This window comes from Paenibacillus konkukensis, from assembly GCF_023523925.1.
Taxonomy (GTDB): domain Bacteria; phylum Bacillota; class Bacilli; order Paenibacillales; family NBRC-103111; genus Paenibacillus_S; species Paenibacillus_S doosanensis.
Genome location: NZ_CP027059.1, coordinates 4,383,402 through 4,441,072 on the forward strand (window position 1 = coordinate 4,383,402; position 57,671 = coordinate 4,441,072).

The following is a 57,671-nucleotide window of genomic DNA, read 5'->3' on the forward strand; positions in this document are numbered from 1 at the left end:
GCTATGCCTTGGCGATACGCTCTTGGTACCGCTGCAACTGCTGTGGAAACTCGCGGCGAAAATAGGCAATCATCCAGCGAGCGGCAGTGTCTTCGTCCACCTGATACATCCGTCGGCAATATACAAACAGCACTGTTCCGGCCATACGGATGCCTCCATTCATGACCAACTGCTTCAGCAACTCTTCCATCTCCACAGGTAAGCCTTGCTTGATTACCATCTGCATTCCTCTCCTTTCTCCGGCGTCATCTCACAGCCGATGATGTTTTTCTCTGTCAGGCAACGACAAATAGCCCTCTCGTCGATTGAGGGGGCAAATTTGCGTATGCTGCTGTTTTGTGGCGGTGTGCGTAAAATGATCTTCAGTAATGAAGCCATAAGCAGCAGTTTATATGGGCACAAAAAAAGGACTGCGATCTACTGTATAACAGTAGAAAGCAGCCCTTGGAAATAGGGGTCGGGCATGAAACGGTAGACCGCCCCATTGCTATATTAAGGTGTGGTACCTCGGGAAAATTTATGTATTTTCAGTCTGCATAATGGTTGTCCGACTTCTCGAATGTACCCACAAAATCCTGGGCAATTCTAAGCAGAAACTGAATTTCATCAACATTGCGATCAGCGAGTAGAGGCTGGAACATTTCAATCAGTTGCTGCTTATCTGCTCCGGCTTCTTCTGTATCTGCAAAAAGAAACAGCTCATGAGGTTTGATCTTCAACGCCTGCATTATTTTCTCCAAAGATTCCAACGAGATATTGCGTACTCCTCGCTCTGTATCCGATAGATACTTTTCGCTTAATCCGGACATCTCCGAAAGCTTCTCCTGAGTTATTCCCTGTGCTTTTCGGACAAGCCTGATTTTCTCGCCTACCAGCTTCACAAACTCTGACATGATATCACCTCTACAGTAAAGCGTAGAGGAGTTGAATGATCAGCATAACACCACTAAAGTTCATACTAAGTACATTTATAAGTGACCTTTTGAATCTGTTATTGTAAAATATTCCTGATGAAATCTATAGATGATAGATGCATCAAACAAATGTACAGGAGGATACAAAGCATGATGAGAAAGCTTGTTTTTAGCATTGCAGCGTTTATATTATCATTTTCAAGTATCGCAACCACTGTGTTTGCCGATTTACCTTCCTATGGCGAGGAGTGGCAGAATGCAGAAGCAATACAGCAAACCGTAACCTTTTCCGATCTGCCTCAAACGAACTGGGCTTATCAATACATATCGGAGATGGTAAATCGCAAGGTCATCAGCGGATACCCTGACGGCAAGTTCCGGCCGAACAATACGATTACACGGGCTGAATTCGCCAAGATCATGATTACAGCTTCGGGCATTGACGCGAAGAAAGTAAATTACTCATCCTTCGCCGACGTTCCTGCGACCAACTGGGCATCCCCGTTTGTTGAAGCTGTAAAGGATTATATGACAGGATATCGGACAGCGAACGGTCAGTATGTTTTTAAACCCGGCCAGCCTGCACTCAGGGAAGATATCACTGTAGCGTTGGTCAAATTGAAAGGGTATGATGCAAGCCGTCTGCCTGACCACAGTACACTAGAAGCAATGTTCAAGGATTATAAGGGAATTTCTGAATCGGCCAAGGACTACGTTGCCATCGCTATCGAGAATGGTTTGGTGTCCGGCTATCAGGATGAGACTTTCCGCCCTCAGGCGACAGTTACTCGTGCCGAGGCTGCTGTGCTTCTCTGGAGAGCTTATCAGTACGGAAACGATAACAAGGACGTCGGAGGGGGAAGTATGGATATAACTACGCCAGTGTCACCATCACCAACGCCTTCGTTGAACAATCAAACACCAAGCACGCCAGTTCCTTCTGAGAAGCCGGTGCAGTCCGACAAATTCACTGTTGATACTCTGGTAGGAGGCACTGGAGCCGGGAATACAGATGGCCCTGTCTCACAGGCGAGGATAAATTATATCGACAGTATGGTGCTTGATAAATCAGACAATATTTATTTCCTGAATAGCCAGAACAAAAGCATTCGCAAATTCACTTCTGCTAATGGCACTGTCAGCACGTTGAATACGAGCGACAACAAGCCTGATGATTTTTATCCTCTGAATGACAAGGAGAACCGGAAGCAGCAACTGCTGGCGTACAATTATCAGGCAGATAAGGTGCTTGTTGGATCAATCTATCTCTCAGGAGGCAACTTCTCTGCAACTGCGGATACACGCTTGCATCAGGTGCAGCCCTCTGTTGATCTGTTTGCGTATGGAAGCGACGATGGATTTGGATACCAAAGCTATCTCAGCTTTGTACAGGCCATCCGTGAAGATGAAGTGTTGTATGGCATCGTATCCCGCGACGACAACAATAAAGTGCTTGATAGCTATATTTTGCAGGCCAAAAAGGGAGAGCAGAGCAAAATCATCGCCAGCACTAAAGAAGGGAGCAGCAGTGCCTTTAGCAGAAAATCAGCAATTGTATACAATGATCAGGCAATTTATATTCTGGATGCCGGAACGCGGACGCTGAACGCTATTCAACTTTTCCCAAGAAAGATTAAAGCGATCAAGACGATCAACACATTTGAAATTGAGTCCATCACATCGTATAACGGCAAGTTTTACTTTTCGAGCGGAGATACCATATATGAGATGGATTCAGCAGGCAATCTGAACTATTTTGTTCGCGGCACCGATTTGATATATAACGATGGCAATCCTATTGAGTCTATAAATGAGATGGCCTTTGATAAAGCAGGGAACATCATTCTATTCGATGCCGGAAACCATTCGATTCGACGGATCAATCTGTAGATACAGGAGGATTGAGCGAGCGTATGCAGCAGCAGTTTATAAGAACAATTAACACCTCTGACGCCTTCAAGATGAAGATGGAGCAGCTTGAGAAGGATTTGAATCTCAAGACAGTGCCGATGAAAGCCAAACTCAAGGGATTGGAGAAGGAATACGAACAGTATAAAACCGTAGCGTTAGGAAGCGAAGTTGGCGGCGGTCTGCTAAGCTTTTTCGGTTCACTGGCTAAAGCTGTCGGCACCCTTGTTTTTCTCTTCAGCGTAATAGGCGGGCTTGTTGATGAAGAAGCTTTACGTGATTTCCTTCCTGCTGTAGTTGGCGTTGCTGTTATTGGGATTGTCGTCTTCCTGTTTGGCGTTGGATGGAAGCGAAAAGCCAGGGCGATGATTAAACAAGCCAAGCAGCGGCAACAGGAAGCAGAAGTGAAGAAAAATGCACTCAGAGCAGAAATAGATGCTTTGAGAGATGAAATCATCCTGGAACACAATCAATACGAGACCCTGATAGCTGAAACCAAGAGGACTTATGAGCAGCATATGCTTAATCAACAGGAGCTGATAACCAGCGAGGTTGAAACGCTCAAGCAATACAACAACAGCAACGACGACACTAAAGAATGCCCTCAATGTGCGGAGGTTGTGAAGGCGAAAGCGAAGATATGCCGTTTTTGCAATCATAAGTTCGAGGAAAGTGCATAAAGTGTTGTCCAATGTTACAAAACGTAGAAGTTGTTTCTTAATAAGAAGACAAGAAGAATGGTTGAGGAGCTGCCGTGACATCATAATAGGAGAATCCCAATCAGAAGGCCGATCTGCTGGGAAGAAAGCTAGAAAGGGCTTATTCGGAGTGATAAAGAACCATAATCGAAATATGGTAAGACGCAGATGAAAAGGTCTATTGTACCGGTCTTCGTATTAGCTGGTCGCCGGCAGGCGGGAGGATAAGTGCATGATAGAGAGCAAGCTGTGACATCGGCTGCTCTCTTTATTTTTCCTAGAGTCGGTTATTTATGGTAAGGATGATTGTGGATGATGCGGAAGGCTCGATAAAGCTGTTCAATCAGAACAGTCGTTTTAAGTCCTGTATCCATCTCCATTTTACTCAGCGTCAGCTTCTCATCGTATTGAGCGATTTCTGAGCCAATAATAATGGAGACATCCGAGTTCCCCGAAACTCCTAGATCGTTAATTTTCCCTGCAAGCTCCTCTGACGACAGCGATTCCTCGGTGTTGGTCAAAAGTATTTTATAGCTACTGTCGCCAAGAAGTTTTTTCTCAAGCTGATCGTCCCTTTTGAGATGAATCCATTTAATCGTACAGTATCGGCCTAACCGTTTTTCATATTCTTTTATAGCTTCAAGGTAAAATTTCTCTACTTTTTCGTTGAGTGTGTATATTGTTAGTTTCATATTAAGACCTCATTCTATATGTTATCTATGTTATCTTAGCATTTAGATTTGAGTTGAGTAATTCGTGTACTATGAGGATTTGATATGATAAGAGACGACCAGTATTGTAGACAAACTGGATAATCCTATTTATACAGGAATAATCAGTGATGATGTCGAATTGCACTAAAGATAGATGTCCAACTACAAGAGGTGAAACTATGGAGGTCATCAATAATATAGATATGCTATTGGGGGACGATTTAAAACACTCCATTAAAAAAGGATCAAAGCTGTCCATAGCAGCATCATGCTTTTCAATATATGCCTACGAAGCATTAATCAAAGAGTTGAATCAAGTGGATGAAGTACGCTTCATCTTCACTTCGCCTGCATTTGTTGCGGATAGCTTTACCAAGGAAAAACGCGAGTTTTACATACCTAAGCGGAGCCGCGAGAAGAGTTTGTACGGAACAGAGTTTGAGCTACGGCTAAGGAACGAAATGACACTAAAATCAATTGCAAAAGAATGCGGCGACTGGATACGTCAGAAGGTTACTTTCAAGTCTAACCGCACTTCTGGTGCTATGCAAGGAATGTTGAACTTGCAAGCATCCGATAGTACAACAACGTACATGCCGATGGATGGCTTTACGACTGTTGATCTGGGTTATGAGAAAGGCAATGCTCTGTCCAAGATGGTCAACAAATTCACTGAAGCTCCATTCACCAAAATGTACTTGGACTTGTTCAATCAGGTATGGAACGACAAAAGTAAGCTTGAAGATGTGACGAATCAAGTAGCTGAACACATCTCATCCGTCTATAAAGAAAACTCCCCTGAGTTTATATACTACGTCATTCTGTACAACATCTTTAATGAATTCTTGTCAGATATCACTGAAGATATACTGCCAAACGAAGCAACTGGCTTCAAAGAAACGGAAATCTGGAAGCGGCTCTATCACTTTCAGAAAGATGCGGTGCTCGGTGCCATTAACAAGCTTGAGAAATACAATGGCTGCATCCTTGCAGACAGCGTCGGGCTTGGGAAAACATTCACCGCTCTTGGCATTATCAAGTATTACGAGCTTCGCAACAAGTCGGTCTTACTGCTATGTCCGAAGAAGCTTGGCGATAACTGGCTCACGTACAAACAGAACGTGACCAACAACATCTTGTACGCTGATCGTCTGCGATACGATGTACTCTATCACACAGACATTTCTCGTGAGAGAGGCAAGTCTAATGATATTCCGCTCGACAGATTGAACTGGGGCAATTATGACCTGCTCGTCATCGACGAATCGCACAACTTCCGTAATAACGAAGCGAAGAAGGACAAAGAGACCAGGTATCAGAAGCTGATGCGGAAAGTGCTCAAGAGCGGTGTAAAAACGAAAGTGCTGATGTTGTCGGCAACCCCGGTGAATAACAAGTTCATGGATCTTCGTAATCAGCTTGCTCTGGCGTATGAGGGGAATCCCGAAGAGATCAACAACAAGCTGGGCACGGAGCGGGGCATCAACGACATCTTCAAACGAGCTCAGTCTGCTTTTAATCAATGGTCTAAGCTGGATGCCGCTGAACGGACGACGGAGACGCTGCTAGGTATGCTTGACTTTGATTTCTTCGAACTGCTAGACAGTCTGACCATCGCTCGCTCCCGTAAGCACATTCAGAAGTATTACAAGGCGGAGGAGATCGGCGAATTTCCTAAGCGATTGCCGCCTTTATCCAAGTTCTGCAATCTGACAGACAGAACGGATGTCATCGGCTATAATGATATTTTTATGGAGTTGTCCAGAATCAACCTCGGTATTTATGCTCCGTTCAAGTACATTCAACCGAGTCGCTTGCGACTGTATGAAGAAATGTACGATACGAGTGTAAAAGGCGGCAGTGGGAGCTTCAAGCAATTGGACCGGGAAGGCAGCTTGCAGCTCCTGATGCGGATCAATTTACTCAAACGGTTAGAGAGTTCCGTGGAATCTTTCCGGTTGACGCTATCCAAGATGATATCCAAGCTCGGTCAGACATTGGAGAGAATTGAGGCTTATCAGCGAAGCGGAAAATCAGATGCGGTTGGATACACCGAGATTGAAGATACCAGTCTCGATGATGACGATTGGTTGGATGATGATTTTACCATCGGGGATACCATCAAGATCAATCTATCCGATATGGATGTGCTTCGATGGAAAGAAGATTTGATGAGCGATCACCACATTCTATCTGCTCTTCATGAAGAGATGCAGAAAGTATCGCCCGAACATGACGAGAAGCTGAATGCTTTGAAACATGTCATCGATGATAAAATCAGACAGCCTATCAATCCAGGCAATCGTAAAGTGATCATCTTTAGTGCATTCACGGATACCGCGGCGTATTTGTACAACCATCTATCTGCGTACATGAAGTCTAAATACAACATCGATACCGCCAAAATTGTCGGCAGCGATGAGAACAAGAATACCGCCGGACTTCGGAATGACATCAGTACATTACTCACCTGCTTCTCCCCGCGATCCAAGGAGAAGAAGCTGACCATGCCTGATGTCGATGGCGAAATCGATCTGCTCATTGCGTCCGATTGCATCTCCGAGGGGCAAAACTTGCAGGATTGCGACTTTCTCATCAATTATGATATTCACTGGAATCCGGTACGAATCATCCAGCGGTTTGGACGAGTGGATCGGATCGGCTCGCAAAACAAATCCATTCAACTCGTGAATTTCTGGCCCAACATGACGCTGGACGAGTACATTCAGTTGAAAGAACGGGTCGAGAACCGCATGGTCATCATGGATATGACGGCAACCGGCGACGACAACGTCCTGTTCAATCAGTCCAGCGATCTGGAATACCGGAAGCAGCAGCTTAATCGCTTGCAGAAGGAAGTCGTCGATCTGGACGACATGAATACGGGTGTATCCATAACGGATTTAGGTCTTAATGATTTCCGCATGGATTTGGTGAACTATGTTAAAGAGAATGGCGAACTCGATACCGTTCCAAGCGGACTGCATGCCGTTGTATCTGCTGATGAAGATAAAGGAGTACAGCCCGGCGTCATTTTCGTTCTTCGCAATGTGAATGAAGAATTGAACCCGGACAAGCAGAATCGATTGCATCCTTTCTACCTGGTCTACTTGAGTGACGATGGTGAAGTCGTCACCAATCATATGGATGTCAAGAAGACACTCGATGCTCTGCGAGCCCTGTGCAGAGGACAATCTGAACCTGTCTTGGAGGCATGTCGCAGCTTCAATCAAGCGACAAAAGACGGCAGGAAGATGGATGCCTATTCCATGCTGCTTGAGGAAGCGATCCGCTCTATTGTACAGGTTAAAGAAGAAGGCGATCTGGATAGCTTGTTCAGTTCGGGCGGCACAACGGCTTTAATTGATTCGGTCAAAGGGCTTGAAGACTTTGAACTCATTACCTTTGTCGTTATTCGGCAGGTGGATGCATGATGTTCAAGCTACCATCAAGCACACTTGTGAATCGCAAAATACCGAAAAATAAGTTCTATGAGAAGCTTCACGCCAATCAACATCTAAAGGAACTGTTTACCGAGCAAGTCGAGTCGATCATCTGGAAGCACAAACTATCCAAAGAGACGATTCGTCTCGAACCGAAAGATGACATTGAGGAAATTCAGGTGTTTGAGGTTCACTTGAAAGAGCGAACCTACTCACTTGATTTGTTGCGGAGCATCGACAAGGCGATTCCTTACCCCATACTGCACGTCATTATATATGAAGATCAGGCAAAGCTCGCAATCGCCTACAAGGAGCGGAATCAGACCGATGATAACCGCTCCGTTGTACGTTCCTATCATGAATCAGAATGGCAGCCTGTAGAAGAATTGAAGCTGGACATCATTCAAGGACTTGATCTAAAAGCTGTCTACGAGAACATCATTCGTCAACTTCTACCGATTAGCTCGAAGCCGGAAATGGAACTTACAGTCATTCTGGAACGACAAGCTCGCATAGATAAGCTGACACAAGAATGCCAGCGACTAGAAGCCAAGATTCGCGGCGAAAAGCAGTTCAATCGCAAGGTCGAATTGAATATGGAACTGCAACGTAAACGCAAAGAATTGAATCAGCTTCTCAACGACTAAGTAACTGGAGGTCAATCTTTCATGAACAAACTGACGATGAAATCAGTCGATCTGACTCAGGTCAATATCGACAAGCTTGCAGAATTGTTTCCTAACGTAATTACAGAAGCAAGAGATGAACAAGGAAAGATCAAACGTGCGGTTGATTTTGATTTGTTGAGACAGGAGCTATCTGACTACCTTGTTGAAGGGGAAAGAGAACGGTATCAATTGACGTGGCCGGGGAAGAAGGAATCAATTATTAATGCGAATACCCCTATCGATAAGACTTTACGACCACTTCCAAAGGACAGTGTTGACTGGGAAAATACTCAGAACATATATATTGAAGGGGATAATCTTGAAGTATTGAAATTGCTTCAGGAATCTTATTTAAACAAGGTAAAATGTATTTATATTGATCCTCCATATAATACGGGTAAAGACTTTATATATAAAGATAATTTCAAAGAGCCCTTAGATGAGTATCTTGAGAACTCAGGGCAAGTTGATGATGAAGGCGTTCGCTTTTTTCAAAATACGGAATCAAATGGACGATTTCATAGCGATTGGCTGACATTTATTTATTCGAGACTGAAAATAGCAAGAAATTTATTAACTGAGGATGGCATTATCTTAATCTCTATTGATGACAATGAAGCTAAGAATATGAGAGAGGTACTGGATGATATTTTCGGGAATGAAAACTTTATTTGTCAATTTATATGGAAGAGCAGACAGATGGTTGATAATAGGACAAAGACAGGAGCCTCAATAGATCATGAATATATTATCTGTTATGGCAGAAGTAATTTGTCGACTCTCAGAGGTAGTTTGAAGGATTTGGACAAGTTTTCTAATCCAGATAATGACCCTAGAGGTCCTTGGAGAAGTGCAGACTTAACTGGACTAGCTACAATAGATAAGCGGCCAAACTTACACTACGATCTAATTGATCCTAAAACAGGTATTTCATATTCATGCCCACCTAAGGGGTGGAGATATGACAGAGAGACCATGACGAAGAAAATAAACGAAGGAAGAATATTGTTTCCTTCAAGTCCAGAGGGCCGTCCACGCCATAAACTTTTTCTAAATGAAATGAGTAGTCAGTATACAGGATTCAGTAGTCTTATCTCAACAGACATCTATACTGTCCACGGCACAAGGGAATTGTCAGAACTATTTCCTGAGTCCGTATTTGATTTCCCTAAACCAACCGATTTAGTTATGACATTATTGGAACAGACAACTAATACGGAAGATCTGATTCTTGATTTCTTCTCCGGTTCCGCAACAACGGCTCATTCGGTAATGAAACTGAATTCTGAAGATGGTGGAAATCGAAAGTATATATTGATACAGCTTCCAGAGAAAACAGATGAAACATCAGCGGCGTACAAATCCGGTTTCAAGAATATATGCGAAATCGGAAAAGAACGTATCCGTCGTGCAGCGAATAAGATCAAAGAAGAAACAGGAGCAGACATCGATTACGGCTTCCGTGTGTACCGAGTAGACTCCAGCAATATGAAAGATGTCTATTACACGCCGGACAAGCTCGGCCAGTTGAATCTAGATGACATGGCGTCGAACATCAAAGAAGATCGCACTGGGGAAGACTTGCTGATTCAAGTGATGCTGGAGTGTGGACTAGAGCTTTCATTGCCGATGGAATCCAAAAAAATCGAAGGCAAGACCGTCCACTACGTTGCAGGCAACTCCTTAATCGCTTGCTTTGATGACGAGGTGCCCGAGTCGGTTATCAAAAAGATTGCAGAGGATCAACCTCTTCGCGTTGTATTCCGTGACAGTTCGTTCCGGGATGATTCTGCTCGAATCAATGTCGAAGAACTGTTCAAGCTACTCTCCCCTAGCACTGAAATTCAAGTGTTGTAAGGAAGGTGAGCAGCGATGAAGATTAAATTCAAACACCAGCAGTTCCAATTGGATGCAGTAAAGAGCATTGTTGACGTATTTCAAGGACAACCCAACGAATCCTCTCGCTTCACGCTTGATAAAGGTCGTCGTCAGAAGAGTGTGGAAATCGGTGATCTCTTTCAGCAAACAAGCGGCAACGATTCGGAATATGGGTTCAAGAACAATCCTATCAAGCTAGTCGATCAGGAAGTCCTGGGCAATATTCAAGCGATACAACGTCAGAATGGATTGAAACTATCGGAGCGGCTTGAGGGTAAGTACAATCTGACGGTTGAAATGGAAACTGGTACGGGTAAAACCTATACGTATATTCGGACGATGTTCGAGTTGTACAAAAAGTACGGTTGGAGCAAATTCATTATCGTTGTTCCTTCGATCGCGATTCGTGAAGGTGTACTGAAGACATTTCAGATTACCGAAGACCACTTCATGGCGGAGTATGGATCGAAGGCACGTTACTTCGTTTATAATTCCAAGGACCTGCATCATATCGATAAATTCGCAAGTGACGCTGGCATTAACGTTATGATTATTAACGCTCAAGCGTTTAATGCGAGAGGTAAGGATGCAAGAAGAATTACAATGGAGCTGGATGACTTTCAATCTCGACGACCAATTGATGTAATCGCCAGCACAAATCCTATACTCATCATCGATGAGCCACAATCCGTCGAAGGTCAGAAGACGAAAGAGGCATTGAAGGATTTCAAAGCGTTGTTTACGTTGCGATACTCGGCAACTCATCGGGAAGACTACAACAAAGTCTATCGCCTCGATGCTCTGGATGCCTACAACATGAAACTGGTCAAGAAAATTAGTGTGAAAGGCATCTCGGTCAAAGGATCAAGCGGAACGAACAGCTACGTCTACCTCGAAGGCATTGATGTCAGCGACAAGCATGCTCCCGTTGCTAGACTTGAGTATGAAAAACGAACCAAAACCGGATTAACCAAAGTATCCAAGAAGATCGTCACAGGCGATGACCTCTATCAATTGTCCGAGAATTTGGAGCAGTATAAAGGTTACAAGGTATCCGAGATCAACGGTCAGAATAACAGCATCAGCTTTATTAATGGAGTCACGCTGTTCGCCGGAGACGTGCAAGGTGATGTCAGCGAGCTTCATTTCCGGCGAATCCAGATTCGGGAGACGCTGAAATCTCATTTCGAGAAGGAGCGGGTACTGTTTCATAAAGGGATTAAAGTTCTCTCGCTCTTCTTTATCGACGAAGTTGCCAAGTATCGAAAATACGATAAAGACGGCAACGAACTGAACGGCGATTATGCGGATATTTTTGAAGAAGAGTACATGGAACTCCTGAACGAACAACTGTCATTGTTCGCAGATGACCCATATGTTCAATATTTGAATAACATTCAAGTGAAGGATACGCATAAAGGGTACTTCTCCATCGACAAAAAGAGCAATCGGTTCGTTGACTCCAAAGTGTCTGCCAGAGAAACGGACTCCGATGATGCAGACGCATATGACCTGATTATGCGACAGAAGGAGCAACTTCTCAGCTTTGAGGAACCGACAAGGTTTATTTTCTCCCACTCGGCGTTGAAGGAAGGCTGGGATAACCCGAACGTATTCCAGATCTGCACGCTCAAGCACAGTGATTCTACGATCAAGAAGCGGCAGGAAGTTGGACGAGGTTTACGCCTCTGCGTGAACAAGTATGGCGAACGGATCGATTCGAGTATTCCGGGTATTGACGTTCACGAGATTAATGCATTGACCGTTGTCGCCAGTGAATCTTATGAGCAATTTGCCAAGCAGCTTCAGAGCGAGATTGCCGCGACATTGTCGGATCGCCCACGAAAGGCAGACAATAGCTTCTTCTTGGAAAAAGTACTTGTGAATGCCCGCGGCGAACAATTGAAGATTGATGAGAGACTCGCAACCAAGCTGCAGAATGCGTTTATTCGTAACGGCTATACCGATGATGACTACAATCTGACGGATGCTTATTTTGCTGCTGTAGAAGAACAAACCGTCAAACTACCTGACGAGCTGAATGCACATCAAGAGCAGCTTATTGAACTGGTTAAATCGATCTATGTTGAAGGCAAGTCGGATATGACGAACGATGATCGGAAGAATACAGTTCCGAATATCACGGTGAACAGCAACTTCCATAAGAAAGAATTCAAGGAGTTGTGGAGCCGAATCAATAAGAAATCGGTTTACACGGTTCAGTTCGATTCGGAAGAATTGGTGCGGAAAAGCATCATGGCGATTGATATGAACTTGGAAGTGCCTTCTATTCGTTATTCCATCAAGCATGGTGAAATGAATGAGATCGAATCTCGTGAACAATTGAAGCAGGGAGAAGCGTTCGTAATTCGAGAGACGGACGCGGATTATGTTCATCAAGCTGCGGCGTCGAAGATCAAATACGACTTGATCGGCAAACTGATGGATGAAACAAAGCTCACCAGAAAAACGATTGTGGCTATCTTGAAAGGCATCAAACAAGCGAAGTTCATGCTGTTCCAGAAGAATCCCGAGGAGTTTATACTTCGGGCGTCCAGACTGATCAACGAGCAGAAGGCGACGACGATCATTGAATCCATTACGTATGATGTGATCAATGATACGTTCGATACCGATGTGTTCACGAAGAACACGCTGAAGGGTCAGCTTGGACAAAATGCAATAGCGGTTGAGAAGCACATCTACGACTATGTGGTGACGGATTCCAAGATCGAGCGGGCTTTTGCGAAAGAGCTGGATACGAGCAATGAAGTACACATTTACGCTAAGTTGCCGCGGGGCTTCTACATCCCTACTCCAGTTGGTGACTACAATCCAGACTGGGCGATTGTATTCAAAGAAGGTGACGTGAAGCACATATACTTTATTGCCGAGACGAAAGGTTCGTTAGACTCTATGGAGCTGCGTGAAGTCGAGAAGGCGAAGATTGAATGTGCACGAAGGCATTTTGCTAAGCTGAATTCGGATCAGTTGAAGTATGATGTGGTTAACAGCTATGAGAAGTTAATGGAGATTGTTAAAGGATAATATCCAGATGAAAGCCGGGGATCATTCATTCGATCCTCGGCTTTTCAATTGGATTTAACATTTTTGGTTTGCAGGAATATGAGGGATTATGTGGAAATATGTATTACAACAAACTGCCGGGGGGCTTATATGTACTTCGAAAAAACATTTGCTCACATTGAGGGCAATCCTAACCTAAGGGAGCCACAAGTACAAGGTTATTTGAGAGTGAAAGAATATTTTGAATCTCCAGTTGATCATAAACCAGCATTGGTCACTTTACCAACTGGGGTTGGTAAAACGGGCTTAATGGCTATTTTGCCATACGGCATAGCCAAGCACAGGGTGCTAATTGTTACTCCAAATCGGACAATTCGCAATACGGTTACTGATAGCCTTGACCCTAGATACGAACATAACTTCTGGTGGAATCGAAAAGTCATTAATATTCCAACCAACTTACCCGAAGTCATTGAATACGAAGGAGATCCAAGAACGCTGGAACAAGCTAAAATTGTGATTACCAATATTCATCGACTCCAGTCCCACAATGCAAGTTCTTTATTGCAAAAGGTACCGCGGGATTTTTTCGATATGATAATTATCGACGAAGCACATCATTCCCCAGCAGCATCGTGGGTAGAGATGGAAGAGTACTTCAATTCGGCGAAAATCGTTAAGATTACGGGTACTCCTTTCAGATCAGATAAAAAGGAAATCTATGCTGAGGATATTTATTCTTATCCGCTGAGTCGGGCAATGATAAAAGGCTACGTAAAGCAGCTTGTTAAAAAAGAGTACATACCAGATCAGTTGACTTTCAAGGTACAAGGATTTGAAGAAGACGTATCCTTGGAGGAAGTGTTGAAATTAAAAGACAGCGACTGGGTGGAAAGAACGGTAGCGTACTCAACGCAGTGCAGTGAAGCTGTTGTAAAAAGAAGCCTCCAAATCATGACCGAGAAAAGAGAAGCAACAGGAGTACCTCATAAAATCATTGCTGTTGCTTGTTCCATTGAACATGCAAGGGAGATTAAACAGCTATACGAAGCCGCAGGATGTCCTGCATCAATTATACACAGTGACATGGAACCCTCTGAACAAGATCGGGAAAGAGTGGACTTTCACAATGATCGAACGCATGTAATTGTGAACGTCGGTATGCTTGGTGAAGGTTACGACCATCCATACATTTCTATTGCCGCGATATTCCGGCCATTTAAGAGCTTGTCGGCATACGCACAATTTGCAGGAAGAGCATTACGTTCAATTCCTGACGCAAAAGACACGGCAATAGATAATGTTGCACATCTCGTATATCACAACGCACTTGGACTGGAGGAGCTGTGGGAGTACTACAGTAAAGAACAACAAAAGGCTGAGATCATCGACCGGTTAGAGAAGTTATTCGAGGAGAATGAAGGTGGAGGCTCTTCTGACGGTAATGGTGGATCAGAGCTTGATGTTGGGGAAGCTAGACAATCAGAAACTTTTAGAGAAGAACTGAAGACATTTGTTGGTGATGAAACCATATTAGAAGCGTACGAAGAGGCCATTCGTCAGAGCAGAACCAAGACCGAAGAAGCATTAGAAGCACTAAGGTCAAAGGGTATTCCGGTTACTGACGAGATGATTAAACTTATCGAAGGGTCTACGTTTGAAGATATTGCGAAATCGAAAAGACCCGACCTTGAATTGAAAGAGCGTCGGCAAGAATTAAAGACATACATTGAAAATGGAATTGCGGAAATATTAACTGCAAAGGGTCTGAACCCCAAAGGGAAAGCAGAAGATATTGCTACAAAGTTGGGTTATTATCGTGATACACAACTAGCCTTAGATGGACTATGCGTCAAAATAATTAACGAACAATTGCTGAAGGCGATTGGGTATCCAAGAAAGCAATGGTCTATTGCCGACTTCAAGCAAGCAAGGCCACTGGCTGAAAAACATGTGGCATATTTAGCGGAAAGACTTTAGAATGAGTTTATTAACCGAAAGGAGGGTAACAATTGCTTAGTGTGCAGGAATTAAAAGTGAAGTTAGCACATGTTCTTGCCAATAAGGGGATTCCTCCTTTTGTGTTGGCAAATAATATTAGCGAAGCAAATTACGATGAGATTTCCCTTTACAAGCGAGATCAAATGATCATCGTTGACATGTACTGCAAAGATGATGAAACAGGCGAACCGCTGCAATTCAAGTATATGTATAACAAGGATGAGGTACTGCTAAAATCCGAAATGATAATAGCAGGACGCTCAAGTGTAATGTGGGATAGAGAAGCAGAGATAGCAATTTTGACCAAGCAAATTCAGCAAGCTGAAGCGGTGGTTAAGTTATAAACGGAGGGGCCTAGGAGATGATCCGGGCCCCTTTGATTTTGAGGTGTGTAACGAAGTTTAGTTTACCCTATCAATAGATACGGTGAGCCGTATCACAAATAGTGGTAAAGCGGAGGGTTGAGTTGAGGGTGGGAGCGACGATGATCAATCTGCAGATTGAAGCCTAAGCACACACGTAAAGCATATAGAATCCGTCATACGATGGTTAGAAAATGTCAAGTCACTCCTCATTTATTCCGAATCAGTTTATTGACTGTATGTTCAATAATCAGTATAATGTATTCATGAGCAGACCAAGAGAGTTTGATTACAATCAAGTATTGCATGCCGCGATAGACGTTTTTAATGAATATGGATATAACGGTTCTTCTTACGAACTTTTAACGGAAAGGACGCAATTAAAAAAGCAGAGTTTGTACGGTGCATTTGGTGATAAAAAGTCTCTCTTTGAAAAATCTCTATCCCTTTACTGCGATGAATTCCTATCTCGCTTTCAAAAGCTTTTGACCCACGGTTCTACTGCTATAGAGACGCTGCGTTATTTGCAACAGCATTTACTTGTATCCAACAGTGGCAGAAACAATGTAGGGTGCTTTGTCGTCAATTCAGCGTTAGAATTAACAGATCCTGACTATGTACATGTTAAAATTCAATTTGATAAAATGTTTCAGGGAATGTGGGATAGTTTAAACCGCGTAATCTTACAAGGACAACAAGAAGACTCTGTCATTCAAAAGTCATCAAGTGAGCAACTTGCTCTTTATATGACTAACTCGATTATTGGCATCAGAGTCATGATACGTGCAGGCATACCGAAAGTGCAAATTCAGGCAACCTTGGATGCTGCAATTGAAACATTACTAGTATAACTAAGAGGCCCATTTCTCTTAGTTTGCATATTATTGACTTTGCGGTCAATAATATGTGATTTGCTTGATTCATTTATTTATTTATTTAAGGGGATGCTAACATGACCAAAGGGCAAGTAAACCGGAAGACGGACTCGACCGAGTCTATATTAGATAAACACAATAAACTAAATTTATTTATATTATGTATTGCTGTTTTTATGGCAAGTCTTGATGTTTTTATTGTAAATGTGGCATTGAATAAAATTGGTGATTCTTTTGGCCAAAGCTCCTTATCAAATCTGAGTTGGATTCTTAATGGGTATGCCATTTTGTATGCCGCTTTGTTGGTTCCTGCAGGTAAGTGGGCAGATAGATTTGGTCAAAAAAACGGTTTTGTATGGGGAATAAGCTTATTTACTTTGTCTAGTCTAGGTGCTGCACTCAGTGGGGGTTTATGGGTGCTTATTCTATTTCGCTGTCTTCAAGCCATAGGGGCCGCACTTTTAACTCCCAGTAGTTTGGGGCTGGTGCTTACTATAATGCCAGAAAAACAAAAAAAACGTGCGGTTCGAATTTGGACGAGTAGTGGCTCACTCGCAGCGGCAGCTGGACCGGTGGTTGGAGGAGTATTACTGGAAATATCGTGGCAATGGCTCTTCATCATCAATGTACCAATCGGTATATTCGCTGTATTAACAGCAATCCAATATATCCCGGATCAAAGATCTAAAACCATTTCGGGAATGCCTGATCTATGGGGAGGATTGCTTCTTATTGTTTCCATAGGAGCGTTGGCTCTTGGGCTTGGAAAAGCTACAGATTGGGGATGGGAACATCCAATAATTTGGGGAAGCTTTATTTTATTTGTCATCGCGTTAATAGGTTTCATTACTCAATCCCGCAAACACCCATATCCTATTGTTGAGTTATCATTGTTCCGTAGCAGAGTCTTCACATGGTCAAATATAACGATAACACTTGTAAACATCGCATTTGCTATGGAGTTGTTATCCATTATTATGTATATACAAAATATATGGGGCTGGTCTTCATTGGCAACAGGCTTAGCAATCAGTGCTGGTCCATGCATGGTATGGCCTTCCGCCATTGTCGGTCAGCGTTTTTCTAAGCGAATTACTTTTAATGTAGTTGCCGCCATTGGAATGGTATTGATAGGTGCGGGTTCCCTTTTATTCGCTCTGTCCGTTCAAGGCTCTCCGAATTATTGGACTCAAGTTTTACCTGGATGGCTGATAATCGGTATAGGATATGGAATGACACTACCAATAATAATCTCATCCGCAACAAAGGAATTAGCTTCAGATCAGACTGCTACTGGCAGCGCGATTGTTAATATGTTCAGGCAACTTGGTTCAGTCCTTGGGACAACTATTTTGGTCGTTGTACTTGGTTCATCCGTTAGAGATTTGAGGGCTTTCGAAAATAGTTGGTGGATAGCGGTCGCGCTTTCATTGCTCGGAGCCTTTACAGCATTAGGTTTACTACCAAAAAATAATCGAGTAAGGCAGCAGTGAAATGATGTGAGAATAGAACTGTCTCTGTAATTATTTCAAAGAACAGATGAATAGAATAACAATAAAAATCTTTTGAGGAGGGTTACCGGATTGTAATCATGGGAAATATAGTAAATATTTTTTTGTTAGACTTGTAGGCGAACTGTCTTCAGATTATGACGAAAAATAAGACATTAACCTGAATTTCGAAAGTACTGCGCATTAAAAACATAAAAAGGGCTCCAAATCTTTGGTAGAATGGTGTTTGTCCAGGACAACATCACCCAAAGAGAGGAGCACCTTTTAGGTGAAGTCTACCACACCGGTCAGCAAAATCAAGAGCGAATTTTCGCTGCAGAACGCCACGAGTTTCGGCGGCGTCAAAATCTTTTTGGCCTATCTCGAAAAAATCAAGCTCGCCGAGGCCATGCAGCGCCTTTCCGGCGGCAAAGCGCACAACGCCATTTTTCCTGTTCATCGCATCCTGCTCTATCTAATGGTTGGCTGGATGCTGGGCTGCGGGCGTATTTTTCATTTCCGCAAGTTACAGCACGATGTGTTGCTTTGTCGTTTTCTGGGAGGCCGTCTGCCGCATCACAGTTTGCTGTACAAGGAGCTCGCGCGTCTGGGCAGATCCTGCCCGCAGCTCCCGACGGAACTGCGCAAGCTGAATATGGAAATCATTCATCTCTGCTTGCCGTCCAAGCCAATCCTTGATCTGGACTCCTCGGTGGAGACGGTATACGGGGAGCAGGCCGGCGCGGCCAAAGGCACCAATCCGCATAAGCCCGGACGAAACAGCTACCATCCGTTGCTGGCTTTTGAAGGGCAAACCCACTTGAATCTGAATGCGAGGCTTCGCCCCGGCAACACGCATTCTTCAACCGACGCAATCGACTTTTTGCAGCAAACCTTCGCACTGCTCGGCGAGCGCCAAGTGGCGTACGCCCGGTTCGACAAAGGCTTTGGCGGCGAGGATTTCTACCAACTGTGGGAAGGCCGCAAGATCGGTTACGTCGGCAAAATGAAATGGACCAAACGCCTCGCAAGCGACGTGGCGGCTTGTCGCTACTGGACGCGCTATGTCGACGAGGACTGGATCATCGAGGGCATCACTTTGATTTACAAAGCTACGTCCTGGAAAAAGCCCCGTCGCGTAGCGGTCATTCGTAAGACGCAAGTCTGCGAAGACGGTCAAGGCCGCATCGTATTCGACGAGGACTGGCAGTATGAAGCGATTGTAACCAACCTGGAGTGGGAACCAATTGACCTATGGCGCTTTTACAACCAGCGTTGCTGCATGGAAAATTACATCAAAGAGGCGAAAGACGGTTTTTCCATGGACCGGATCGCGACCAGTGATTTTGAAGCGAATGAAGTCGATCTGCTGATCAAGTTGCTGGCCTACAATTTGTTCGAACGCTTTAAGCGCGATTGTTGCGAACCGATGCATCAGGGTTATACGATTGCAAGATTCCGACTGGAGTTCTTTCATTGCGCGGCGACGCTTGTTCGGCATAGTCGCGCGGTCGTGCTCAAGCTGATCAAGGATTTCGACGGTCGTCATGCATGGAAACGAATCGAAGCCAAAGTGGTTCAATTGGAGTGACGGCTTCCAACATTTCACATGGAAAACAACAATGCCCCTTTCTGGGGAGGGGGGAGTTATCCCCATGTGGATATTGGTTTCAAAATTTCGCTGGTCCCACTCCCACTTATTCACAGTTGTTGATCCGCTCCTGGATGATCGCCACCGCATTCTTATGCGCTTTCGAAATTCAGGATTAAATGTACATTACCACCGATGTTTGAGACGCTCTGTAAGCTCTTATAAGCCTGTTTTACTAAGTATGGGGAAAAGTCTTAAATGGCTACCTGTGGACTTCTTATACGAGGTATAGGGGTTTAAAATAGAACTAAACCTGAATTTCGAAAGTACTGCGCATTAAAAACATAAAAAGGGCTCCAAATCTTTGGTAGAATGGTGTTTGTCCAGGACAACATCACCCAAAGAGAGGAGCACCTTTTAGGTGAAGTCTACCACACCGGTCAGCAAAATCAAGAGCGAATTTTCGCTGCAGAACGCCACGAGTTTCGGCGGCGTCAAAATCTTTTTGGCCTATCTCGAAAAAATCAAGCTCGCCGAGGCCATGCAGCGCCTTTCCGGCGGCAAAGCGCACAACGCCATTTTTCCTGTTCATCGCATCCTGCTCTATCTAATGGTTGGCTGGATGCTGGGCTGCGGGCGTATTTTTCATTTCCGCAAGTTACAGCACGATGTGTTGCTTTGTCGTTTTCTGGGAGGCCGTCTGCCGCATCACAGTTTGCTGTACAAGGAGCTCGCGCGTCTGGGCAGATCCTGCCCGCAGCTCCCGACGGAACTGCGCAAGCTGAATATGGAAATCATTCATCTCTGCTTGCCGTCCAAGCCAATCCTTGATCTGGACTCCTCGGTGGAGACGGTATACGGGGAGCAGGCCGGCGCGGCCAAAGGCACCAATCCGCATAAGCCCGGACGAAACAGCTACCATCCGTTGCTGGCTTTTGAAGGGCAAACCCACTTGAATCTGAATGCGAGGCTTCGCCCCGGCAACACGCATTCTTCAACCGACGCAATCGACTTTTTGCAGCAAACCTTCGCACTGCTCGGCGAGCGCCAAGTGGCGTACGCCCGGTTCGACAAAGGCTTTGGCGGCGAGGATTTCTACCAACTGTGGGAAGGCCGCAAGATCGGTTACGTCGGCAAAATGAAATGGACCAAACGCCTCGCAAGCGACGTGGCGGCTTGTCGCTACTGGACGCGCTATGTCGACGAGGACTGGATCATCGAGGGCATCACTTTGATTTACAAAGCTACGTCCTGGAAAAAGCCCCGTCGCGTAGCGGTCATTCGTAAGACGCAAGTCTGCGAAGACGGTCAAGGCCGCATCGTATTCGACGAGGACTGGCAGTATGAAGCGATTGTAACCAACCTGGAGTGGGAACCAATTGACCTATGGCGCTTTTACAACCAGCGTTGCTGCATGGAAAATTACATCAAAGAGGCGAAAGACGGTTTTTCCATGGACCGGATCGCGACCAGTGATTTTGAAGCGAATGAAGTCGATCTGCTGATCAAGTTGCTGGCCTACAATTTGTTCGAACGCTTTAAGCGCGATTGTTGCGAACCGATGCATCAGGGTTATACGATTGCAAGATTCCGACTGGAGTTCTTTCATTGCGCGGCGACGCTTGTTCGGCATAGTCGCGCGGTCGTGCTCAAGCTGATCAAGGATTTCGACGGTCGTCATGCATGGAAACGAATCGAAGCCAAAGTGGTTCAATTGGAGTGACGGCTTCCAACATTTCACATGGAAAACAACAATGCCCCTTTTCTGGGGAGGGGGGAGTTATCCCCATGTGGATATTGGTTTCAAAATTTCGCTGGTCCCACTCCCACTTATTCACAGTTGTTGATCCGCTCCTGGATGATCGCCACCGCATTCTTATGCGCTTTCGAAATTCAGGCTAAATAAAATAATCTAAGGTGAACCGTATCATCGCTAAAGGTAAAATAGAAAGGGACTCCATCAAGTCCCTGTACATGGTTTGCTTATTAATGTTGTACAAAGAATTAAGCACCGATGCTTCTAGTGGTGCAACATGATCTTTGACCTTACCTAGCATTTCAAATGATGGACTGAACAGGGAATCCATTGTGAAATCGAAGTGCAAGTTGATTTTTTTAACCTGCCTTCCGACACCTCGAGGAGCATCTTTTGTAATGATAATCTCCTTAATAAGAAGACGATACAATGCTTTTTGATCGTCGGGCGTCGATTGCTCCAGTACAGTTTGTAGATTGGAAAGCAAAAGTTTCAAAGATTCGTAATCTACTGGCTTCATATCGAGTAGTGTGAGTTCAGTGTTAATGCTCTCTAATCGCTCCTGCAGAAGCTTTTGTTCTCTGATCGATTCGATAAGATCGGGTTTAAAGAATTCAGCAATCTCGGGGTCGGTAAGAATATTATCTTTCAAGCTCTTGATCTTCGTTTGCACTTTGGTAATTCGAGATTCAACCGTTCTTTTGTCGGCTTTCAATGGCTGCTCATTATTTTGACGGTCGCTGTTTATTTTATCAACAAGTTTTTTCAAAACGTATGGCTCTGATACGATTCGAGCAAGTTCATTCATAACATGCTGCTCTACTACGTCTGCTCGAATCATGTTGGAGCGACATACCGACTTACCTTTGTTGTGAAATTGGCCGCATACATAGTAACGATATGGCTTGCCTTGAGCACCTTTGGCCCGGCCGGGAACCATTCCATGACTGCAAACCGGGCATTTGACTAATCCGCTTAAAATATAAGGAGTATTGGAGCGGATTGGTTTATACGAGCGTTTGCTTATTACCTTGTGTACTCGTTCCCATTGTTCAATCGTTATTAGTGGTTGGTGAGTACCATCGGTGAGCAAGAAGTCTGAATTCTTACCCTTGCGTCGTTTATCTGCCCAGTTTTCAAGTTGATTATATCTGATTTTACCGAGGTAGACCGGATTATTTAGAATGGTTTTAATACTGAATACTGCGAAGGCTTTGCCGGTCTTTGTACGGTAGCCCATTTCGTTTAACCGCCGTGTAATGGCTTTCAATCCAAGCCCCTGATCAGCATACTCGAATATTTTCCTGACGATGATCGCTTCATCTTCATTTACTATTAATTCCTTCTCAATATTATCGTAGCCAAGAACTTTGCCTCCGTTATACTTCCCTTCTTTTGCCCGTTGCATCATCCCCATTTTCACTCGGTCTATGATGTTGTTCCTCTCCAGTTCAGCAAATGAGCAGAGCATCTGGAAGGCAGTTTTACCGAAAGGTGTCGAAGTATCAAAGTTTTCGTTCAGGCTAATCAACTTGACGTTATGGTTTTCCAATGTATCGCTGATCTCCAATGCGTCTTTTAATTTACGAGCAAGCCTGTCAATTTTGTAGACCATGACCATTAGAAACCTATGATGCTGTGCATCTTTAAGCAGTCGTTTCATTTGGGGGCGACCAGTAATGTTTTTGCCGCTTGCTCCCTCGTCAACGTATTCATCGACTATTTGAAATCCGTGAAGTTCAGCGTACCGCTTCAATTCGGCGATTTGGGCTTGAATGCTGTATCCCTCTTTAACTTGTTCTTCGGTGCTGACGCGGGCATAAATAGCGACGGTTGTTTTATTCATGCTTTTGTTGCTCCTTCCTAAAATGTTCTTCATGAAACTCGTTGAAATATTGAATCCATTCATCTTTCATAATTAAAGGAAACATAGTTGGATGCTCGATGCATGCATTAAAAAGCGAAACTGCATGATGAAATGATGAAAACCGGTTTTCTGTAGAAGTAAGAATGTCATCATTTTCAAGAGAGTGCAGTTCTATTTCGGCAACAAACCGTGAAAGGCTTTTAATAAATGATTTGTAATCAACAGAGTTTTTCGTGTCCTTGCAATAAACGAATCTCATTCTACCGTCTTGAAATACTTGATAGACATAACATCCGAAATAGAAATCTGACGACAGGGCAGGATCGAGTTCAGAATACTCTGCTGTTATGGCCGTTTGATCTCCATCATGCACACCAATTTCAAAAAGTTTAATATCGCCTTGATAAAAATCATCAGTAAAAGTGTCAATCGGTACATGCAGTACTTTGGCCAGACCAAGAATCACTTGAAATGATGGATTCTTCGATTCACCGCGTTCAATTGCCGTAATGGATTGAGAAGTTACACCTATTCGTTTACCGATAGCTCGAGTCGAATAATCTTCTTTGGGATCAAGTTCACCTAACTTTTCTCGAAAAAAACGGATACGTTCCCCAAGAGTGCTCATTTTAAGCTGAAAAAATTCTTTAGCATCTATTGTTTTCTTCGGCATGTAACTCACCCTTTCTGGACGTCTTTACAACGATTATAGAACATGATAATATTTTTGACAAGCAAGACTGTCAAAACAAATATACATTCCAAAAAGGTTGGTGATTATGAATAACTTTGAGTATGTCAACGCAGATAATTTAGATGACCGGCAGCAAAGCTTTGTGGAATTCGTCGAAGAAAGATATCAAGCAAAGCAAATATTTCTCTCGAAACTGGTGAATCTACTAGACAATTATTTGCAAACAAACCACGACTTATCCTTAATTGATGAAGCAGAAGTGGCAAAAGCAGGCGAAGATGTACGAACTAACTAATAGGTCAGAAACCGTTCGGGACTACGGACTGAAGGAGGACGAAACCCTTGATAGATACAGTGAAATTCGATATACTGGTCAACCTCACAGAAGCACAAATCGATCAGGTGTCTTGGACAGAGGTTAAGAAAACCATGAAACGAAAGATGGTTACATGCGAGTTGTTCGATCAGCATGACGACACCCAACCACGTCTCGTTTATAAGTATAAGGAAGACGACCCGCAAAGAGCATGGCTGAAGCTCGAATTATCGGCACCGCGTTATCTGTACGGAAGCAACGTGTACGAATTGAGGCAGGTTGATGTTGAGCCACTGTTCAGGAAGCTCCGACGATATATCGCAGGAAAATTGCAGATTCCACTTTCTCAAGTACCCCAATACAGCAATTGGGAAGTAGAAAAACTGCATATCTGCAAAAACTTCAATGCCGGCCGGCATATGCAGGATTACCTGAACCTGTTGTCCGGCATACAAAAGCCCGGAGGTTACAAGGCTGTTCCCTATAGGGCCGCCGGCAGTAATAATCTGGAATCCGTCGTCTATCAGCGTAATACGAAAAAGAACCGGAGCATCCATAAGTTTTACGATAAGCGGGCAGAAGTCGATCAGAAGTCAGCTTATCAGAATAAATCTTTACATCAACAAGACGCTGAAGGATTGCTACGGTACGAGGTTGAACTTACCTACGAAGAAATGAAGAAATTTAGCCCCACAAGGCGGGCAATCGAATTGCTAACCCCGCAGACTGCGGTTAAGGTGCTTCAAGACGGTCTGAATTCACTAGGCCTTACGAAGCCGATCAAACATTCGTCAATAAGGAGTATGCACGACGCCATCAACAGGACAAGCCTCAACATCAGAACGAAAAGCATGCTGATTGCTTTTCTATCCGAGTTGCAGCTTAATGGCAAGGGTTACTGTAAGACGAAATACCAGAAGACAACCTATTATGATAACTACAATAAGCTTAAGGAAGTCCTGGGTATGGATGAAATTCTGTTCTCTGAAGTTGATCTACCGCCGCTCAAAGTCCATAAAGACTCGTTTAAAAATAAAAAGAGTCGTTCCACCAGCGGGCAAGCTGGGGAAACGACCACAAATTAAAACATCTAATGCAATTATACCATACAAGCGATTAAAATTCAGATATCTTTGGATGATGTATTGAGATGTATTATTCATGATCCAGTACATTGAATACGGAATTGGAAAAGTTGCTTGCAGCTCTGGCTATTCTTGCAGGCGAACATAACGAACAAGCCCTATTTACATCACCCGTATCATGTATGGCTGGTAGAAAGCCTGTCAAGCCCGAGCGATAGCGAGTTCATTTTAGGCTTGACGGGCGACTCCAACGACCAACACTATTTCCTGTCCTTAGCTGACAAGCTAAGGGCTGGCTCACGCCGAGTGACGGGATTGCAAAGGGTGGTAATCCTTTGCGTTCCCCTCAGGGGCGGAGGGGTGGTTTTCCCTACTGGAGCATACAATCGTCGCTTATCGTGATGCTTCAACACAGGAAGGAGCCTCCGGCAATGGAAGCTCCTTGTACGGAATTGCAGACGAAGAAAAGCGACGCAAACCGTATTTCAATAATCTAACCTCTTGACGGTCAACAGAATGGTTTCCATATCGATCAATGCCTCGCGAATCTCTTTAGGTAATTGAATTTCCAAATAAACGCCGTCAAACCGGATCATCACTTCAATAGCGGTCAGAGAAAAGATGGTGTTAACCGCTGCCGACATGCAGTAGTTTGTTGTACGAAGCAAGATTTCACTATTGTATGTAATGAGAGATACATAAAAATCATCGGCAGACAGCTTAAATGATAAAGGTAGAAGCAGACCGTTTGTTGTTTTTTTGACTGTGATAGTTTGGTAATGAGAATTCACATAAGGGAGATTGGATGACCACATTGTAACGCACTCCTGAAGCCTCTGAATAGCCGCTGGCGTGTCATTTATGATTGTATCAGCGATCTGCTTTAACAACGACATAAACTGTGTAATGGACAATCGCAGAAGGTCGCGGCGGAAATACAATATCTTCTGAATCTTATCGATCAACAACAAGGCGTCATTGGTCAATAATGAATCCAATATTCTAATCTTCCATCCGGTGATTTTTTCAAACCAATTAAGCCAAAAGGATGAAGTTGAGTCATGTTTATGATCGCCGACGATACCAACATATTTGTATTCGCCGCCAACTGCCTCCAATTCAATGATAGCTTTACTTAAGCTTGTGGAGTGTAGGAACTTAGATTTCATTTGAACCGATCGTGTTTCAATTACTTCAACGACTGCGGATAATTGTTGATTTTTCATATTGTGAATCAATCCTTTCAAAATGTATTAATGAAACAACACTACCGACGGTTGATCGAAAGTCATTTATAGTGAATGTCGGTATGTATGATGGATGGCAAGACGATGCCGTATTTCAGGCAATCGCCGCCAAACCATCCATCACATCACAATGCCGTAACTATCTGATTAGGAACTTATCGTAATGGCCGGTTACATCATTCCTTGCTCTTTCAAACTTAGGAACCGATTGTCTCCAATTATGACGTGATCTAAGACCTCAATCCCGACAACATCCCCAACTTCGACAAGTCGTTTGGTTAATTGCACATCCTCCGGCGAAGGGCTTGGGTCGCCGCTTGGATGATTATGTGCCAGCAAGATGGATGCACTGCTTCTTTTTATTGCGGCACGAAAGACCTCTCTTGGATGAACAATCGCACTATTCAAACTCCCAATAGAAATCGTATCTTTTTGAATCAAGTGGTTTTTAGTATTCAGATGTAGAATGCAAAAATGTTCCTTTTGAAGATACCGCAATTCAGGCGTTAAATAATCAGCCGCATCTTTTGGACTGCGGATGATGAGTGGAGAACCGGACGGCATATTTAATCTTTTAGCAAGTTGTAGAGCAGCCATGATTTGATGAGCTTTGCGGGGGCCGACTCCTTTTATGCTCAACAATTCTTGCTCGGTGACATCCATCAACTCAATTAGAGAAGGGAAACGGGAGAATATTTCTTCAATGATATAGGATCCGGTTTTTTCAGCCAATGTTTCAGCGAACAGGGATTTGATTGATGACAACTCATATAAATTCATTTGGGCAGCCTCCATTAATAAATGCAAAAAGGAGAAGTCGCGGCGACTCCTCCCATTGCAAGATGTGATGAAATTCGATAAGATGAATACAAGGATTATTTCTTAGTCGCTCCGTTATCGGGCGGCTTTTTCTTTTTGTAGACTGTCGATATCAAGCTGAATTAGTGCAGTACGGACGAGAATCCGACAGTAGGTCTTCCCTTCTTCCGTATGGAGTGGAGCATCTTTATCCATCGTCTTCATCAATGATCGCAGAGAGCTTCTTTTCTTCAATAGTTCCTGCATCTTAGCCATGCCTATCACCTCCCTTCGTACAATGGAATGCAGTCCCCATAAGCGTTATGTTGCAACACGTCGCAAGCACCGCCTTATCGATGTCAAATAACGTCGCCTACGCTCGGATTACTGAACAGTAAAACTGATAAGAACAGTAATCTTCGAGTTCAGCAATGCGACAACAGCGTACTTTCCAGCGTCAATCGGAACGCTGTAAATGTATCCTTTTTGCTCACAGAATCCGAGATACTGCTTCTGGCTGTTGCATTTAAATGATTGATAATTCATCGCCGATTCACCTGCCTTCGTTGCTTTTGAATTCTGAGTTGTTTTCAAGTGCTTGCTTTAGCTGCCTGCGTTCGATGCCGTTGAAGTTCATGGGGAAATTCCCGATGGAAATAGGCCAGCATCCAGCGTGACGCTGTCTCCTCGTCAACCTGATAAAACCGCCGACAATACGAATACAACAGCGTCCCAGCAATACGGATGCCTCCATTTCTCACAAGCTGTTTCAGAACTGCTGTTAATTCCTCCGGTAATTCGCCTTTTGTAACCATGTGCTCACCTCCATTCATCGCTCCGGCTAATCTCACATCCGGAGATTTTGTCCCTGTCAAATGCCAACACAAATAACCCGCTTTGACTCAAGCAGGCATGTATTGGCTTATTGCTAGATGAACCAACTACATATTGACTTAGTAAATTTCGCAATATGAATGTTAATCCACATTGCTGCTCCTCCAATGTCTTTACCTCGATTTAACCTGCACTCCAGCACTTTCCCGCATCTAACACAGCTACGATCTGCGACATGTCTCAATCGTTCATCTGCAGATACCTCACTTTCGTTCTGGATGCCTCTCACCATCTATATCCTCGCTGTCAAACAAAATCACAAAAATAAAAAAGGGATGCAACCTGTCTGTTACGGCAGATTACATCCCAATATGGCCCGGTAGGGCATGAAACGGCTGACCGGGGTACTTCAATTATGCATGGTGGTACCGAGGGAAATTATATACAATTTTTTGGCTCTATTGGCTGCTCATTTTCCTTTGGCTGTCCACAGTCTGAACAAACTCTTGAGCCATCTTCAAAATGAACCGAACTTCATCCGGTCGCCGCTCGACCAACAACGAACGCAAAATCTCTACCATCATCCGCTTATCGTCAGCAGCATTAACACTATCAATGTCCTTGAAATTGAATACTTCACTTGGCATGATATCCAAAGCCGTCATTATCTTATCCAACGATTCGAGTGTCACATTTCTGCTTCCACGCTCTATGTCTGAAATATATGAAAAGCTCAATCCGCATTTTTCTGCTAATTCTTCCTGCGTCAATCCTCTTGCTCTGCGAACCAACCGCAATTGCTCGCCTACAAGCCGCAATAAACTATTCATGCAATCAGCCTCCTCTTCCAAGCGTAGAGAGGAGCAAAAAATAGATACATCATTGAATAGTGTAAATATTGTAGGAATTCCGCTGTTGGTTATAGTAGAATAGTCACTATGGAATCATCTACCATATAGTGCTACCTGCTCAATAGGTGGGTGAGGTATCCATCAGGATATTCAATGCCTCGGTTATAGTAAGGAGATGATCGCTGAACCAAACATAGCAAGACGTTCGCCGCGGCTACAAATTCTCGACTTCACAAATTCACACGATTTGGGGGAAAACACATGAACAAGAAGAAACTTGCATCAGTACTTATGGCCGGTGTGCTAACAATTGCATTGGCCGGACAAGCAATATCCGCACCAATTGAGTATGGAGAAGAACTTAAAAACGCACCACAATCAACACCCTATGTATCGTTCACCGACTTACAGCAGTCGCATTGGGCGTACAACTACATAGCCAATATGGTGCAGAAGAAAGTTCTTGAAGGTTATGTTGACAACAAATTCAGACCGGAAAATACAATTACACGTGCCGAATTTGCTACGATCATTGTCAAAGCATCCGGTATTAAACCAGCTAAAGTCAACTACGCCTCTTTTAGCGACGTTTCCGTTACCAACTGGGCATCACCGTTCGTTGAGTCCGTAAAAGACTATATGACAGGATACCGATTGGCTAATGGTCAATACAACTTCAACCCGGATACACCAGCGACCAGAGAGGACATAACTGTAGCCATCGTTAAACTAAAAGGCTACGATGCCCGTCTTGCTAATCGAGCGGCTGTAGAGCCTATGTTCAAAGACTTTGAGAGTATTAGTGAAAGTGCGAAGGATTATGTTGCAATCGCCGTCAAAGAAGGATTGGTTAGCGGCTATCCTGATGAAACATTCAGAGGACAAGCGACGATAACGCGAGCAGAGGCGTCTGCTTTGCTATACAGAGCCTTCCTCTATGGAAATGACAACAAGGGAGTCGGAGGTCAAGGGGGCTCATCTACAACGCCTACGGCACCAGTAACGCAACCGCCGACGAATCCGCCGACAAGCACGATTCAACCGCAACAACCTACAAAGGCGGCCAAATTTAGCGTTGATACGCTGGTAGGTGGCACAGGAGCGGGTGATGTAGACGGGCCAGTAAGTGTGGCTAAAATCAAATATGTGGATAGTATGGCGTTAGACAAGGATGACAACGTCTATTTCCTTGACAGCAGTAGTAAAAAAGTTCGCAAGTTCAACAAGTCAAATGGAACTGTTGAAACGTTAATTCTTCGAGATCCAGAAATAGGGACAAAATATCAACTGAATGACTCTAAATATCAGAACTTAAAGTATAATCCTGCAAGTAGTAAGATGTATCTAACTGTTTATTCAAAATACAACTACTCAGCTATTTATGAGATCAACCCTACAGTAACCACAGCGACATATTATATTGGATTTGACAATAGTTTTACTAGTCCTTACAATTTCGACAATTTTAGATTTCTAACATTCACTGATGCCAACAATCTCATCTCAGGTAGTTCTAACCATAGCGGTAGTGCCCTCATTATTAAGAGTAAGACGGATGGCACTGAGGCAACCATTCTGGGAAAGAGTAATGAAAATTCAATTCCCTATATCGGCTATAATTTTTATACTCATCATTACAGTACCATCGATTCTATAGCAACCAGCGATGACATTTGGATTCTTGATGCTTACGAGAAAAGTCTTACAAAAATTCATGTCTTCCCACGTAAAATCGAGACGATAAAGAAATTTGAAAATCTGGCATTTGATACGATAACGACATACAATGGCAAATTCTATACATCAATTGGGGGCACCATTTACGAGATTGGCTTAGACGGCCAAATTTCAATTTTCATCGACGGAAAGGACCTGACATATAACGACGGCAACCCAATTATGAAGATCAGCCATTTAAGTTTCGATAGTAAGGGGAATGTAATTCTGTATGACGGCAACAACAATGCGATCCGTCGAATTAATTTGTAGGAGGCAGAAAGCATGTACTGTCCAAAGTGCGGGAAGGAAGTACAAGACGACGACATCTTTTGCCGCTCGTGCGGGAACCGGATTCAAGCTGAACAGAACAGCATTCCGCCAAGTGCAAGTTCACCCAATACAAACTTCAATACGAATCAGGCGTCCATACAGACTCCAATGTCGAGTGAAGAACAGGAGCTTTGTACATTTGTCGGGAGCAACGCGGATTTTTATCTAAAGAAATGGAAGTACAAGGATAAAGGGTGGAACTGGGCCGCTTTTTTCTGTGTATATTTCTGGTTAGCCTACCGCAAGATGTACCTTAATCTGATGATTGTATTCCTTGCCCATATCCTCGCAATCCTCTTATATTTAACAATAATTACTTCTAGTGTAGGTGAGACAAGTGCCCTCTTGAGGTTGATTTTACCTTTTGTTGTATCCTTGGTATCTCTTTTTATTTTCCCATTCTTCATGGGCTTCTATGGAAACCGTATGTACTACAACCACGCTACAAGAAAGATAGAGCATATAAAATCCAAAATATTAAACGAAGCTGAACGTGAAAAGCGGATACGTCGTCAAGGCGGCGTTGGTGTGGTTGATTTGTTTCTGACAGGAATCATTTTCATTCTCATTGTAGTGTTGCTTGCAATGATTGAGATGAACCGTCTGGAATCTATGTATTAAAGGCTGAGAAGAGTGTTGGATAAGCCGACGCTCTTCTTTCTATATTTTTGCAAGACAGGGTTACAAAATAAGGAATGGCTTTCTTATTAGAAGGTCAGTCAAGTCGAGCAAGGATCAGTAACACGTTCCGGTCTTGTAATCCCTTATATTTCCGGGAATATTCGCGGTGTAGAGTGAAAAAGTATCGAAAACCAGGGATCTCTGCCCTTTAGCAGACATTCGATAGTCACATCCCCTGGTCAGGGTTCAATTGATGGGCTGCTGCACCACTTTATTGCTAAACACCTAATTCGCCGGAAGGCGGGATATCATTGTTCATATTATCTAAATGTCCTCGTAGATATATGAAATAACTAAGCATAAAGTGAACATCTGGGAGATTCTCATGCATTAGCTAATTCATTTATGATAGGGATGATTATGGATGATGCGGAATGCCCGGTAAAGCTGCTCAACCAGAATGGTCGTTTTGAGTCCCGCATCCATCTCCATTTGACTAAGCATCAGCTTCTCATCGTATTGAGCGGAGTTTGAACCGATTATAATGGAAACGTCTGATTTTCCCGATACTCCTAAGTCATTAATTTTTGATGCAAGTTCCTCTGACGATAACGTTTGTTTAGTGCTGGCTAAAAGTATCTTGTAACTGCTGTCGTTAAGCTTCTTCTCAAGCTGCTCTTCCTTTTTAAGTTGAATCAGCTCAATCGTGCAGTACCGACCTAACCGTTTCTCGTACTCCTTAAAAGCCTCAAGGTAGAATTTCTCCATCTTTTCGTTGATTATATATATTGTTAATTTCATTTGGCACCTCGATCTCAAACTGATTTACTCCCGACGAACGAACATAGTATAGCATTTTGTTTGTCTTTTCTGAAACTCGCATTACACTTTGACGAATACTGTATAACTGGTTCCTCAGACCAGGTGTTTCGACAAGATAGGTAGTTCTTTTGTATGGGAAATGATTGATAAAAGGAGGAACAAGCATTAAGATAGAAAATAGGTAAAATTTGGGCGATTGGACAGGGGTTGATTATTATTACTGACTTTTCAGCTAACGCACAAGCTTTGGGATACTTCTACCAAGCCAGATATGCATTATATATGTTATTGAAGTCAAATCCTGATTTACATATTTCTATCGAAAAGCTGGATGATATTTCTTTTGAGAAAGAGGGAACTCCCACTGAATTAATTCAAACAAAACATCATATGAACTCAATCTCTTCCCTGACGGATTCTTGCTCTGATTTATGGAAAACTATACGTGTTTGGAGTACAGCAGTTCAAAATGGCGATGTTAGCACTGAGTCAGTGAAATTTACTTTGATCACCACAGGAGTAGCCCCCGAAGGATCAATTGCAAGTAAATTGTATCCTTATCAAGAATATAGGGATGTCTGCTCAGCAGTGATACTGCTTAATGAGGTAGCTGAAAATTCAAAGAGCCAGTCGAACAAGCCGGCCTATGAAGCCTATTTAGGGTTATCTGAGGTACAACGTGAGCAACTAATAAGCTGTGTATATGTTTTAGATGCATCACCTAATATAGTAGATACAAAAGAATATATCCTTAGAGAGTTAAGGTATGCCACAAGGCCACATTTTAAGGAGGCAATCTTTCAAAGGTTGGAAGGTATCTGGTTCAATAAGGTGATACAACACCTATCTACGGATTCAGTAAATACAATTTCACAAATAGAGATTGTGGACTTTATAAACGATCTACAAGAACAGTTCCATCAAGATAATTTACCAATAGATTTTTTAGATTACGTTGCTCCAGCGGAAGAGTCAATTGCAGAGAATCAGAGAGTTTTTATCGAGCAGTTAAAGTTAGTTACGGTCGGTCAACCGCGTATTCAAAAGGCAATCAGCGACTATTATAGGGCTTTTGAACAACGTTCTAGGTGGATAAGAGATGAATTATTATTTGTAAATGAACTTGAATCGTATGAGACTCGTTTGGTTGATGAGTGGGAACGGAGATTTGAAGCTATGCAAGAGGACTTTGAAGACGACTCAGAGATACAAATCAAAAGAGCTGGAAGGGCATTGTTCAATTGGATGGATCAAGAAGCTAATATCCACATTCGTCCACGTTGTACAGAGCCCTATGTAATGCGAGGAAGCTATCATTTACTTTCTAATCGACTAAAGGTAGGTTGGCATGCTGATTTTATTAATAGACTCCAACACTTAATGGACAGAACGTTGGAGGGAGTGAGATGAAAACATGGTATGAACGACCTGAAGAGATTGCAAATCTATTGAATCCAGCTTTTTGTGGTGAAGTTATTCGTCGCTGTATTACAAAATACTATCAGAACACAAGCGTACCATTTCAATATCCTCTTTTGTATTTAATATTACCAATTGTACTACATAAAGCAACAAGGGGGGAGTTTCCTTCCTCTAGTCGTAAGCAGATGCATGCCTGGCTACAGGAAAATCAGCATGTACGTATAGGTTTTGCGATTAGAGCAAAGGAACTGGTGCCAATTACTAAAGAATCAATTGCCTTTCTAATGCAATTGGATTCCTTGATAATTGATGGTAATGGGAGTATTCAAGTTCGTAAATATAGAAAAGTTAAATTGGAAGGTCATACGGACGGAGAGATAGCTGACATAATGAATAAAGCTGAAATGATAGGCAAGTGGTTTTCTAGTGCTGGAACTGTTCCAACGATATATACCATGTGGGGAGTGAAACCTTAAATTGCAAATACTTGAGATAGTATTGTATAGCCACAAAGGTCAAAAGCGAGTTGTAAACTTTGAACCTGGGAAAATTAATATAATTACAGGTAGCTCGGGTACTGGAAAGTCGGCATTAATTGAGATTGTTGAATACTGCTTGGGTAGAGGGAAGTGTCTTGTTCCCGAAGGAATTATCCGGGATGCAGTTTCATGGTATGGGATTAGATTGAAGTTTGAATCTGACGAGGTATTTATAGGGCGGGCTAATCCTGCGAAATCGGCTCTTAGCACAAATGCATCTTATTTGGAAATAGGAAGCGTTGTTCCCAGTCCAGATAGTATTCCAGCAGCAAACACAACTAATGATGCAATCTCAGATTTTTTGACGCAGAAAGTAGGAATTTCACCAAACATTCATACACCTCCTATTGGCCAAACGAGAGACGCTTTAGAAGCAAATATCAAACATGCTCTTTTTTACTGCTTCCAACAACAAGATGAAATTGCAAGCAAACGGTATCTGTTCCATAGGCAATCTGAAGACTTTATGAAACAGACAATTAAAGATACGTTGCCTTACTTCTTAGGAGCAATTCAAGAGGACAGGCTGGCATTAGAGCAAGAGTTTGCTCGTTCTAAGCGAGAATTGAAGAAAGCGGAGCAAGTGCTAAAAGAAGCTGAGTTGATTAGAGGAGATGGCGTTAGTAAGGCTGTTAGTTTGCTCTCAGAAGCACGCGAGGTTGGCTTAATTGATGCCGCGGCACGGTACCAAAATATTACCTTGTTTGAACTGGTAAAGCTCTTACAGCCCTTGTCCGTTTGGAAACCAGGAGAAGTGGAATTCCCCGGAGCAGAAAAGTTAACTCAACTTCAAATGGAACTTCATCAAACTAGAATTGAGTACAATGAGAAAACAGAGGCAATTAGAGCTGCAAAAACGTTTGTCAATGAAGCAAATGGATACGCAGCAGAGATGCAACAACAGGAGTTTAGACTGGAATCAATAAATCTGTTTAATACTGATCACCACGACTCTAATACTTGCCCACTATGCTCTAGTGGAATGACAAGGTCAGTTCCGTCCGCCGCTGCAATTAAACAATCATTACAAAACGTGAAAGCAAACTTGGAAACAGCAGTTAAAGAGCGACCAAGGCTAAGGGAATATATAGATAATTTGGAGAAAGAACAAGAAGTATTGCTAAAAAGGCTGCAAGAACTGAGTCAAGAAATTGATGGCATTTTTCGAGAGCAATCTGCTGCCAGACAGCTAAGGGACCTAAACGTTAGACGTGGTAGAGTAGCAGGGCGTATTAGTTTGTGGTTAGAGAGCGTTAATTTAGATAATGACATAACTAAGTATAAAGAAGCAGTAAATCAAGCTAAGCAAAAAGTAAGCCTACTGGAGGGTCAATTAGATGAAGAAAATAAACAAGAGAGACTGTACTCAATTTTAAATCGAATTGGAATACAAATGACAGAATGGTCTAATAATTTAAACCTGGAACATAGCGGTGATCCTGTAAGATTCGATTTGACCAATGTGACGGTGGTAATAGATAGAGAAGAGCGGCCAATAACGCTAGAAAGAATGGGAAGTGGACAGAATTGGGTGGCCTATCATTTATTAGTACACTTAGCACTTCATAAGTTTTTTATTCAACATGGAAGACCTGTTCCTAGATTTTTATTTTTGGATCAGCCTACACAAGTTTATTATCCTAGAGATGAGGATAGTAAGTTACTTGGATCATTGAACCATTTAGTCGACGATGATAAGTTAGCTGTGAAGAGAATGTTCGATTTAATATTCAATGTTGTTGAGAGTCTTTCACCTAATTTTCAAGTAATCATAACTGATCATGCAGATTTAGCTGATACTCGGTTCCAATCATCTATTGTTGAGCGATGGAGAGGAGACGCGTTGATTCCTGATGAGTGGAGATAAATGCATTGTTTACTGTAGTCTGAACGCATATTCAATATGATGAAGACATGGAGGGATTGGCGTGCACCAAATTACTGATATCGTATTTTTTCCGGATGTCCTCAGATTACCCAAATTAACGCTGAAAGAAATATGCACAGATTTAATGCTGGAGACTAATGGTACAGTATTCGACCTATCAACCAGAATTTGGGACACTATTAATGCTGGAAACCGTGAATTATTAGAACGTTGTAATAATAGGTTATTAGCGGGGAAGACGTCCGTAACGTGGTTTAAGATCGAGAACGAAGGGGCTTTACGTGGTTTCAAAGCAATGTTAGAAGGGTTGCCAAGAAATCCATTTGAGCACATAAACGAAGTACTGCCGCGTGATGTAACTTCGGAACCTGTTCTGATTGCTGCTTCTGTTGGTCATAATGACACTGATATTTACTTGCGATATATGTACAATAGTGGTAACCGGAGAGAAGTAAATGGTACGAACGTTCAAATTGTTCCTAAATGTGAAGTGGCAACAGTATTTATTAACCAAGAGACTGACCTTATTGAAGTGAGAACAGATTCAAGGAATGCTAACAATATTGCATCACACATTGCAAGGATGATCGGTCAACAAATAACCTTAGAGCAAAAGAAAATACTTGCTCCTTATGGAAATAATGTTGAACTTATAGCGAATGTTCTTCAAGGTGAACTAGTTGATGCTACATCAACACCTGAATTTATTTTTGAGGACTTCAATGAACAACATACTAAGGCTATTATTGATATTCTCAATGCTTTGAACACCTTCTTCGATGAAGAAGATGAGGCTGGACTGGTTCAAAACTTAAGACAATCTTCTCAGTTCTTCGGAGAACATTTATTAACCACACCTTTTGTAGCTCTTATTCTGAACGGAATGGAAAGAGTGGGGTTAAGGGTAAATGAAGGTGATTTAAGGGGGCGTCCATTGTATGATACTTTACGTCCCTATTTGCAACACCAGGGTGGATTCATTAAGTTTAACCGCCCTGTAAACGGTGTAGAAAAATCATTTACGGTGAGAGTAGGATTAACATCAGATAGCATATACTTTACTACACCCGCAACGGAAGAGGTAATTGAATTTGTTCGTAATCAGGTTATAATATAATTACTTAACTTAATTTATAACTGAGGAGGGAGAACATGACAGTAACTTTGAAAGAAAAAAGGGAACTGAATAACTTTTTAGACCTTTTAGCTTTTAGCACTGTTAAAAGGTTCTACCCTACTGCAGCTATGAACTATACCCAAGTGACTTCGTTAGAGGATACGTACGACTATTTTCTTGACTTAGTGGAGTCAGGGGAATTAAGCATTGTATGGGAAGTTAAATGTACATCGGAAAAGATTATTTGTGCAAGAAAATTAGACGATGCTCAGTCAAAAGAAATGCTTTTAAATAAAGAAGTTGCTTGCGATATATGTGGGCATGAATTCACTGTGTCCAGTAATGATTTGTTTCCTGCGTTTGAAATTTCAACTGAGTATAGAGAAATAGTACGAGAAGATAAAAAAAAAACATCAAATCGCTTGAAGATAAACAGACACTTCGCCAAAGTATAAGGGGAGTATTGGATGCTGTAAGGATCGGAGAACAGCAAAATCCATCACTAAGTAACTTACCTCCAAGAACAACTTTAAGAATCGATCGTGTAGAACATTTGCATATACATACGGGAGATGGAGATATGAATAATCATGATAGAAGTGTAACTTTTAACGGGAGTGTGTCAGGAAATACAAACGTTAACACTGGCGATAATGTAGACCAGGAAATAACAGTTAATGCAAATGGAGCAGCAGAAGTATTCGCTCAACTAATAAAAGATATCCATGAGAAAACAACTGATTCTCAAAGAGCCCAACTTGAGTTCTTTGCAGAAAAACTCAAAGAAGCTTATGACAATAAGGATAAGGAAGAAGGCAAAAAGCTTCTAGGATTTCTAACAGGTGCACTTGGAAACATTGGTTCAATTGCATCAATCGCAAGTTTGTTCGGCGTAACTCTATAATTTAGCAGAGAGAGGGGAGATCCCCCTCTCCTTTCTTTTTTAGTTTACCCTATCAATAGATACGGTGAACCGTATCATAAGTGACGGCGAAAAATGTCCGAATTCGTTAAAAGTGCTTAGACGGCGAACGAGGTAACCTCGAACAGAATGCCGTCAAGCGCCTTGAAGTAGAGCGTGTAACCTCCGCGCATCGACTTCGGACTACTTTCCTTGCTTGCAAGCCCTGCAGACATAAGCTTAAGAAAAAAATGATCCACATCTTCCCTCGTATCCACGTAGAATCCGACATGAAACCCTTCGGGATAAGTCGGGTTCTCGCCTCCTAAGGCCGCCAACTGGCTTAAGACGAGCGTAAACCCCGCTTTATCCTTCATAACTGCAATCGCGTCACCTTTCCGATCCGCAAGCTCAAAACCGAATATATCAGCGAAAAAGGTAACTGCCTCCGACACACTGTTTACGCACAAGTTTAGGTGGTTTAGCTTCATTCTTTTATTACCCCTCTGTTATTCTAATACCATTAGATTAATCTAATGGTATTAGAATATACTTCTATGCTATACTTGTCAAGTGAAAGGGTGAGTCCGTTGGCTAGGAAAACTCGTACAACCAATACTCCGCTGGACCAGACAAGGATTATTCAGACCGCGTTGCAATTGCTGGATGAGATCGGTCTCAAGGAGTTAAGCATGAACAAAATCGCGAACAAGTTACAGGTGAAAACCGCGTCACTTTATTATCATATCCAAGACAAGGACGAACTGATGGGACTGCTGGCCGATCGAATAAGCAGTTCCATGGAGTGGCCGGATTCGTCTCTTTCTTGGAGGGAGCAGCTTGGGCTCTGGGGTGAGTCTTTCCGTAAGGTCCTTCTCTCGCACCGGGATACGGTGGATCTTTTCAATTCTAGTATAGCCTCGGGCTATGATCGTCTTAAGCAGGTAGAGAGGCTATACGCCCTATTGTCATCTGTAGGTTTCCCGGATCAGCAGGTGCCATGGGTAGCTTCAATTTTGAAAAATTACGTGCTCGGATTTGTAGGAGAAGAGGTAAGGCTGCGGTTAAATGCCGAGCAGGGTGCCATCTCGAATGCGGAGCTAAGCGAACGCTATAACCAATATTATAGTCAATTGCCGTCAGAGGAGTTCCCTACTGTAATCCGTCTGGCTTCGTACACGACGAATTCCGATTGGGCGAAGGAGTTCGAGTTCGGACTTAATGTTTTGACAGAGGGGCTGGCGGTTAAGCTTCAGTAGAATGGATGGGAATCATCCGGCGTCGGAAGTTAGATTGGAAAACGATAGCAAGATAAAAGAAAGGACTGCTCCTTCATGGGCAGTCCTCTTGGCTTGCTAAGAGTTATCTTTGGAGAAATATGTTGTTGATAGTCAGGTTTTTGACATCCCGCTATTTTTTAACCACAGGAACCCAAAATTCGCCGTAGAAAGTGCCGTCACCGTTTTCTTTGCGATAAGTCGCATTGGGACCGCCGATGTAAGCATAGTCAGTGATTTGTGACAAGACTTCGCCAAAAGCACGATAAGTCAACTGATCAAACAAAGTTTCCTTGTCGCCGGTTCCTGCGAGCACTATGTACTCGCTCTCTGGAAAATCGATGAGGCGTGTTGCGTCAGCCACCGTTTTGCTAGCCTCTACCGCGAAATAATTCCACGGTCTGCCTTGATAAACCTCGTTGACTGACCATTCGCGATCATCTTTTGCGGCCGCTTTGAGCTTATTAAAACGCCCGTCAGCCTTGAGCCCTCCCCAAAACTCTGCTTTTTCCTTTTGCAAAGCTGGCATATCCTGAAAATTGGATTGAATTGAAAAGCCATAAGCGGTCAATGTGAATGATTTCTTATGTTCAACGGTGTAATTTGCCATGGGAGTGCTCCTTTGACTAGATTAGCCTGAAACTTTTTTTGCACGAAGCCACATTTCGCCGTAGAATGTACCGTCTTCAGCAGCTTTGACGAATGTTGAGTTGCCAGGCCCAACGTATTTGTAGTCTGTGATTTCTTGCAGCAGGCCACCGAAAACTTTGCCTGTTATTTCGTCGGCAAGGCGGTCTTTGTCAGTGCCTGTGCCAGCCACCACAATGTAGTCCCCAGCGAGAAAGTCAAGGACGACCGCGCCTTCCACGTCGTATGCACCCATCACGCCGAAGCCGCGCCAAGCCTTGCCGTCGATGACGTAGTTGATTTGATATTCTTGCCCGTCAGCGAGCGCGAGAAGTTCGGCAAGCTTGCCGTTTTCAGTGATTTCGGCTTTTTTCGCTGCAGTTTTTGCTGCATTGCCCGCCCAGTCGTTGTAGTCTTCAAGTATAACACCGAAAGCAGTCATTTTGTAATTTTCTGAAATGGTTTGGATGGAGTAGTTAGACATCTTCATCTCTCCTTAGCGGATTTGTTTTTACAAGATTGATACTATTCTCTAAATGTATCAAAAAGCGATACCTTTTATCGAATATGAAAAAGTATTGCAGAAACAGAATCAAACTCGGTACTGGTGCTACATTTCTGATACAATATAATCATGAAAAAGACAGAACGAGTGAACCTGATCATGCGCTTCATCAATAACCGCGCGCATTTTACGATTGCAGAGATTCAGCGGGAGTTCAAGATTTCCCGCGCGACGGCGATCCGCGACATTAACGAGATTCAGGCGATGGGTTTTCCGCTGACGACCGAGCTTGGGCGCGGGGGCGGCTACAATGTCCTGCAAAATCAGTATCTGTCCGCCGTCCGTTTCACGCCAGAAGAGCTGAAAGCGATATTTATCAGCTTTATTGCCTCGAAAAATTCGCAGCTGCCTTATTTGCAAAATCGCCGCTCCATCACTGAAAAACTCATCGGCATCGCGTCGCAAACCCAGCACGACGAGCTGATCGAGCTGAATAATATCTTGCTTTTTGAAAATACAAATCCTGCTAATCCGAATCTTTTGGAACTCGATGATGCGGCGCCTGCGGAGTTGAACCAGTTGATTTCGCTTGCCGCGCGGGATAAGCACTTGCGCTTGACGTATGAGCCGAGTCCTGGCTGGCCGCAGTTGATGGACGTTTTTTTGATTCATATTTTTAACTCAAACGCTCGTTGGCTGGTCGAGGTTTATGATCTTGATACCGATGAGTTTCGTTATTTGCCTGTTGAGATGCTGCGGGATTCTGCCTTTTCTGAGCAGAAGCTGAGGCGGTCTGAGCAAGAGATTTTAAGCAAAAAACGGCTTGGCGCACGTGAGTCCAATCTGATTGTAAAGCTTGATACGACTGGGATTCAGCGCTTTAAGCGCTTACACCCGCCGGGGATTATTTTGTCCTTTACAGGAATGTTCCAGTCGAGTGGGATTTTCAATGCTCAATTGAATGTGACCGATGTTGAGGCGCTAGAGTATTATGCGGATTGGCTTTTGTTTTTGGGGAAAGGGGTCGAGTTTGAACGGATTCCTGATGAGCTGCGCTTGATTTTGGAGGAGCGGTTAAGGGGAAGTGCTGACGCTTTAACAAAAACACGTTAGTCCAATAACCGGGCTGTAACATTCGCAATCCCGAGTTGGCTTGGTGCTGCAGCAACTTCAAAAATTTTAGCGCTCACTCTATATAACATGCGAAATATTAGAACGCCGCGGCGCGCTGATAATTCGCTTTAGGGCATCTCTAAAAGCCTGGTGAAAAAAGAGCGGAGGGGCCATTTGAATCTGGAAAAGCGTAAGCGTTCGCCTTTGAAAACGGATGCTCTCCGCAGAAAAACGAAAAAACAATCCAAAGAATCCGTTTTCAACAGCGATTGGAGGATCAAATGGACGCCGCAGCGGACTTTTTCACCACTCTTCTAAGGTGAACAGAAATGAAAGTGTATTCGTAAATTCAGATGGCGATTTCGATGATGAAGGAAATTATGATTGGTGAAAGCCACTTGTCTCTATGCCAAACATCTGTGTAAACACGTGCAAATCCGGAATTTGCCATGGAAGGGCAATAAGTTCGCCCCGTTCAACTTCGGCCTCCGCTGTTATTTCAGGGAAATCGCCACATGGTTTAAATGGCTTCGGCGCTTTAAAACTCCAAATACGTAATATCATCAATGCCCTCTTTCTCAAATGATCGGTCAAACATGGTTCGATAGGGACAGCCCTTTTCATTCGTCAGGAACACTTCCCTTGGAAATCTTCCAGCGGAAGCCCCCAAAATGCAAAAATGCTACTGACATAATGTTGTCAGTAGCGTTTTTTTATAATTGAACATGTAAACGTATAGGATAGATAAGTAAAAAGTATGTTTTACAACGGCTGTAGAACACAGCCAAACTTATATTAGGAAGGATGATATCTTGTGAATTTCGCTTCTGTACGCATCATTACTGACGACGTGGATCGTCTTGTTGAGTTCTATGAGAAAGTCATGGGGGTTTCGGCGGAGCGACCCGCACCCGTGTTTGCCGAACTCGTTGTACCATCATGCACCCTTGCCATCGGCCACTCCCAGACGACACAGCTATTCGGTACCGGTTCCGTAGTGGGCGCCAATAATCACACTGTCATTATTGAGTTCCGGGTCGACGATGTCGAAGCGGAATATGTGCGCTTGAAGCCATTTATCGATAATTGGGTAATGGAACCGACCATGATGCCTTGGGGCAACCGTTCTATGCTGTTCCGCGATCCCGATGGCAACCTTCTTAACCTCTTCGAGCCGGTGACCGAGGATGCGATTAAACGGTTTAAAGGTAGACATTGACGGGCAGTAAAGGATGGCCTTTCTAACGCACCAGAAGAATATCGGGGAAGGGGCTATGATGTGAAATGGGACTTGTTCATTTTATTAAGCTAATAGGAGGATAGTTCAACAATAATGATTTTTAGCTATACATTGCGTTTAGCTTATGTTGAAATAATAAGTGAGCTTAATCAATGATGTTTGTGGTTAATGGAGAATCGGTCAAGAAGAACATCTGATGCTTCGTTCGAATTTTATAGGCGACGAGCTTGGCTCAGGCTATTATCGTTCACGGCTTATCGTCGATTCCTCCTTCTGGGGGAATCGACTTTTCGTTCGAGGCTTGTTCGAATCATCGTAAAAGAAAGAACGTCGAAAGGGGTAAAAGGAATCGTTCTTGCTGATACTATAAACATTCAAATTGAATTAAAATGGGGTGGGAATATGGATGTGAATGAGCGCATTGTTTCCGCAGGAAACAGGCGCTCATTTTCACATTGGAACAGCTTTCCGGTATTTTAATGCCGCTGTAATTTGCTAAACTTTTAGCAAATTACAGCGGAGGGTTTTTGAATGGTCTACTACCATGATTTTCTAGTCGAGTTACCTCGTTATGCTACCCTCGGAAAAGCCAATGACTTCCCAATCATGGAATGCTGCCCGATTTGTCGGGCGAAGAATCGACTACAACGGCACGGTTTTTATGAACGAAACGTCATCGCTGAGGAATGCAGCTTTCGCATCCCTATTTGCCGACTCTTATGCCCGGACTGCGGAAGGACGGTTTCCATTCTACCGATGTTCCTATTGCCCTACTTTCAATACACGGTGGACTTCATTCTTCGCATTCTGCTCGTGTTCTGGATGACTTGTGGCTGTTTATGTACGCGCCAACTGCGGCGGTTTTATGAAAAGCGTGTATTTGGGAAGTTGACGGAAATGGAACTGTTCATTCGAGAGGAAGGCTGTCTGGAGATACTGCCTAATATACGCAAAGAAAAAGCCATAAAGATGGTCCAGATGATCCAGGCTTTGGGGAAAGCGACCTTCGTCAGAAGGTGGTGGCGTCATCGGATAAGCAGCTTTATGGCAGCACCATTATACCATGGCACACGGGTTGCGAAAACAGAATAACGTTTCCACACACCTTTTTCCTCGCCTCCGCGATAGCCATGCGGTTATACTGTCCACAACGGTTAGCCGGCTAGCCCACCTATACCAAGGAGGCTATTAACCGATGGATGAAGGAATGAGAGAAAAGATTGCTCTGTTTCGCTTTGGCCTAATTGCTCCGCTGTTAAATGAACAAGTGGATCGTACGACGTATTTGGCCGAGGTGTCGGCAAAGAAACACGATGTACCCTGTTACGGGGAGAAACGATATGCCGCCAAAACGATTCTGGAATGGCTGCTCTTCTACCGCCGCAAAGGCTTTGACGGTTTAAAGCCGGGAACGCGTTCAGATCGCGGGCAATCCCGGAAGCTGATGCCCGATCAGCAAGACCACGTACTCGCGCTGCGCAAACAGCATGCAGAAATGCCGATCACGGTCTTTTATGACTATCTGATTACCAAAGGCGAGATTCTGCCGGGACGTGTGTCGTATTCCACGGTTCACCGATTTCTGAATCTGCACGGCTTACTTCATGGTGAGACCACCAAGGCACCGGAACGCAAGCGATTTGCGCATGACAAGGTCAATATGCTCTGGCAGACGGACATGTCGGAAGGGCCGCGGCTTCGGATCGGCGGCAAAGTGATCCGGACATATCTGCTTGCGTTCATTGACGATTGTTCACGACTGGTGCCTTTCGCTCAGTTCGTTCCCACGGAAAAGTTTGACGGACTTCGTCTCGTGATGAAAGAAGCGCTGATTCGGCGCGGAATTCCGAAGATGCTCTACACCGATAATGGAAAGATCTTTCGTTCGGATATTTTGCAATTCGCCTGTGCTTCTTTGGGTATCCAGCTTCTGCATACTCGCAGTTTTGGTCCCCAAAGTAAGGGTAAAATTGAGAGATACTTCCTTACGTGCAAGACCCGGTTTTACACGATGCTCGAGGCAGAACCGGCCTCCTCCATCGAGGAGCTGAACGAACGGTTCTGGAGGTGGCTTGAAGCGGATTACCACCGCAAGCCACACGCATCACTGGAGGGAAAAATGCCGATCGAGGTGTATCTGTCTCAGATTGAGCAGGTCCGAACCGTTTCCGAGCCAGCGATGCTGGATACGATCTTTTTGCGGCGGGCCAAGCGGACCGTTAAACATGACGCCACATTCTCCCTGGAGAACCGGCTCTACGAAGTGCCGGAGACGTTTGCAGGGCAGAAGGTGGAGATCCGCTATGACGAGCGCAGCGTCCATGTATACGAGGAAGGCAAGGCTGTAGCGGAAGCGAAGGTGGTCCGGTTTGCCGACAACGCTCATGTGAAGCGTGACCGTCCGGCGCTTTCATTCAAGGCGCTTCAAGAGTCGGCGGGAGGTGCTGCGGATGTATAAAGCCTTCTATTCGCTTGCTTCCGAGCCGTTCGCCAAGGAGGTGAAGCCTGAGCACGCCTACCCATCCGGCTCGTTTCAAGAGACGAGTGCTTGTCTGTCCTACCTGAAGCAGACTCGCGGCATGGGCATGATCGTCGGCGAGTCTGGAGCTGGTAAAACCTACGCGCTGCGGGTGTTTAGCGATTCTCTGAACAAAGCATTGTACAAAGTCGTCTACTTCCCGTTGTCCACCGGTTCGGTCAATGATTTTTACCGAGGGCTCGCGTTTGGGCTCGGGGAGGAACCGAAAACCCGCAAGGTGGATCTGTTTCTCCAAATTCAGCATGCCGTCACCACCTCGTTTCAGGAGCGAAAGGTGACACCGGTATTTATTCTCGATGAAATGCAAATGGCCAAGGATGTGTTCCTTAGCGATTTGAATCTACTGTTTAATTTTTACATGGATTCGTCGAACCCGTTTCTGCTACTGCTCTGCGGCCTGCCTTTCCTTCGGGACCGGCTCACGCTCAACCACAACCGCCCGCTGGCACAGCGACTCCTGCTGTCCCACCAGGTAGAGCCGCTGACCAAGGACGAAGTGAAAGAGTATGTCGTCCACCATATGAACCTCGCGGGTGCCAAACACCCGATTTTCATGGATGCCGCCATGGAGGCGCTCGCCGTGAGTAGCAAGGGATATCCGCGGCTAGTGAACAACCTTGCCGTCCGTGCCCTTTTGCACGGTTTCCAGCGCAAGGCGGAACAAATTGATGCCGATCTGATCCGCATCGCGGCTGGGGAGTACGGGATGTGATGACGGCAAAAACAAGTCGAGAAGGCCGCATTCTGTACAATACGCGATTCGAATGCTGGGAAATCTGGGACGCCTATTCCCGTCCAGCAGTCGTGCAATGCGGAGAATCCTTTGAAATGAAGGTAGGAGACGCCTTTCTGCCCTGCCGAATCGAACTGGATTCCGATTGGGTGGTTTACTTTCATAGCACCCGGTTCCACCTTCATCCGAGCGTAAGTTACTGGATTCGAGTGTGATAGATGGAGTATACCGTGATCTTGTTTGATGGACAAGTCCTCTTAGCAGTCAGGAGAACCCTGGCTGCTTATTTATGGAAAAAACCTGATGCCGGAATACCGTGACAATGTGAAAAACCGGCGCCAGTATTGCCGGATTATTGTGAAAAACTCTAGAAAATGACCCTTGTTTTTGCGGCTGTAATTTGAAAAAGTTATGCCGGTTTAATTTGCGAATTCACATATGGATAAGGGATTTAAATTAGCTAGCCAACTATTGACGCTGCTTGATACGGAACAAAGATGGTTTACCTTAGCCGAAGTTGAAAAAAGTTTTGGTATTTCAGATAAAACAATACGTAAGATGGTTGAGGAAATCAGCAAGCAATTACCACCTAGTATGAGCATTGAAGTTTCTAGAGGAAAGGGAATATTTCTTCGACGTGATGGGAAAAGTAAGACGATTAGCGAAGTGATTTCTTCTATGTTCAGACAAACCACCTTTTATAGGCTGATGAGTGTGTTGTTCATGAATGTGGGTCCACTGTCCGTGGAGGAGCTTGCCGGGGCCATGTTTATGAGTACCTCGTCTTTGAAGAAACTGATCGTGCACTTAAATAATCATGATCTGAAAGCGTATAAGTTACGCATTACTTATTCTACACCTATGATCAAAGGGAATGAGTTGAATATTCGATATTTTTACTGGAAGTTATATTGTGATGCGCATGAGTTCACAGGATGGCCCTTTGAGAATGTCGATTTTGCTTACATCAATGAGCTAATCACAAATACGGAGAAACAGAAAAACATTGTTTATTTTATCAATTCCAAAAGGAGATTAGCCTTTTTGTTGGCCATTGTTGTAGAAAGAGTGACGAGAGGAAAATGTGTAAAAATCGACGAACATAGTTACCCTTGGGGAAAGGGTTTTTTTTATTTACCAGTAAAAACCTTTGCGAAGAGTCTTGAAGAAAAATTCTCCATTGAATTTCCCAAAAGCGAAATATTTTTTATGCAATCACTGGCTAGTCTCAGCCAATATCATTATTATGAAGGATCAGAAATAACGCCGATGAAAGAAATAGAATTATACAAAGAGAAAGAAGAATATCAAATGGGTAATCTGCTTCTAACGCTATTGGCAAAGGTATACCCCAACTTGGATAAGGAAGAACGATTTATATTGGAGATATACGAATTCTTTGACAAGCTATTAATCGATAATGCCATTCCTGAATGGATGATGATTTCAAAAAGTAATTTAACTACATATGTTCAAGAAGAGTGCCAGCAGATTTATCAAGAATTGCAAACCTGCATGCAAACGTGGAATAAAGCGTATCCTTCCATCTTGTATAATGATTTTCATTTAACCAAGTTAACCTTAATTGTTCGCTCAGGCTTGCGTTATAAAAGAAAGAGGGCCTTCTTAGTGATCGGGGAAGAATTTTCAATTCGTCATTACATAGCGGATTTGATAAAGAAGGAAATTGGGGATCAGTTGATCATTAATACTTCCATAATGAAAGGGTTAACCGACGAAATGATGCAGCAGCATCATATTGATCTTGTTATCAGTAATATCCCGGTTGCATTAAAGACAGTGCCTGTTGTTATTATCTCTACAATCCCATCTAAACGGGACTTAGACAATATTCGTCAAGAATTGCTCTTATGATTTGACCAATTATTTTCCGTATCCTACGTAAGATTTTGGTCTAGTTTGTTAGGATAAAAAGCCTTATGCTCAAAGTAGTTCCGGAACTAATTATCTTGGCGGAAATGGAAGCGATTTCGACAGCCAGACTTTAACATTAGAGGTGGAGGAAAATATGAGTAGGCATTTAGGCGCGAAAAAAGGAGAAATAGCGGACCGCGTTCTGCTTCCAGGAGATCCTTTGCGGGCAAAATTTGTAGCAGAACACTTTTTAGATAAAGCCTATTGTTATAACGAAGTAAGAGGCATGTATGGATATACGGGATTATACAAGGGTGTGCCGGTGTCGGTTCAGGGGACAGGGATGGGAAATCCATCGATGAGTATTTATGCAACGGAATTGATTGTCGATTATGAAGTTAAGAAGTTGATTCGTATCGGTACATGTGGCGCGATGCAGGAAGAAATTAATATCCGCGATATTATATTAGCCCAAGCAGTGTCTTCAGATAGTAATTTGACGGAGAAGATCTTCCATGGTTGCAATTATGCACCTACGGCCGATTTCTCATTGTTAATGAAAGCCTATCAACAAGCACAAGGTAAAAATGTAAATGTCCTTGTTGGCAACATTTATAATTCTGATGAATTCTACCGTGAAAACTTAGATCGACTTCACAAGTTTATGGATTTCGGTGTATTAGCGGTAGAGATGGAAAGCACGGCCCTATATACTTTAGCCGCTAAATATGCTGTGAAAGCACTATCGATTTTGACAGTAGGCAGTCAATTGTTAACACAAGAACACTTAACTCATAAAGAAAGCGAACAATCCTTTTATGAAATGGTCGAAATAGCTCTTAACACAGTCATGGAGGGATAGATATGCATTATTTAATTTCCGTTGCCGGTCTGATTATTGTTTTATTACTGGCATGGCTTGCGAGTAACAATAAGAACAAGATTAAATATCGTCCAATCATTGTCATGATTGCTATTCAGATTGCTTTTGGACTGCTTATACTAAAAACAAGTATAGGCGAATTCTTAATTAAAGGGTTTGCTGATAGTTTTGCGAAATTACTGCAATATGCCAATGAAGGTACTAACTTTGTATTTGGTGGGGTTGCAAATGAAGGAGCCTACACATTCTTCCTTTATGTTTTGATGCCAATTGTTTTTATGTCAGCATTAATAGGGATTTTGCAACACTACAAAATACTGCCGTTCATCATAAAGTATATTGGTTTGATACTAAGTAAAGTAAATGGTATGGGGAAATTGGAATCATATAATGCGGTTGCAGCCGCAATTGTAGGACAAAATGAAGTATTTATTTCTGTGAAAAACCAACTTGGATCATTGCCAAAGCACCGCTTGTATACATTATGTGCGTCTGCAATGTCGACGGTATCCATGTCAATTGTCGGTTCATATATGACGATGCTAGAACCTAGGTATGTAGTGGCTGCATTAATATTAAACCTATTGGGCGGCTTTATCGTTTCATCCATCATTAATCCGTATGAAGTTAAATCAGAAGAAGATATTATTGATGTTCAGGAAGAGGAAAAACACACGTTTTTTGAAATGCTGGGCGAATATATTATGGATGGCTTTAAAGTAGCCATAGTAGTTGGGGTCATGTTAGTTGGTTTTGTTGGGATCATCGCTTTAATTAACGGAGTTTTTAGTGGCATATTCGGTATCTCGTTTCAAGGAGTTTTAGGGTATGTCTTTGCACCAATTGCCTTTCTGATCGGTGTGCCATGGCATGAAGCTGTTAGTGCGGGTAGTATCATGGCGACAAAGCTTGTTTCGAATGAATTTGTTGCTATGCTTGACTTTGTTAAAATCAAAGACGGTTTAAGCGGGCGTACTATAGCGATTGTCTCCGTTTTTCTAATCTCATTTGCTAACTTTGGGTCCATTGGTACAATCGTGGGTGCAGTGAAAGGGTTGAATGAAAAACAAGGGAATATTGTTGCTCGATTCGGATTAAAGCTGTTATATGGCGCCACGCTTGTAAGCGTTTTATCTGCTGTCATTATCGGAATTATATTTTAGTTGAACCACTTCACTTTTGAAAATGCAGCCTCAATTTACCAAAGGTGGACTCGGTTTTTAAACCGAGTCTTTTTTAAAGTTGACGAATGCTATCTCGTGCATCTATTCCTGCAAATACCAATAGTCGATATTCAATCATCATATGTAAGAAACCGTTTTGCTTGAAAACGGGAATGCCTTGTCCAATTAATTAATTTAGGGATTGATGGCATGGAGTGTTATTATCCAACGCATTCTTAAGAAGTCACAGAAGATTCGCCACATGGTTAACCTAACGGATACGTTAGCGCGGTGATGGAACCAATCCATCGCTTGTTTTATTCCCTGTGCACTCCGCTCAACTATCGGGCAGGATAAATTCAATCACTTCGCGAACAACATAAGCCATGGCGAATTTATTGCAATTGATTATTAATTCCAAAAGGGGGTGACATCATGATATTTTTTGAAAAAACAAACAAACTTTCCAATTTCTTTTTTGTTATATTTGTACTATTTCTCATTATGACAGCAGTCTTTTTTGCAAGTAGCCGATTCACAGAGGTTCTTTCGGATAACTTCACCAATGATCTAAGAGGAACAGTCGGGATGTTAGTTTGTATTATGATTTCGATTTCTTCATTAATTGCTGGAGTATCACTTAAGTATTTGATAAAAGAGGCAAATAATGAGATTCAATTACTCGAAGAAAGAATGAAGATGGATAAATTTTAGATTTTACTTGAGGGATATCAAAGTCGGCAGTAACACCATCTTTACACGGTGTCGGCGCCATGCCGAGCAGTGCGCCGAACGGTATGGGGCCTGTCAGCGACCACAGTGCAGCAGCTGTAAACAGCCACGGCATCAACAGAGCCGAGCGTCCGACTCGATGCCCCGGCCGGAGCATAGTCATCCGTCCGTTCTTATCCGCGGTGGAGAACAGCGGCAGCGTCATCAACACCGGGAACAGCCCCTTCGGGGCACAGAACCACGGTGCACCCCGTGCGACGGCTTTTATCTTCAGAATGTCCTACAAGAATGCCGGGGGCGTTTGTCAGCCCTCCTTCAAGTTTGATTGGCGAATGTTCTCCAATTAAACGGTCTGTACTGGGCCAATCGGCTGACAGAGGATTTTTGGGCTGTATTTTCTGCGATAAAACACAACATAAAGCAGCATTAACCCTCAACAGCGGTCCCTCCTAGGCTGTGTCTTTTGCATTTATTCCCTCCATAAAATAATTTTACCCGGGTAATATTTGATTTTTTATTTTTACCCGGGTATAATTGGAGGGCAATCAGAGAGGAGGTCAGCATGAGTAATACCCTAACGCGCTTTTACTGCACGGCATTTTTGGGTGAGGAAGTCGTCGCCAGCGGTTCGTTACAGCACGTTGTTACTACAGTGAAGGATGCCCTGGATGACAGAGACCTCACACAGTTGCTTTTGTTTGACGATTCCACGGGGAAGCCGGTAGACGTTGATTTTCGTGGGAAGACAGATGATGTGCTCAAACGATTAGGAGAACCGATTGGTGACTTACCCGATACGGAGGTGAATCATCAGCCTACACGGCGGGCCGGTCGACCCAAGCTGGGGGTCGTTTCCGGTGAGGTTACGTTATTACCACGCCATTGGGAATGGCTCAAGAGTCAGCCTGGAGGGGCATCGGTGACATTACGAAAACTCATTGATGAGGCTCGCCGCGCTGGAGAAAAACAGAGCAAAATCCGAGAGTCACAAGAAGCAACATATAACTTTATGACAGCTATGGCCGGGAACTTCCATCAATACGAAGAAGCTCTGCGGGCACTGTATGCTGGTGATTTGGATCGTTTTTACCACTACATCGATGACTGGGCGCCTGATATCAGAAACCATGTCAAGAGATTAGCCGCCAATGCATTCCCTGAAGAGAACTTATGAATGAAAGCATTTGCGCAGTCATTTCTAGCTTTTTCAAGTCATCAAGACTACCTGGCCTGTATCGGACATCGGACTGCAGCAATCGAAGATTCACGCCTCCTGCCTTTAACTGAACTTTCGATACCGAATGAATTGGAGGAGAACATGATCATGAATATTTTGAAAGTTAACGGCGTTGATTTGGCCTATGACAGTTTCGGTCACGAAAATAACGAGGCCATTATCCTCATCGCCGGGCTTGGAACCCAGATGATTCGATGGACGATTCGGTTTTGTGAGATGCTGGCAGCACGGGGCTTTCGCGTCATCCGCTTTGACAATCGCGACGTAGGATGCTCGACACACTTTAGCCATTATCCCACGCTGGATTTTGACGCACTGGCGACTGCTCTCATGTCAGGACAGCGACCGGACATCCCTTACACGCTCGATGACATGGCAGGCGACGCTATCGGACTGCTCGACGCCCTTTCAATTGAACGGGCACATTTCGTTGGCAGGTCGATGGGCGGAATGATCGCCCAGATTGCAGCGAGTGACTACCCTGAACGGGTTTTATCACTCACCTCCATTATGTCTAGCTCCGGTAATCCCACCCTTCCGCAAGCTTCCCCGGATGTCATGGCGATGATGACTAAACCGGCGCCGAACCCCTTTGAGGATGAAGCAGGATTTTTGGCGCACAGCCTCTCTTTTGCCAAACGCATCGCCGGCACGGGCTATCCATTCGAAGAAGACGCTTATCGGGCACTCATTCTGGAGGAAGTCCAGAGAGCTTACGATCCAGGCAGTGTCGGACGACAAATTGCTGCGATCGCTGTCTCCGGTGACCGTCGTCCGCGGTTGGCGACAATTCAAGTACCAGCACTTGTCATTCATGGGGTGGACGATCTCCTGTTCGTCCCGGCGTGTGGCGAGGACACGGCTTCTGCAATCCCGGGCGCCGAGCTAATGTTGGTTGACGGCATGGGACACGACCTGCCGCACCAATTGTACAAAGTAACCGCTGATGGCATAGAACGAACGGCTCGTCGCAATGGACACGCGCTTCCTGAATAGCATCCACCCGGAGTCCGCGGTCCCCAATGGGACGAGTGGGCCAAGGGCGCAGCGCTGATCCATTTGCACACTTGGCGCATACGACCCGGTTGGAAGCGGCAGTGCTCTTGGAACGGTTATTATTGGGTACTATAGTTAACCATCAATAATAAGGCCGCCGATTACTTCGGCGGTTTTTTGTGTAGATTTAAGAATGCAGAAATCGGATATTGAACGGTTCGAAACTATGCGCCGCGGCAGTTCTTCTCGCATTTTTCTCCGATACACCCAGACCTCCAAAAGGCTATTATGTGAAACGGCGCTTTTTTCATTTTGTTAAGCTAACTGATAGTTTAGTTACAATATATGGTACTATTGGGGTGGATATCAAATGAGTAAAGGGTGAGCAATTTACAAGGGGGGGGCATTTATGACAACCACACTAGGGCTAATCAGGCATGGGGTTACTGAGTGGAATACGCTTGGCAAGGCTCAAGGCATATCAGATATCCCTTTAAACGGAGAAGGAATAGAGCAAGCTATTGCATTGGCTAATAGACTTTCAAGTGAAGAATGGGACATTATATTCTCTAGTAACCTGATGAGAGCTAGGCAAACTGCCGAGATTATACGGCAATCTTTAGGAATAGCTTCAATATTCACTGATGAACGTATTAGAGAAATTAATTGCGGAATCATTGAGGGTACCACTGAGGAAGAACGCATCGCTTATTGGGGAGTTAATTGGCGTGAGCAAAACCTTGGTATGGAAGATTTCCAAGTGGTCGCCAAGAGAGGTCTAAATTTTCTTGAAGAACTGATTGTGAAACATGCAGGTAAAAGGATTTTAGTTGTAAGTCACGGAGCGTTAATTGGCTTATCATTACAACATCTTTTACCGCTGCGCTTCCCAAAAACATATATAGATAATACCTCTTTAACTATTCTTACGCATACTAACAACGATTGGACATGTCAATTATATAACTGTACCAAACACCTTTAGTTTAGGGTTGATTACGTTCCCTCAGAGACGATAATTAAATCACCGATAATCAAGCTGCAGATTGCTTCGGCGTTTTTTTGTTGTTAAGGAAATGATGCGCAGCAATATCCTGTGGAAATCCGTGGGCTCCCCCGAAAGTAAAGTCTACCCATAGAACGATCCCAGAGGAAGGGTTAGACGCCGATCCAGCTTAGGCTGGATGCGGACGGAATAAGCTTCAGAGCATCACGTCACTTTTGGGCGATTTGTTCTGCGTGTTATGAAGGTTTGATCATAATCCTAGTATCTCATAAATGACGGCTGCATGTTTGTGTCCGATTAGCGGAGAATTTTTTATTCAGACTGTCGCTGTTAGGATGAAATTGAAATGATATAGCAAAGGTCCGGTTAACCTAAAAAGGCTAATCAGACCTTATTTAATGAATACTTTAAAGGGTACAGTTGATGATTGGCATTAAGCTATCGCTGCCCGTAAGTAAGGCTGCTGCACTCCGGGACAGTTTCGTTACGAGGAGGGCTCTTTCGATACTGTCGCCAACAAAGCGGAAACGATCCAAATCGGAATGACGCTTATCGCAACTACTACCGGGGTGAAAGGCAGCATGAACAGTACATAGATGAGCCAACATACAGGCGCATACAGAAAAACTATTACTGTGCCGACCACGACTGACGAAACCCATCTTCCGATACGGTACCGATCCAGTAGGGTCACAACGAGAATCCCCATGGCGGCAAGCGAGAACAGATAGCTAATATCTTGGAACAGAACGGAGCTGCCTATAATCAGCAGCAAGAGAAGAGGCAGAAGACCGGCAAGCGATTCATGCAGAGACAGCTTGCTATCCCGAATGGTCGATACAGCGAGAACGCATGCGCCCACAGCGAAAAAGATACTCAAGAACGCGGTATCATTATTCGTCGATTCGGACAGATGCAGCAATCGTGTTACCCCCGATACGATTCCCCAGCTCAATACGGCCGCTCCGGCCATCCATCCGAGCAGCCGGACCAATTCGGCAATCATTGTGCGGAGCCGTAAGCCGCCCGTTCGAATCTGAAAGATCATATACCATAGGGCGAACCCGGCAGCCGCGGCCGACAGGACATAAGAAACGGCTTTGCTCATGATCACTAAATAGCCGGGCCATAAGGAAAAGTAAAGGCTGTCCTGTTTCCTTCCATCTTTAAATGGAACCTGTGCGGCATGATCTGCCATTTCCAAGGTGGTTATCAGAAAATGGTATGCCGTAGCGCGGTCCAAATTGTCAAAGCTGTCCGATTTTTCGTGGTAGCTCTCGACCCCCTCAACTGCTGCGAAATTTAGGCCAGAGTAGCCTGCCTTCAAATAACGGGTCAAATCCGTCCCATTGGGCATTCGGCGGTACAACCCGTTCGTAAACGAAAAAGCTAGCGGACGCGAGCTTGCAGATTGAAAGTAGCGCACCGCATCCAGATTGTCGTCAGAAGTCTCGAACATCAGCAGACCGCCGCGATTGCCGCGCGCTTCGAAGTTAATGACCAGATCGATACTACCGGGAAGCTCCGTGTGCGATCGAACAAATTCCTTCGCTCCCAGCGTCCCTAGTTCCTCACCGTCCGTGAACAGAAAATAAAGGTCCGATTGCAAATTCGGGTTCATCGCCTGCTCGCGCATGGCTTCCAGAATGGCGGCAACAGAGACCATGTCGTCTGCCGCACCTGGGGTCGTCGGTTTGGTGTCGTAATGGGCGGAAATCAGGATGCCACGATCTGTTGAGGGGGCGTCCAGCTTCACCAATATATTTTGCAGAATCAATGTATCATTCTCGTCAAAATGGGCCCGTGCGCGGATGCCGTTCTTGAAGTTATCCTCATGAGAAAGTCCGTTAGCGAGCGGCGGCAAATTCTCGAAATCCGGTACGCCATTACGCTCAAACATGTCCGCCATCACGTCCGTGACCGTGTAAGTTACTTTCTCGACCTTCGGTTCCAAGCCCATTGCTCGTATTTGCTCTAACAGATGAGCGCGTACCGACTCCAGTTCTGTCGAGCCGGACGGATGTGCCGCGACGGTCATCGCCTTAAGGTTGGCCATCATCCGCTCATATGCCGGATAATTCACATCGGATTCGGATGGCGGCGTCGGCGGCCGCAAAAGCTGCACCTCCAATCCAATCCCCGTCGCAAGTACAATCATCATCAGAACTATTGAAATGATTCTTCGCATATCTCGTCTCCCCCTCATACATGGATATACCATGACTATACGGGAGGAAAGGTTAATTCTAGGTTAATCGCGTAGGTTAGGCAGTTGAACCTCGAATGTGGTGCCCATGCCCATTTCGCTTTGGACTTGTACGGAGCCACTATGCTTGTCGATGACCGCCTTGGTAATGGACAGTCCCAGTCCGTTGCCCCCCAGCTCTCTGGAACGCGACTTGTCCACGCAGTAGAAAGGTTCGAAGATTTTGTCCAGTTGATCCTTTGGAATCCCAATCCCGTATCGGCGATGATAATCCGCGTTGTATCCGGATGGCGTGTGCCAGTGATTTGAATACTCCCATTCGGCTTATTATACTTGATGGCATTATGAAAAATGTTGGAGAATGCCCGCTGCAACAGATTCCTCTCTCCATAGACTGGTATATCCTCAAGGCGGACTTCGACATCGATATGTTTGCTTTGAATCTCCGCGGCAAGCTCGCTTACGATCGACTGGAACAGCTCCTTCGCTGAGAATGTCGCACAAGCGGCCACATTCAAGTCCGCATTCATTCGGAGCAGATCGTAAACCAGGGTGTTAAGTCGCTCCGCATTGCACTGCAGATCCTGCAGTGCTTCCTTATATTCTTCAAGTGATGGCGGGCCACCCAGCTGTACCACCTCAATCCTGGCGAGCATAGCGGCGATCGGTGTTTTGAGTTCATGAGCAGCATTGGCTGTAAAGTGTTTATGAGCCATGAAAGATTTTTCCAATTTCCGCGTCATTCGATTAAACGATAGGGATAACCTCGCGACCTCGTCCTTGGCCGGGGGAACCTGAACCTGCCTGTACAGATTATTTTCGTCGATCTCTTCGATCTCCTTGCTTAAGTCTGTGACAGGCTTCAGCGCTCCTCCTGCTACCCTGTAGGCAAGGACGCTTCCGCTAGCGATGATCAAGATTACGCACAGGAAGCCGGTAGAGGCGAAGTAAATCTGCTGCTCAATCAAGACTGACGGCACGGAGGGGATGGGAGGTGGGGACGGTATTGGAGGCACGGACGATATGGATGCTGGAAGGGGCTCTCTCCCCATTTCTTCGGAGGCACTGACTCTAGGAACAAGCTGCGGGGCGACATAAACGACGCGAGCTGTATAGATTAAAGCGGCCATGAGCGAGAAGCATGCGATGGAGAGTATCAGCGCC

Annotated in this window: 53 protein-coding genes and 1 pseudogene (1 of these 54 only partly in view); 36 read left to right on the forward strand and 18 right to left on the reverse strand. The window is 44.0% G+C overall.

The genetic code is table 11. From position 1 onward, the window contains the following. Position 1: 1 nt before the first annotated feature. Together SK3146_RS18965 and SK3146_RS18970 are read right to left on the reverse strand one after the other, a co-directional pair. Positions 2-220: a hypothetical protein gene (locus SK3146_RS18965; RefSeq protein WP_249860293.1), complete on the reverse strand. Its 219-nt coding sequence runs from the start codon at positions 218-220 to the stop codon at positions 2-4. Positions 221-527: 307 nt separating this feature from the next. Further along, positions 528-893 carry a helix-turn-helix domain-containing protein gene (locus SK3146_RS18970; RefSeq protein WP_249860294.1) on the reverse strand — a complete coding sequence of 122 codons (366 nt, stop codon included), beginning with the start codon at positions 891-893 and terminating at the stop codon, positions 528-530. Positions 894-1,064: 171 nt separating this feature from the next. Here SK3146_RS18970 and SK3146_RS18975 point away from each other — a divergent pair, with 171 nt between their 5' ends. After that, positions 1,065-2,804: an S-layer homology domain-containing protein gene (locus SK3146_RS18975; RefSeq protein WP_249860295.1), complete on the forward strand. Its 1,740-nt coding sequence runs from the start codon at positions 1,065-1,067 to the stop codon at positions 2,802-2,804. Between the two features lie 23 nt (positions 2,805-2,827). After that, on the forward strand, positions 2,828-3,502 hold the full coding sequence (locus tag SK3146_RS18980; protein ID WP_249860296.1) for a hypothetical protein: 675 nt from the start codon (positions 2,828-2,830) through the stop codon (positions 3,500-3,502). 305 nt (positions 3,503-3,807) lie between these two features. On the opposite strand, the gene SK3146_RS18985 is transcribed toward SK3146_RS18980, so the two are convergent. Next, entirely contained in the window at positions 3,808-4,212 is a 405-nt protein-coding gene (locus SK3146_RS18985) for a 23S rRNA (pseudouridine(1915)-N(3))-methyltransferase RlmH (protein ID WP_249860297.1), read from the reverse strand. A gap of 200 nt (positions 4,213-4,412) precedes the next feature. Here SK3146_RS18985 and SK3146_RS18990 point away from each other — a divergent pair, with 200 nt between their 5' ends. From SK3146_RS18990 to SK3146_RS19035, 10 genes are all read left to right on the forward strand, one after another. Continuing rightward, positions 4,413-7,667 carry a helicase-related protein gene (locus tag SK3146_RS18990; protein WP_249860298.1) on the forward strand — a complete coding sequence of 1,085 codons (3,255 nt, stop codon included), beginning with the start codon at positions 4,413-4,415 and terminating at the stop codon, positions 7,665-7,667. Further along, positions 7,664-8,323, forward strand: coding sequence for a DUF4391 domain-containing protein (locus SK3146_RS18995; protein ID WP_249860299.1), 660 nt, complete (start codon positions 7,664-7,666; stop codon positions 8,321-8,323). Before SK3146_RS18990 ends, SK3146_RS18995 begins: the two co-directional genes overlap by 4 nt. Before the next feature lie 21 nt (positions 8,324-8,344). Beyond that, entirely contained in the window at positions 8,345-10,201 is a 1,857-nt protein-coding gene (locus SK3146_RS19000) for a site-specific DNA-methyltransferase (RefSeq protein ID WP_249860300.1), read from the forward strand. A 15-nt stretch (positions 10,202-10,216) separates the two neighbouring features. Next, positions 10,217-13,270, forward strand: coding sequence for a type III restriction-modification system endonuclease (locus tag SK3146_RS19005; RefSeq protein WP_249860301.1), 3,054 nt, complete (start codon positions 10,217-10,219; stop codon positions 13,268-13,270). Positions 13,271-13,399: 129 nt separating this feature from the next. After that, positions 13,400-15,229: a DEAD/DEAH box helicase gene (locus tag SK3146_RS19010; protein WP_212952898.1), complete on the forward strand. Its 1,830-nt coding sequence runs from the start codon at positions 13,400-13,402 to the stop codon at positions 15,227-15,229. Between the two features lie 32 nt (positions 15,230-15,261). After that, positions 15,262-15,594, forward strand: coding sequence for a hypothetical protein (locus SK3146_RS19015; RefSeq protein WP_212952899.1), 333 nt, complete (start codon positions 15,262-15,264; stop codon positions 15,592-15,594). A gap of 284 nt (positions 15,595-15,878) precedes the next feature. Then, the gene (locus tag SK3146_RS19020) at positions 15,879-16,463 is read left to right on the forward strand and encodes a TetR/AcrR family transcriptional regulator (RefSeq protein WP_249860302.1); all 585 of its coding nucleotides are present in this window, start codon (positions 15,879-15,881) and stop codon (positions 16,461-16,463) included. 101 nt (positions 16,464-16,564) lie between these two features. Further along, on the forward strand, positions 16,565-17,980 hold the full coding sequence (locus SK3146_RS19025; RefSeq protein ID WP_249860303.1) for an MFS transporter: 1,416 nt from the start codon (positions 16,565-16,567) through the stop codon (positions 17,978-17,980). A 286-nt stretch (positions 17,981-18,266) separates the two neighbouring features. Continuing rightward, positions 18,267-19,568, forward strand: coding sequence for an IS1380 family transposase (locus SK3146_RS19030; protein ID WP_024982794.1), 1,302 nt, complete (start codon positions 18,267-18,269; stop codon positions 19,566-19,568). A 421-nt stretch (positions 19,569-19,989) separates the two neighbouring features. Then, the gene (locus SK3146_RS19035) at positions 19,990-21,291 is read left to right on the forward strand and encodes an IS1380 family transposase (RefSeq protein ID WP_024982794.1); all 1,302 of its coding nucleotides are present in this window, start codon (positions 19,990-19,992) and stop codon (positions 21,289-21,291) included. Between the two features lie 175 nt (positions 21,292-21,466). On the opposite strand, the gene SK3146_RS19040 is transcribed toward SK3146_RS19035, so the two are convergent. Both SK3146_RS19040 and SK3146_RS19045 read right to left on the reverse strand, forming a co-directional pair. Further along, a complete protein-coding gene (locus SK3146_RS19040; RefSeq protein ID WP_249860304.1) occupies positions 21,467-23,170 on the reverse strand; it encodes a recombinase family protein in 1,704 nt (567 codons plus the stop codon). Beyond that, positions 23,163-23,864, reverse strand: a complete 702-nt coding sequence (locus SK3146_RS19045) for a helix-turn-helix domain-containing protein (protein ID WP_249860305.1) — start codon at positions 23,862-23,864, stop codon at positions 23,163-23,165. The genes SK3146_RS19040 and SK3146_RS19045 overlap by 8 nt, the downstream gene beginning before the upstream one ends. A gap of 106 nt (positions 23,865-23,970) precedes the next feature. Between SK3146_RS19045 and SK3146_RS19050 the strand changes: the two genes are divergently transcribed. Together SK3146_RS19050 and SK3146_RS19055 are read left to right on the forward strand one after the other, a co-directional pair. Further along, positions 23,971-24,180, forward strand: a complete 210-nt coding sequence (locus SK3146_RS19050) for a hypothetical protein (RefSeq protein WP_249860306.1) — start codon at positions 23,971-23,973, stop codon at positions 24,178-24,180. Between the two features lie 47 nt (positions 24,181-24,227). Beyond that, complete coding sequence (locus tag SK3146_RS19055; RefSeq protein WP_249860307.1) at positions 24,228-25,286, forward strand: hypothetical protein; 1,059 nt, start codon at positions 24,228-24,230, stop codon at positions 25,284-25,286. Between the two features lie 485 nt (positions 25,287-25,771). On the opposite strand, the gene SK3146_RS19060 is transcribed toward SK3146_RS19055, so the two are convergent. From SK3146_RS19060 to SK3146_RS19080, 5 genes are all read right to left on the reverse strand, one after another. Continuing rightward, positions 25,772-26,512: a hypothetical protein gene (locus SK3146_RS19060; protein ID WP_249860308.1), complete on the reverse strand. Its 741-nt coding sequence runs from the start codon at positions 26,510-26,512 to the stop codon at positions 25,772-25,774. A 192-nt stretch (positions 26,513-26,704) separates the two neighbouring features. Continuing rightward, positions 26,705-27,313 (reverse strand): RadC family protein, encoded by a 609-nt coding sequence (gene radC / locus SK3146_RS19065; protein WP_249860309.1) that lies wholly within the window; start codon positions 27,311-27,313, stop codon positions 26,705-26,707. Between the two features lie 114 nt (positions 27,314-27,427). Continuing rightward, complete coding sequence (locus tag SK3146_RS19070) at positions 27,428-27,607, reverse strand: hypothetical protein (protein WP_249860310.1); 180 nt, start codon at positions 27,605-27,607, stop codon at positions 27,428-27,430. A gap of 314 nt (positions 27,608-27,921) precedes the next feature. Then, positions 27,922-28,146, reverse strand: a complete 225-nt coding sequence (locus SK3146_RS19075; RefSeq protein ID WP_249860311.1) for a hypothetical protein — start codon at positions 28,144-28,146, stop codon at positions 27,922-27,924. 477 nt (positions 28,147-28,623) lie between these two features. Continuing rightward, positions 28,624-28,995, reverse strand: coding sequence for a helix-turn-helix domain-containing protein (locus SK3146_RS19080; RefSeq protein ID WP_249860312.1), 372 nt, complete (start codon positions 28,993-28,995; stop codon positions 28,624-28,626). Between the two features lie 282 nt (positions 28,996-29,277). Here SK3146_RS19080 and SK3146_RS19085 point away from each other — a divergent pair, with 282 nt between their 5' ends. Beyond that, on the forward strand, positions 29,278-31,005 hold the full coding sequence (locus SK3146_RS19085; RefSeq protein WP_249860313.1) for an S-layer homology domain-containing protein: 1,728 nt from the start codon (positions 29,278-29,280) through the stop codon (positions 31,003-31,005). A 12-nt stretch (positions 31,006-31,017) separates the two neighbouring features. Further along, positions 31,018-31,686: a DUF2628 domain-containing protein gene (locus SK3146_RS19090; RefSeq protein WP_249860314.1), complete on the forward strand. Its 669-nt coding sequence runs from the start codon at positions 31,018-31,020 to the stop codon at positions 31,684-31,686. A gap of 399 nt (positions 31,687-32,085) precedes the next feature. Here SK3146_RS19090 and SK3146_RS19095 read toward each other — a convergent pair whose 3' ends face one another. Next, positions 32,086-32,487, reverse strand: coding sequence for a 23S rRNA (pseudouridine(1915)-N(3))-methyltransferase RlmH (locus tag SK3146_RS19095; RefSeq protein WP_249860315.1), 402 nt, complete (start codon positions 32,485-32,487; stop codon positions 32,086-32,088). Between the two features lie 228 nt (positions 32,488-32,715). On the opposite strand from SK3146_RS19095, the gene SK3146_RS19100 reads away from it, so the two are divergent. The 6 genes from SK3146_RS19100 to SK3146_RS19125 all read left to right on the forward strand — a co-directional run bounded on the left by SK3146_RS19100 (position 32,716) and on the right by SK3146_RS19125 (position 38,378). Further along, positions 32,716-33,918, forward strand: a complete 1,203-nt coding sequence (locus SK3146_RS19100; protein ID WP_249860316.1) for an ABC-three component system protein — start codon at positions 32,716-32,718, stop codon at positions 33,916-33,918. After that, positions 33,915-34,406: a three component ABC system middle component gene (locus SK3146_RS19105; protein ID WP_249860317.1), complete on the forward strand. Its 492-nt coding sequence runs from the start codon at positions 33,915-33,917 to the stop codon at positions 34,404-34,406. Before SK3146_RS19100 ends, SK3146_RS19105 begins: the two co-directional genes overlap by 4 nt. 1 nt (position 34,407) lies before the next feature. Beyond that, positions 34,408-36,336 carry a DUF3732 domain-containing protein gene (locus SK3146_RS19110; protein WP_249860318.1) on the forward strand — a complete coding sequence of 643 codons (1,929 nt, stop codon included), beginning with the start codon at positions 34,408-34,410 and terminating at the stop codon, positions 36,334-36,336. Positions 36,337-36,397: 61 nt separating this feature from the next. After that, positions 36,398-37,474 (forward strand): hypothetical protein, encoded by a 1,077-nt coding sequence (locus tag SK3146_RS19115; RefSeq protein WP_249860319.1) that lies wholly within the window; start codon positions 36,398-36,400, stop codon positions 37,472-37,474. Between the two features lie 35 nt (positions 37,475-37,509). Beyond that, on the forward strand, positions 37,510-37,929 hold the full coding sequence (locus SK3146_RS19120; protein WP_249860320.1) for a hypothetical protein: 420 nt from the start codon (positions 37,510-37,512) through the stop codon (positions 37,927-37,929). 125 nt (positions 37,930-38,054) lie between these two features. After that, positions 38,055-38,378: a hypothetical protein gene (locus SK3146_RS19125; protein WP_249860321.1), complete on the forward strand. Its 324-nt coding sequence runs from the start codon at positions 38,055-38,057 to the stop codon at positions 38,376-38,378. Between the two features lie 116 nt (positions 38,379-38,494). Here the strand turns inward: SK3146_RS19125 and SK3146_RS19130 are convergent, their stop codons facing one another. Further along, positions 38,495-38,866 (reverse strand): VOC family protein, encoded by a 372-nt coding sequence (locus tag SK3146_RS19130; RefSeq protein ID WP_249860322.1) that lies wholly within the window; start codon positions 38,864-38,866, stop codon positions 38,495-38,497. A 201-nt stretch (positions 38,867-39,067) separates the two neighbouring features. Between SK3146_RS19130 and SK3146_RS19135 the strand changes: the two genes are divergently transcribed. Beyond that, on the forward strand, positions 39,068-39,634 hold the full coding sequence (locus SK3146_RS19135; RefSeq protein ID WP_249860323.1) for a TetR/AcrR family transcriptional regulator C-terminal domain-containing protein: 567 nt from the start codon (positions 39,068-39,070) through the stop codon (positions 39,632-39,634). 151 nt (positions 39,635-39,785) lie between these two features. On the opposite strand, the gene SK3146_RS19140 is transcribed toward SK3146_RS19135, so the two are convergent. After that, a complete protein-coding gene (locus SK3146_RS19140; RefSeq protein ID WP_249860324.1) occupies positions 39,786-40,262 on the reverse strand; it encodes a GyrI-like domain-containing protein in 477 nt (158 codons plus the stop codon). Between the two features lie 21 nt (positions 40,263-40,283). Continuing rightward, a complete protein-coding gene (locus SK3146_RS19145; protein ID WP_249860325.1) occupies positions 40,284-40,763 on the reverse strand; it encodes a GyrI-like domain-containing protein in 480 nt (159 codons plus the stop codon). A gap of 150 nt (positions 40,764-40,913) precedes the next feature. On the opposite strand from SK3146_RS19145, the gene SK3146_RS19150 reads away from it, so the two are divergent. Both SK3146_RS19150 and SK3146_RS19155 read left to right on the forward strand, forming a co-directional pair. Then, positions 40,914-41,897 (forward strand): helix-turn-helix transcriptional regulator, encoded by a 984-nt coding sequence (locus SK3146_RS19150; protein WP_249860326.1) that lies wholly within the window; start codon positions 40,914-40,916, stop codon positions 41,895-41,897. 214 nt (positions 41,898-42,111) lie between these two features. Continuing rightward, the gene (locus tag SK3146_RS19155) at positions 42,112-42,288 is read left to right on the forward strand and encodes a hypothetical protein (RefSeq protein WP_249866538.1); all 177 of its coding nucleotides are present in this window, start codon (positions 42,112-42,114) and stop codon (positions 42,286-42,288) included. On the opposite strand, the pseudogene SK3146_RS19160 reads toward SK3146_RS19155, so the two are convergent. After that, positions 42,247-42,546 (reverse strand): annotated as a pseudogene (locus tag SK3146_RS19160) (LysR family transcriptional regulator); the annotation flags it as partial. The gene SK3146_RS19155 and the pseudogene SK3146_RS19160 overlap by 42 nt on opposite strands. A 165-nt stretch (positions 42,547-42,711) precedes the next feature. Here SK3146_RS19160 and SK3146_RS19165 point away from each other — a divergent pair. From SK3146_RS19165 to SK3146_RS19195, 8 genes are all read left to right on the forward strand, one after another. Next, positions 42,712-43,116, forward strand: a complete 405-nt coding sequence (locus tag SK3146_RS19165) for a VOC family protein (protein ID WP_249860327.1) — start codon at positions 42,712-42,714, stop codon at positions 43,114-43,116. Between the two features lie 552 nt (positions 43,117-43,668). Further along, a complete protein-coding gene (locus SK3146_RS19170; RefSeq protein ID WP_249860328.1) occupies positions 43,669-44,229 on the forward strand; it encodes a DUF6431 domain-containing protein in 561 nt (186 codons plus the stop codon). 103 nt (positions 44,230-44,332) lie between these two features. After that, positions 44,333-45,595, forward strand: a complete 1,263-nt coding sequence (locus SK3146_RS19175) for a DDE-type integrase/transposase/recombinase (RefSeq protein WP_249860329.1) — start codon at positions 44,333-44,335, stop codon at positions 45,593-45,595. After that, a complete protein-coding gene (locus SK3146_RS19180; RefSeq protein WP_249860330.1) occupies positions 45,588-46,388 on the forward strand; it encodes an ExeA family protein in 801 nt (266 codons plus the stop codon). The genes SK3146_RS19175 and SK3146_RS19180 overlap by 8 nt, the downstream gene beginning before the upstream one ends. Beyond that, a complete protein-coding gene (locus SK3146_RS35290) occupies positions 46,388-46,624 on the forward strand; it encodes a DUF5348 domain-containing protein (protein WP_434006801.1) in 237 nt (78 codons plus the stop codon). The genes SK3146_RS19180 and SK3146_RS35290 overlap by 1 nt, the downstream gene beginning before the upstream one ends. A gap of 223 nt (positions 46,625-46,847) precedes the next feature. Then, complete coding sequence (locus tag SK3146_RS19185; RefSeq protein ID WP_249860331.1) at positions 46,848-48,284, forward strand: AcpB/EbpR/MafR family transcriptional regulator; 1,437 nt, start codon at positions 46,848-46,850, stop codon at positions 48,282-48,284. A gap of 154 nt (positions 48,285-48,438) precedes the next feature. Beyond that, a complete protein-coding gene (gene deoD / locus SK3146_RS19190) occupies positions 48,439-49,146 on the forward strand; it encodes a purine-nucleoside phosphorylase (RefSeq protein ID WP_249860332.1) in 708 nt (235 codons plus the stop codon). Positions 49,147-49,148: 2 nt separating this feature from the next. Next, positions 49,149-50,330 carry a NupC/NupG family nucleoside CNT transporter gene (locus tag SK3146_RS19195; protein WP_249860333.1) on the forward strand — a complete coding sequence of 394 codons (1,182 nt, stop codon included), beginning with the start codon at positions 49,149-49,151 and terminating at the stop codon, positions 50,328-50,330. Between the two features lie 640 nt (positions 50,331-50,970). Here the strand turns inward: SK3146_RS19195 and SK3146_RS19200 are convergent. Beyond that, entirely contained in the window at positions 50,971-51,273 is a 303-nt protein-coding gene (locus tag SK3146_RS19200; RefSeq protein WP_249860334.1) for a hypothetical protein, read from the reverse strand. A 351-nt stretch (positions 51,274-51,624) separates the two neighbouring features. Here SK3146_RS19200 and SK3146_RS19205 point away from each other — a divergent pair, with 351 nt between their 5' ends. The 3 genes from SK3146_RS19205 to SK3146_RS19215 all read left to right on the forward strand — a co-directional run bounded on the left by SK3146_RS19205 (position 51,625) and on the right by SK3146_RS19215 (position 54,280). After that, positions 51,625-52,236 carry a DUF2239 family protein gene (locus SK3146_RS19205; RefSeq protein WP_249860335.1) on the forward strand — a complete coding sequence of 204 codons (612 nt, stop codon included), beginning with the start codon at positions 51,625-51,627 and terminating at the stop codon, positions 52,234-52,236. A gap of 150 nt (positions 52,237-52,386) precedes the next feature. Next, complete coding sequence (locus tag SK3146_RS19210) at positions 52,387-53,295, forward strand: alpha/beta fold hydrolase (protein WP_349655222.1); 909 nt, start codon at positions 52,387-52,389, stop codon at positions 53,293-53,295. Between the two features lie 409 nt (positions 53,296-53,704). Next, the gene (locus tag SK3146_RS19215) at positions 53,705-54,280 is read left to right on the forward strand and encodes a histidine phosphatase family protein (protein ID WP_249860337.1); all 576 of its coding nucleotides are present in this window, start codon (positions 53,705-53,707) and stop codon (positions 54,278-54,280) included. A gap of 505 nt (positions 54,281-54,785) precedes the next feature. Here SK3146_RS19215 and SK3146_RS19220 read toward each other — a convergent pair. Next, a complete protein-coding gene (locus SK3146_RS19220) occupies positions 54,786-56,462 on the reverse strand; it encodes a M20/M25/M40 family metallo-hydrolase (RefSeq protein WP_249860338.1) in 1,677 nt (558 codons plus the stop codon). 62 nt (positions 56,463-56,524) lie between these two features. Continuing rightward, positions 56,525-57,671, reverse strand: partial view of a sensor histidine kinase gene (locus tag SK3146_RS19225; protein ID WP_249860339.1) — the 3' portion only. The gene runs 47 nt beyond the window's last position; the window shows 1,147 of its 1,194 coding nt (coding positions 48-1,194); its start codon lies beyond the right edge, outside the window; it ends in the stop codon at positions 56,525-56,527.

Coding starts and splice junctions, on each gene's coding strand:
- SK3146_RS18965 (WP_249860293.1), bottom strand. CDS start 220: ATGGTAATCAAGCAAGGCTTACCTGTGGAGATGGAAGAGTTGCTGAAG.
- SK3146_RS18970 (WP_249860294.1), bottom strand. CDS start 893: ATGTCAGAGTTTGTGAAGCTGGTAGGCGAGAAAATCAGGCTTGTCCGA.
- SK3146_RS18975 (WP_249860295.1), top strand. CDS start 1,065: ATGATGAGAAAGCTTGTTTTTAGCATTGCAGCGTTTATATTATCATTT.
- SK3146_RS18980 (WP_249860296.1), top strand. CDS start 2,828: ATGCAGCAGCAGTTTATAAGAACAATTAACACCTCTGACGCCTTCAAG.
- SK3146_RS18985 (WP_249860297.1), bottom strand. CDS start 4,212: ATGAAACTAACAATATACACACTCAACGAAAAAGTAGAGAAATTTTAC.
- SK3146_RS18990 (WP_249860298.1), top strand. CDS start 4,413: ATGGAGGTCATCAATAATATAGATATGCTATTGGGGGACGATTTAAAA.
- SK3146_RS18995 (WP_249860299.1), top strand. CDS start 7,664: ATGATGTTCAAGCTACCATCAAGCACACTTGTGAATCGCAAAATACCG.
- SK3146_RS19000 (WP_249860300.1), top strand. CDS start 8,345: ATGAACAAACTGACGATGAAATCAGTCGATCTGACTCAGGTCAATATC.
- SK3146_RS19005 (WP_249860301.1), top strand. CDS start 10,217: ATGAAGATTAAATTCAAACACCAGCAGTTCCAATTGGATGCAGTAAAG.
- SK3146_RS19010 (WP_212952898.1), top strand. CDS start 13,400: ATGTACTTCGAAAAAACATTTGCTCACATTGAGGGCAATCCTAACCTA.
- SK3146_RS19020 (WP_249860302.1), top strand. CDS start 15,879: ATGAGCAGACCAAGAGAGTTTGATTACAATCAAGTATTGCATGCCGCG.
- SK3146_RS19025 (WP_249860303.1), top strand. CDS start 16,565: ATGACCAAAGGGCAAGTAAACCGGAAGACGGACTCGACCGAGTCTATA.
- SK3146_RS19040 (WP_249860304.1), bottom strand. CDS start 23,170: ATGAATAAAACAACCGTCGCTATTTATGCCCGCGTCAGCACCGAAGAA.
- SK3146_RS19045 (WP_249860305.1), bottom strand. CDS start 23,864: ATGCCGAAGAAAACAATAGATGCTAAAGAATTTTTTCAGCTTAAAATG.
- SK3146_RS19050 (WP_249860306.1), top strand. CDS start 23,971: ATGAATAACTTTGAGTATGTCAACGCAGATAATTTAGATGACCGGCAG.
- SK3146_RS19060 (WP_249860308.1), bottom strand. CDS start 26,512: ATGAAAAATCAACAATTATCCGCAGTCGTTGAAGTAATTGAAACACGA.
- radC (WP_249860309.1), bottom strand. CDS start 27,313: ATGAATTTATATGAGTTGTCATCAATCAAATCCCTGTTCGCTGAAACA.
- SK3146_RS19070 (WP_249860310.1), bottom strand. CDS start 27,607: ATGGCTAAGATGCAGGAACTATTGAAGAAAAGAAGCTCTCTGCGATCA.
- SK3146_RS19075 (WP_249860311.1), bottom strand. CDS start 28,146: ATGGTTACAAAAGGCGAATTACCGGAGGAATTAACAGCAGTTCTGAAA.
- SK3146_RS19080 (WP_249860312.1), bottom strand. CDS start 28,995: ATGAATAGTTTATTGCGGCTTGTAGGCGAGCAATTGCGGTTGGTTCGC.
- SK3146_RS19085 (WP_249860313.1), top strand. CDS start 29,278: ATGAACAAGAAGAAACTTGCATCAGTACTTATGGCCGGTGTGCTAACA.
- SK3146_RS19090 (WP_249860314.1), top strand. CDS start 31,018: ATGTACTGTCCAAAGTGCGGGAAGGAAGTACAAGACGACGACATCTTT.
- SK3146_RS19095 (WP_249860315.1), bottom strand. CDS start 32,487: ATGAAATTAACAATATATATAATCAACGAAAAGATGGAGAAATTCTAC.
- SK3146_RS19105 (WP_249860317.1), top strand. CDS start 33,915: ATGAAAACATGGTATGAACGACCTGAAGAGATTGCAAATCTATTGAAT.
- SK3146_RS19120 (WP_249860320.1), top strand. CDS start 37,510: ATGACAGTAACTTTGAAAGAAAAAAGGGAACTGAATAACTTTTTAGAC.
- SK3146_RS19125 (WP_249860321.1), top strand. CDS start 38,055: ATGAATAATCATGATAGAAGTGTAACTTTTAACGGGAGTGTGTCAGGA.
- SK3146_RS19130 (WP_249860322.1), bottom strand. CDS start 38,866: ATGAAGCTAAACCACCTAAACTTGTGCGTAAACAGTGTGTCGGAGGCA.
- SK3146_RS19135 (WP_249860323.1), top strand. CDS start 39,068: ATGAACAAAATCGCGAACAAGTTACAGGTGAAAACCGCGTCACTTTAT.
- SK3146_RS19140 (WP_249860324.1), bottom strand. CDS start 40,262: ATGGCAAATTACACCGTTGAACATAAGAAATCATTCACATTGACCGCT.
- SK3146_RS19145 (WP_249860325.1), bottom strand. CDS start 40,763: ATGTCTAACTACTCCATCCAAACCATTTCAGAAAATTACAAAATGACT.
- SK3146_RS19150 (WP_249860326.1), top strand. CDS start 40,914: ATGAAAAAGACAGAACGAGTGAACCTGATCATGCGCTTCATCAATAAC.
- SK3146_RS19155 (WP_249866538.1), top strand. CDS start 42,112: ATGCTCTCCGCAGAAAAACGAAAAAACAATCCAAAGAATCCGTTTTCA.
- SK3146_RS19170 (WP_249860328.1), top strand. CDS start 43,669: ATGGTCTACTACCATGATTTTCTAGTCGAGTTACCTCGTTATGCTACC.
- SK3146_RS19175 (WP_249860329.1), top strand. CDS start 44,333: ATGGATGAAGGAATGAGAGAAAAGATTGCTCTGTTTCGCTTTGGCCTA.
- SK3146_RS19180 (WP_249860330.1), top strand. CDS start 45,588: ATGTATAAAGCCTTCTATTCGCTTGCTTCCGAGCCGTTCGCCAAGGAG.
- SK3146_RS35290 (WP_434006801.1), top strand. CDS start 46,388: ATGACGGCAAAAACAAGTCGAGAAGGCCGCATTCTGTACAATACGCGA.
- SK3146_RS19185 (WP_249860331.1), top strand. CDS start 46,848: ATGGATAAGGGATTTAAATTAGCTAGCCAACTATTGACGCTGCTTGAT.
- deoD (WP_249860332.1), top strand. CDS start 48,439: ATGAGTAGGCATTTAGGCGCGAAAAAAGGAGAAATAGCGGACCGCGTT.
- SK3146_RS19195 (WP_249860333.1), top strand. CDS start 49,149: ATGCATTATTTAATTTCCGTTGCCGGTCTGATTATTGTTTTATTACTG.
- SK3146_RS19205 (WP_249860335.1), top strand. CDS start 51,625: ATGAGTAATACCCTAACGCGCTTTTACTGCACGGCATTTTTGGGTGAG.
- SK3146_RS19210 (WP_349655222.1), top strand. CDS start 52,387: ATGAATATTTTGAAAGTTAACGGCGTTGATTTGGCCTATGACAGTTTC.
- SK3146_RS19215 (WP_249860337.1), top strand. CDS start 53,705: ATGACAACCACACTAGGGCTAATCAGGCATGGGGTTACTGAGTGGAAT.
- SK3146_RS19220 (WP_249860338.1), bottom strand. CDS start 56,462: ATGATGATTGTACTTGCGACGGGGATTGGATTGGAGGTGCAGCTTTTG.